Annotated in this window: 51 protein-coding genes (1 of these 51 cut by a window edge); 33 read left to right on the top strand and 18 right to left on the bottom strand. The window is 63.0% G+C overall.

Annotated features, from left to right (window positions below):
* Positions 1–181 precede the first annotated feature (181 nt).
* Entirely contained in the window at positions 182–391 is a 210-nt protein-coding gene (locus tag J2Y68_RS09515; protein WP_309992567.1) for a hypothetical protein, read from the top strand.
* Here the strand turns inward: J2Y68_RS09515 and J2Y68_RS09510 are convergent.
* Positions 388–1299, bottom strand: a complete 912-nt coding sequence (locus J2Y68_RS09510; RefSeq protein ID WP_309992565.1) for a phosphatase PAP2 family protein — start codon at positions 1297–1299, stop codon at positions 388–390. The two genes, J2Y68_RS09515 and J2Y68_RS09510, sit on opposite strands and share 4 nt — an antisense overlap.
* Before the next feature lie 154 nt (positions 1300–1453).
* Here J2Y68_RS09510 and J2Y68_RS09505 point away from each other — a divergent pair, with 154 nt between their 5' ends.
* Genes J2Y68_RS09505 through J2Y68_RS09490 form a run of 4 tightly spaced genes read left to right on the top strand, consistent with a single transcriptional unit; the run spans position 1454 to position 6135 of the window.
* Complete coding sequence (locus J2Y68_RS09505; RefSeq protein WP_309992562.1) at positions 1454–2872, top strand: extracellular solute-binding protein; 1419 nt, start codon at positions 1454–1456, stop codon at positions 2870–2872.
* Positions 2869–3831, top strand: coding sequence for a carbohydrate ABC transporter permease (locus tag J2Y68_RS09500; RefSeq protein ID WP_309992559.1), 963 nt, complete (start codon positions 2869–2871; stop codon positions 3829–3831). The genes J2Y68_RS09505 and J2Y68_RS09500 overlap by 4 nt, the downstream gene beginning before the upstream one ends.
* 8 nt (positions 3832–3839) lie before the next feature.
* Positions 3840–4712 (top strand): carbohydrate ABC transporter permease, encoded by an 873-nt coding sequence (locus J2Y68_RS09495; protein WP_309992557.1) that lies wholly within the window; start codon positions 3840–3842, stop codon positions 4710–4712.
* 28 nt (positions 4713–4740) lie between these two features.
* On the top strand, positions 4741–6135 hold the full coding sequence (locus tag J2Y68_RS09490) for a glycoside hydrolase family 32 protein (RefSeq protein ID WP_309992555.1): 1395 nt from the start codon (positions 4741–4743) through the stop codon (positions 6133–6135).
* 260 nt (positions 6136–6395) lie between these two features.
* On the opposite strand, the gene J2Y68_RS09485 is transcribed toward J2Y68_RS09490, so the two are convergent.
* Positions 6396–7448 (bottom strand): LacI family DNA-binding transcriptional regulator, encoded by a 1053-nt coding sequence (locus J2Y68_RS09485; protein ID WP_309992554.1) that lies wholly within the window; start codon positions 7446–7448, stop codon positions 6396–6398.
* Positions 7449–7536: 88 nt separating this feature from the next.
* Positions 7537–8166, bottom strand: a complete 630-nt coding sequence (locus J2Y68_RS09480) for a DUF2510 domain-containing protein (protein WP_309992551.1) — start codon at positions 8164–8166, stop codon at positions 7537–7539.
* Positions 8167–8269: 103 nt separating this feature from the next.
* Between J2Y68_RS09480 and J2Y68_RS09475 the strand changes: the two genes are divergently transcribed.
* The 6 genes from J2Y68_RS09475 (at position 8270) to J2Y68_RS09450 (ending at position 15735) form a co-directional block, all read left to right on the top strand.
* Positions 8270–8863: a hypothetical protein gene (locus J2Y68_RS09475; RefSeq protein WP_309992547.1), complete on the top strand. Its 594-nt coding sequence runs from the start codon at positions 8270–8272 to the stop codon at positions 8861–8863.
* A 61-nt stretch (positions 8864–8924) separates the two neighbouring features.
* Entirely contained in the window at positions 8925–9944 is a 1020-nt protein-coding gene (locus tag J2Y68_RS09470; RefSeq protein WP_309992546.1) for an o-succinylbenzoate synthase, read from the top strand.
* 77 nt (positions 9945–10021) lie between these two features.
* Positions 10022–12112, top strand: coding sequence for a PhoX family protein (locus tag J2Y68_RS09465; protein ID WP_309992544.1), 2091 nt, complete (start codon positions 10022–10024; stop codon positions 12110–12112).
* A 121-nt stretch (positions 12113–12233) separates the two neighbouring features.
* Positions 12234–12809, top strand: coding sequence for an SOUL family heme-binding protein (locus tag J2Y68_RS09460; RefSeq protein WP_309992543.1), 576 nt, complete (start codon positions 12234–12236; stop codon positions 12807–12809).
* Positions 12810–12928: 119 nt separating this feature from the next.
* Positions 12929–14629, top strand: a complete 1701-nt coding sequence (gene menD / locus J2Y68_RS09455; protein ID WP_309992542.1) for a 2-succinyl-5-enolpyruvyl-6-hydroxy-3-cyclohexene-1-carboxylic-acid synthase — start codon at positions 12929–12931, stop codon at positions 14627–14629.
* Between the two features lie 152 nt (positions 14630–14781).
* Positions 14782–15735, top strand: coding sequence for a hypothetical protein (locus tag J2Y68_RS09450; RefSeq protein WP_309992539.1), 954 nt, complete (start codon positions 14782–14784; stop codon positions 15733–15735).
* Between the two features lie 100 nt (positions 15736–15835).
* Here J2Y68_RS09450 and J2Y68_RS09445 read toward each other — a convergent pair whose 3' ends face one another.
* The 4 genes from J2Y68_RS09445 to J2Y68_RS09430 all read right to left on the bottom strand — a co-directional run bounded on the left by J2Y68_RS09445 (position 15836) and on the right by J2Y68_RS09430 (position 19816).
* On the bottom strand, positions 15836–16624 hold the full coding sequence (locus J2Y68_RS09445) for an amino acid ABC transporter ATP-binding protein (protein ID WP_309992537.1): 789 nt from the start codon (positions 16622–16624) through the stop codon (positions 15836–15838).
* An 11-nt stretch (positions 16625–16635) separates the two neighbouring features.
* Positions 16636–17427, bottom strand: coding sequence for an amino acid ABC transporter permease (locus J2Y68_RS09440; protein WP_211711986.1), 792 nt, complete (start codon positions 17425–17427; stop codon positions 16636–16638).
* Positions 17428–17507: 80 nt separating this feature from the next.
* A complete protein-coding gene (locus J2Y68_RS09435) occupies positions 17508–18305 on the bottom strand; it encodes an ABC transporter substrate-binding protein (protein ID WP_309992532.1) in 798 nt (265 codons plus the stop codon).
* A gap of 158 nt (positions 18306–18463) precedes the next feature.
* Positions 18464–19816, bottom strand: a complete 1353-nt coding sequence (locus tag J2Y68_RS09430; RefSeq protein ID WP_309992530.1) for an isochorismate synthase — start codon at positions 19814–19816, stop codon at positions 18464–18466.
* 91 nt (positions 19817–19907) lie between these two features.
* Here J2Y68_RS09430 and J2Y68_RS09425 point away from each other — a divergent pair, with 91 nt between their 5' ends.
* From J2Y68_RS09425 to J2Y68_RS09410, 4 genes are all read left to right on the top strand, one after another.
* The gene (locus J2Y68_RS09425; protein WP_211711989.1) at positions 19908–20669 is read left to right on the top strand and encodes a demethylmenaquinone methyltransferase; all 762 of its coding nucleotides are present in this window, start codon (positions 19908–19910) and stop codon (positions 20667–20669) included.
* 28 nt (positions 20670–20697) lie between these two features.
* Positions 20698–22041: a geranylgeranyl reductase family protein gene (locus J2Y68_RS09420; RefSeq protein ID WP_309992527.1), complete on the top strand. Its 1344-nt coding sequence runs from the start codon at positions 20698–20700 to the stop codon at positions 22039–22041.
* Positions 22042–22050: 9 nt separating this feature from the next.
* Entirely contained in the window at positions 22051–23154 is a 1104-nt protein-coding gene (locus J2Y68_RS09415) for a polyprenyl synthetase family protein (protein ID WP_309992524.1), read from the top strand.
* Between the two features lie 580 nt (positions 23155–23734).
* The gene (locus tag J2Y68_RS09410) at positions 23735–24601 is read left to right on the top strand and encodes a type IV toxin-antitoxin system AbiEi family antitoxin domain-containing protein (RefSeq protein WP_309992522.1); all 867 of its coding nucleotides are present in this window, start codon (positions 23735–23737) and stop codon (positions 24599–24601) included.
* A gap of 182 nt (positions 24602–24783) precedes the next feature.
* Here J2Y68_RS09410 and J2Y68_RS09405 read toward each other — a convergent pair whose 3' ends face one another.
* Positions 24784–25206 (bottom strand): hypothetical protein, encoded by a 423-nt coding sequence (locus tag J2Y68_RS09405; RefSeq protein ID WP_309992520.1) that lies wholly within the window; start codon positions 25204–25206, stop codon positions 24784–24786.
* Between the two features lie 13 nt (positions 25207–25219).
* On the bottom strand, positions 25220–25891 hold the full coding sequence (locus tag J2Y68_RS09400) for a trimeric intracellular cation channel family protein (RefSeq protein ID WP_309992518.1): 672 nt from the start codon (positions 25889–25891) through the stop codon (positions 25220–25222).
* Here J2Y68_RS09400 and J2Y68_RS09395 point away from each other — a divergent pair, their 5' ends adjacent.
* The 10 genes from J2Y68_RS09395 (at position 25892) to J2Y68_RS09350 (ending at position 36220) form a co-directional block, all read left to right on the top strand.
* The gene (locus J2Y68_RS09395; RefSeq protein ID WP_309992516.1) at positions 25892–26659 is read left to right on the top strand and encodes a sirohydrochlorin chelatase; all 768 of its coding nucleotides are present in this window, start codon (positions 25892–25894) and stop codon (positions 26657–26659) included.
* A 153-nt stretch (positions 26660–26812) separates the two neighbouring features.
* Positions 26813–28549, top strand: a complete 1737-nt coding sequence (locus tag J2Y68_RS09390) for a nitrite/sulfite reductase (protein ID WP_309992514.1) — start codon at positions 26813–26815, stop codon at positions 28547–28549.
* A complete protein-coding gene (locus tag J2Y68_RS09385; RefSeq protein WP_309992512.1) occupies positions 28546–29298 on the top strand; it encodes a phosphoadenylyl-sulfate reductase in 753 nt (250 codons plus the stop codon). Before J2Y68_RS09390 ends, J2Y68_RS09385 begins: the two co-directional genes overlap by 4 nt.
* The gene (gene cysD / locus J2Y68_RS09380) at positions 29295–30341 is read left to right on the top strand and encodes a sulfate adenylyltransferase subunit CysD (protein ID WP_309992509.1); all 1047 of its coding nucleotides are present in this window, start codon (positions 29295–29297) and stop codon (positions 30339–30341) included. The genes J2Y68_RS09385 and cysD overlap by 4 nt, the downstream gene beginning before the upstream one ends.
* Entirely contained in the window at positions 30342–31745 is a 1404-nt protein-coding gene (locus J2Y68_RS09375) for a sulfate adenylyltransferase subunit 1 (protein WP_309992507.1), read from the top strand.
* A gap of 97 nt (positions 31746–31842) precedes the next feature.
* On the top strand, positions 31843–32796 hold the full coding sequence (mmuM, locus tag J2Y68_RS09370; protein ID WP_309992506.1) for a homocysteine S-methyltransferase: 954 nt from the start codon (positions 31843–31845) through the stop codon (positions 32794–32796).
* A gap of 152 nt (positions 32797–32948) precedes the next feature.
* The gene (locus J2Y68_RS09365) at positions 32949–34100 is read left to right on the top strand and encodes an ABC transporter substrate-binding protein (protein ID WP_309992503.1); all 1152 of its coding nucleotides are present in this window, start codon (positions 32949–32951) and stop codon (positions 34098–34100) included.
* Positions 34101–34195: 95 nt separating this feature from the next.
* The gene (locus J2Y68_RS09360; RefSeq protein WP_309992501.1) at positions 34196–34927 is read left to right on the top strand and encodes an ABC transporter ATP-binding protein; all 732 of its coding nucleotides are present in this window, start codon (positions 34196–34198) and stop codon (positions 34925–34927) included.
* Complete coding sequence (locus tag J2Y68_RS09355; protein WP_309992498.1) at positions 34917–35861, top strand: ABC transporter permease; 945 nt, start codon at positions 34917–34919, stop codon at positions 35859–35861. The genes J2Y68_RS09360 and J2Y68_RS09355 overlap by 11 nt, the downstream gene beginning before the upstream one ends.
* Before the next feature lie 53 nt (positions 35862–35914).
* Positions 35915–36220, top strand: coding sequence for a hypothetical protein (locus J2Y68_RS09350; protein WP_309992496.1), 306 nt, complete (start codon positions 35915–35917; stop codon positions 36218–36220).
* Positions 36221–36330: 110 nt separating this feature from the next.
* On the opposite strand, the gene J2Y68_RS09345 is transcribed toward J2Y68_RS09350, so the two are convergent.
* Positions 36331–36948 (bottom strand): DUF305 domain-containing protein, encoded by a 618-nt coding sequence (locus J2Y68_RS09345; protein WP_309992494.1) that lies wholly within the window; start codon positions 36946–36948, stop codon positions 36331–36333.
* Between the two features lie 693 nt (positions 36949–37641).
* Between J2Y68_RS09345 and J2Y68_RS09340 the strand changes: the two genes are divergently transcribed.
* A complete protein-coding gene (locus J2Y68_RS09340; protein WP_309992492.1) occupies positions 37642–38199 on the top strand; it encodes a dihydrofolate reductase family protein in 558 nt (185 codons plus the stop codon).
* A gap of 11 nt (positions 38200–38210) precedes the next feature.
* Here J2Y68_RS09340 and J2Y68_RS09335 read toward each other — a convergent pair whose 3' ends face one another.
* The 3 genes from J2Y68_RS09335 to J2Y68_RS09325 form a co-directional block, all read right to left on the bottom strand.
* Entirely contained in the window at positions 38211–38627 is a 417-nt protein-coding gene (locus J2Y68_RS09335) for a hypothetical protein (protein WP_309992490.1), read from the bottom strand.
* A gap of 217 nt (positions 38628–38844) precedes the next feature.
* Positions 38845–39378, bottom strand: coding sequence for a hypothetical protein (locus tag J2Y68_RS09330; RefSeq protein ID WP_309992488.1), 534 nt, complete (start codon positions 39376–39378; stop codon positions 38845–38847).
* A 17-nt stretch (positions 39379–39395) separates the two neighbouring features.
* On the bottom strand, positions 39396–40583 hold the full coding sequence (locus J2Y68_RS09325) for a hypothetical protein (protein ID WP_309992486.1): 1188 nt from the start codon (positions 40581–40583) through the stop codon (positions 39396–39398).
* A gap of 677 nt (positions 40584–41260) precedes the next feature.
* Here J2Y68_RS09325 and J2Y68_RS09320 point away from each other — a divergent pair.
* On the top strand, positions 41261–42298 hold the full coding sequence (locus tag J2Y68_RS09320; protein WP_309992484.1) for an LLM class flavin-dependent oxidoreductase: 1038 nt from the start codon (positions 41261–41263) through the stop codon (positions 42296–42298).
* On the opposite strand, the gene J2Y68_RS09315 is transcribed toward J2Y68_RS09320, so the two are convergent.
* Both J2Y68_RS09315 and J2Y68_RS09310 read right to left on the bottom strand, forming a co-directional pair.
* Positions 42295–45012, bottom strand: a complete 2718-nt coding sequence (locus J2Y68_RS09315; protein ID WP_309992482.1) for an aminotransferase class I/II-fold pyridoxal phosphate-dependent enzyme — start codon at positions 45010–45012, stop codon at positions 42295–42297. The genes J2Y68_RS09320 and J2Y68_RS09315 overlap by 4 nt on opposite strands.
* Positions 45013–45040: 28 nt before the next feature.
* Positions 45041–46519: an amino acid permease gene (locus J2Y68_RS09310; RefSeq protein ID WP_397334806.1), complete on the bottom strand. Its 1479-nt coding sequence runs from the start codon at positions 46517–46519 to the stop codon at positions 45041–45043.
* Positions 46520–46859: 340 nt separating this feature from the next.
* On the opposite strand from J2Y68_RS09310, the gene J2Y68_RS09305 reads away from it, so the two are divergent.
* From J2Y68_RS09305 to J2Y68_RS09280, 6 genes are all read left to right on the top strand, one after another.
* On the top strand, positions 46860–48476 hold the full coding sequence (locus J2Y68_RS09305; RefSeq protein WP_309992479.1) for a PucR family transcriptional regulator: 1617 nt from the start codon (positions 46860–46862) through the stop codon (positions 48474–48476).
* 5 nt (positions 48477–48481) lie between these two features.
* Entirely contained in the window at positions 48482–49393 is a 912-nt protein-coding gene (locus J2Y68_RS09300; RefSeq protein WP_309992477.1) for a glutaminase, read from the top strand.
* A 15-nt stretch (positions 49394–49408) separates the two neighbouring features.
* Positions 49409–50209, top strand: a complete 801-nt coding sequence (locus J2Y68_RS09295) for a DNA alkylation repair protein (protein ID WP_309992475.1) — start codon at positions 49409–49411, stop codon at positions 50207–50209.
* 89 nt (positions 50210–50298) lie between these two features.
* Complete coding sequence (gene cobA, locus J2Y68_RS09290; RefSeq protein WP_309992472.1) at positions 50299–51576, top strand: uroporphyrinogen-III C-methyltransferase; 1278 nt, start codon at positions 50299–50301, stop codon at positions 51574–51576.
* A 20-nt stretch (positions 51577–51596) separates the two neighbouring features.
* Entirely contained in the window at positions 51597–53063 is a 1467-nt protein-coding gene (locus tag J2Y68_RS09285; protein ID WP_309992468.1) for an FAD-dependent oxidoreductase, read from the top strand.
* An 83-nt stretch (positions 53064–53146) separates the two neighbouring features.
* Positions 53147–54520 (top strand): MBL fold metallo-hydrolase, encoded by a 1374-nt coding sequence (locus J2Y68_RS09280; protein ID WP_309992465.1) that lies wholly within the window; start codon positions 53147–53149, stop codon positions 54518–54520.
* Positions 54521–54523: 3 nt separating this feature from the next.
* Here J2Y68_RS09280 and J2Y68_RS09275 read toward each other — a convergent pair whose 3' ends face one another.
* The 3 genes from J2Y68_RS09275 to J2Y68_RS09265 all read right to left on the bottom strand — a co-directional run.
* Positions 54524–55204, bottom strand: a complete 681-nt coding sequence (locus J2Y68_RS09275; RefSeq protein WP_211712018.1) for a FadR/GntR family transcriptional regulator — start codon at positions 55202–55204, stop codon at positions 54524–54526.
* Positions 55201–56481, bottom strand: coding sequence for an MFS transporter (locus J2Y68_RS09270; RefSeq protein WP_309992462.1), 1281 nt, complete (start codon positions 56479–56481; stop codon positions 55201–55203). The genes J2Y68_RS09275 and J2Y68_RS09270 overlap by 4 nt, the downstream gene beginning before the upstream one ends.
* Positions 56482–56546: 65 nt before the next feature.
* A protein-coding gene (locus J2Y68_RS09265; protein ID WP_309992458.1) for a PucR family transcriptional regulator crosses the window boundary here: on the bottom strand, positions 56547–57010 show its end. The gene runs 979 nt beyond the window's last position; only the last 464 of its 1443 coding nucleotides appear in the window; its start codon lies off the right edge, out of view; it ends in the stop codon at positions 56547–56549.

Raw genomic sequence — 57010 nt, 5'->3', positions numbered from 1 at the left:
TGTAACCCACGTCGGCTGCTTCGTCGACGTCATCATCAGAAACCTTTGCGCCTGCCGGGTTGGGATGGGCATGGCCCGGCGTAGCCTTAAGACGTAATAACGCCCCGAATTACCGAGTATCTTCTCCCGCGCTCATGGCGCACTCCAGAAACCCCACCAATGAAGGGCAGCGCTGATTGCTATGCACATCAGAGAATTTTGGAATCAGCTTTCTCCGGAAACCCAGCAATGGCTCATCGACAACCCCGGAAGCATGATCGTTCCGCGGACGGTCACTGCCATCATCACTCAGCAGACAGGTGAAGACAGTGCCGTGGACAGCCACGGCGGCACGGTTCTCACCGATGACGATCGGCTGTTCATTCGCGAGCAGGCCAGGCGAAGGGGCTAGGCCTTGCGAGCCGCCAAGCCGAACAGCCAAGTGCCGCCCAGGGCTGAGAGGTAACCGGCGATCACGATGAACGCTGTGCCTGCCCAGAAGTAGTCGATGGTACTGTCGGCGCTCAAGCCAGGCATGACCTGCAGCAAGGAATAGCAGGCCGCGGCGATGGCGATCAGCAGGGCGGCGACCGTGAGCCATACCCATATCCGGGACGCTGCCCAGTGTTCGCCGTATCCTTTCCACACGTTCCAACTGCTGCCGGTGCGGAGAATGAGCCAACCCGCCGGGAGCATTACGGCGCCCACCACCAGGAAGGCTGCGACGACGTCGGCCGGGCGATGCCATTGGTTGATGAGAGTTGAGACTCCGGTGGCTACTGCGAAGGTGCTGCCCAGGAAGCCGGCCAACGGGCGCCAGCGGGGTGACACCATGAGGAAGACGGCGGCAGCCGCGGAGGCGGCAAGGGTGGTGTGGCCGGAAGGGAGTGAGTTGAGTTCCAGTGTCTGGACTCCGCGGTCGGGCCTGTCTGGAATGAGGAATTTGAGGATCTGGGTGGCCGCGTTGGCGCCGATGCAGGCTGCTACGGCGATTCCCGCAGCAGTCCAGCGTCGTCGGGCCACCGTGACGAAAACGACCATGAGGGTAGCAATGGCCAGCGAGAGCATGGGGAGCATATCCAGCAGGCTGGTGGAAGCGCGACCGGCGGTTCCACCAAGCTCGGTTGCTTCCACCAGGGCGGACTCGTCAATGAACTGGCCCATGGTGGTGCGCACAAAGAAGTAATACGTCGCGGCCAGGCCCACCACACTGGCGATGGTGGCCAGGATGAAAAGGAATCCTGTGCCGACGCCGGCGTCGCGTGCTTGAATCGGCCGTTTGCTCGACCTCCCGCTGGTGCGGAATTGCTGGGAACTCATTCTCTCAAGACTGCCACAATTCGCTGGACGGCTCATGTGAAGAGTTCTCCGGCGCGGCGGGCGAGGTGAGGCCTCTGCAACATTCCTGTGACACTTGACACGTGTTAGGCGTCGGGCATAGTGTTCCTCACACGTGTTAGGGAAGGATATCTACATGTCGGGAACCAATGGGGCTTCGCGTCAATTCACACGCAGAAGTGCCCTCACAGCCCTCGGCGCCGGAATTGTTGGAGTAACCGCGGCGTCGTGGCCGCGGCTCACCGGAACAGACATCCCGGGCAGGGGAGACAACAGCCTCAGCATCGCCATCATGGGCACCGCCGCAGACGCCGCAGCCCGCCAGAAGGTCATCGACGCCTTCGCCAAAGTCCACCCCGAAATCAAGGTCAAGGTTCAAGCCATCCAGGCCGTGGACTGGAAGGACTTCTTCACCAAGATCCTCACCATGGTGGCAGCAGGCACCCCGCCGGACGTTGTCTATGTGGCCACCGAAGGCGCCCAGCTGTTCGCGGAAAAGCTGGCCCATCCGCTGGACGAGTACCTGCGGCGCGACGCCGCGGACATGAAAGAGTACTTCGAGGACGTCCACCCCAGCCTGGTGGAAGCGTTCATGTACAAGGGCAGCCTCTTCCAGCTCCCCATCGACTGGAACGCCGCCAACATGTACTACAACACCGCCTCACTGGCCGCCGCCGGTCTGGAACGGCCGGCCGACAACTGGACGCATACCGACTTCCGCAGCACACTCGCCGCCATGAAGAAGGCCAAACCAGCGGATTTCACTCCCTACTACTGGACCAACCGTCTCTTCGGCGGAGTGGTGCCGTGGCTCTACGCCAACGACACCAGCTTCCTCAAAGAGACCAAGTCCCCGGGCGGCGAGTGGCTCTGGGATGGCTTCTACTCCAACCACCCCACCCGTAGCCTTCGCTCCGGCGGTTACCAGTGGCTCGAACCCAACGCCGACGACCCCCGGGTCTTCGAATCCTTCGACTACCTCCGCGGACTGGTCAAGGACGGGTTGGGTGTGCGGCCAGAGGAAGGCGGCGGCAGCGCGCTGATCGGCCTTTTCGCCTCCAACAGGATTGGTACGACGCCGGCAGGCGGCTATTGGGTGCAAGGTCTCCATGAAGCAGGAATGACTGAGCAGGACTTCGACGTCCAGTTCTTCCCGAAGTGGCGGACCCAGCGACACCAGTTCGGCACAGCGGGCTACGCCATCATGAAGACCGCCAAGGACAAAGACGCCGCCTGGGAATGGGTGAAGTTCAGCTCCAGCCTGGAGGCGATGCAGATCGTGTTCCCCACGCCGAACACCACTCCAGCCCGCCGCTCCATGGTCAACGAGCAGCTCTACGCGGGAACCGGCCCGCGGAACTGGAAAGTCTTTTACGACACCCTGGACCGTTTCCCCACCACAGGTCCCATTCCGGCGCCGCCCCAGCAGGCCGCCGTCGAGACCGCCCTGATGAAGAATGTCAGCCTGGCAGTCAGCGGAGACGAGCGACAACTCAAAGATGCCCTCAGCTCCATGCAGCGCGACCTTGAACTTGCCTTGAGGAGGCAGCCATGAGCACCGCAACCAGTACGCCCACTGGAACGGGGCGGGAGCCACACCGGAAGGTCGCGCACAAACACAGCCAGCCATCCACGCGCGGCCGCGTGCAGCAACGCTGGCTGCCATGGGCCTTCCTTGCACCAACCATCGTTGGCATGGGCATCTTCACCCTGCTGCCCATCGTTGCCTCGATTGCGCTGGCATTCTTCCGCTGGGACATCATCTCGGCACCGACCTTTGTGGGATTCGACAACTTCGCCGAGGTAGTCCAGGACCCCACCGTCCGGGTCTCGTTCCTCAACACCATCGTGTTTGTGGTGGTGGCCGTGGCGCTGCAGCTCGGACTGGCCCTGGGACTTGCGATCATGGTGCAGGAGAAGCTCCCTGCCTGGCTGAGGGTGTTCTTCCGTTCCGCGTTCTTCTTCCCGCTGATCCTGTCCGCGGCATCGGTCTCCATCTTTATGCGATACCTCTTTAACGAGCAGTTCGGCGTCGTGAACTGGATGCTCTCGTTGATCGGAATCCCGGCAGTGCCGTGGCTGACAACCCCAGGCGGGTCTGCCGCCGTCGTCATTCTTGTCTACGTATGGCAGAACTTCGGGTTCTCCTTCCTGCTGTTCATCGGCGGCCTGGCGTCCATTCCGGTGGAGACATACGAGGCTGCATCGATCGATGGCGCCACCGGATGGCGCAAGCACTGGTTCGTCACCCTGCCGCTGCTCAGCCCAACCACCCTGGTGGCCTCCGTCATGGCCATCATCAACGCACTCCAAGTGTTCGACCAGCCCTACGTCCTCACCCGCGGTGGGCCCGGAGACTCGACGCGAACGGCAGTGATGGTGATCTTCGAGTCCGCGTTCCAACGACTCGAGTTCGGCCAGGCGTCCGCGATCGGAGTGATCCTGACGCTCATCATCATGGCCATCACCGCCGCGCAATTCCGGCTCAGCAAACGATTCGTCTTCTACCAGTGAGGCCCGCCATGACCACCATTCAAGAACGTGTCACCACCACGGCGCCTGTAATCACTCGGAAGAAGCGGGACTGGTCAGTGGCCGGCCGCATCATCATCCTCCTGATAGCGTCCGTCTTTGTCCTGGGTCCCGTGTTGTGGACGCTGTCCACCTCGCTGCGGCCGCCGTCGGAATCCTTCAAACTGCCGCCCGCGTTCCTGCCGCTGAACCCGGACCTCGCCTCCTACACGCAGGTCTTCAAGCAGCTCAACATCGTGCTGCTGGTGGTGAACAGCGCCTTGGTGACCGGGCTAATCGCCGTCGGACAGATGGTGACAGCGGCACTTGCCGGCTATGCCTTCGCGCATCTTCGTTTCAGGGGTCGCGGCGCGTTGTTCTCCATTGTGCTGGCCACCATGATGGTGCCCGCGCAGGTGACCATCGTGCCCGTGTTCATGCTCATCCGCGGCGTGGGGCTTTCCGACACGCTGCTCGCGCTGATCATCCCGGCGATCCCGACGGCGTTCGGTACCTTCCTGATGCGTCAGTACTTCATGGGGTTGCCGGGTGAGCTCGCTGAAGCGGCTGCGATCGACGGTGCCTCGCCATGGCGGACGTTCCGTTCCGTGTACGCGCCGCTGGCCATGCCCGGGCTGGCGATCGTAGGAATCCTGGCGTTCAACTTCCACTGGAACGAGTTCTTCCGGCCGCTCATCATGACCATCTCCGAGCAGAACTTCACCCTCCCGCTGGGCCTGGTCTCCCTCCAAGGCAACCTCGGCACGGGAAGCATCTCCGTGGTCCTGGCCGGTGTTGTCCTCTCCATGATTCCCGCGCTGGTGGTGTTCATGTTCGGCCAGCGCGCGCTGCAGGACGGACTCACCGCGGGCACGGGCAAATAGTCTCCTCAACTTTCTGAAAGGGGTTCCGTTGACGGACCTTGCACTCTCTTCCACTCTGTCTCTGGCGGCCACGCACCCGGATCCGGCCTTTCCACGCTTCCACCCGCGTCCGGCCCAGGGCTGGATCAACGATCCCAACGGGGTCAGCTACATCAACGGCCGCTACCACGTGTTCTTCCAGTACAACCCTTTGTCCGCCCGGCACTCGCAGATCCAGTGGGGACACGTCAGCTCCCCGGACCTGGTCCACTGGGAAGAACACCCGGTGGCGCTATCGCCCCAGCCGGGTGGCCCCGACTCCGCAGGCTGCTGGACGGGCGTGGTCACCTCCGACGACGGCGTGCCCACCGCCGCCTACTCCGGCGTGCAGGACCACGGCGGGCATTCGCAGGTGGTCATTGCCCGGGGTTCCGCGGATTTGGTGGCCTGGTCCCAGGATGGGCATGTGGCCGCATCCATGCCTGTCGACCCGCTGGTTACCGCTGTTCGCGATCCCTTCATCTTCCGCTTCAACGGTGCCCGCTACGCCATGCAGGGGGCGGGATTGGCTGACGGCCGAGCTGCTCTGCTGCTGTACACGGTGGATTCCCTCGATGACTGGAAGTACCAGGGAATCTGGCTGACCACTGCCGATCCCGTCGCGGGCCTCCATACCCCGGCCGAGATTTGGGAGTGCCCGCAACTGGTCCAGGTGCCAACGGGGGAATGGGTGATGATGTTCTCGCTGTGGCTCTCCGGCGACGACCACGAGCACGCCAACGGTGTGGGCCACCTGATCGGCTCGCTCTCCGCCGATCCGGAGACTGGGCTGCCGGTCTTTACGCCCGTAACTGGCGGAAAGTCCGACCTCGGCCGGGACTTCTACGCGCCGCAGATCGTGCAGCTTACATCCGGTTCTGTTGATTGCGCACCTGCGGCGCTGCTGTGGGGCTGGGCCAACGAAGGACCCGGACGCGACGGCCGCCGGGGCCGCGCCCAAGCGGAAATCGACGACGCCGGGTGGTCGGGTGTGTTGACGCATCCTCGCGTTTTGTCGGTGGTTGAGGGTTCCCTGGTTGTCACTCCCGCGCCCGAAGTCCTCGCATACCGGGGCGCTGCTGTGGCTTTGGGTGCTGCTGGATCGGTTACTGTTCCTGGGTTTGCCGAGGTGCTGGTGCGGGGGTCTGGTGGCGGTTCTGGTTCCGGTTCCGGTTCCGTGGAGTTGGTCCTTGGTTCAGGTCCCGCGGCCCAGGTGGTCTACTCGGATCCCCTGGCTGCGGGGGAGGAGCTGAGGATCTTCCTCGACGCGTCCCTCGTGGAGGTGTACCGTACCGGTTCCGTAGCTACGACCCTCCGCGCCTACCCCGCTCCCGGGGAGTCGTGGGAACTCACCCTGCCCACGGGCGCGACTGCCGACGTGTGGGAGCTGACCCTACCCGCCTAGGTGCTGGCCGCCGTCGTGCGTTAAACCGCGTTGCGAGGCCCGCTCTGCAGGGTATTTCGAGGTTTTGGGGTGCAGAGCGGGCCTCGCAACGTGAGGGCTAAGCCCGTTCCCAGCCCGCTACTCAGTTGTTGGCCAGCGACGAGTCAGCGGGCCAACGACGGGCGTGCTTCGAGCAGGGGTCGTTGACCCGCGTTGCGAGGCCCGCTCTGCGGGATATTTCGAGGTTTTGGGGCGCAGAGCAGGCCTCGCAATGGGGGACGTCAGCGGGTAGGCACCGGGCCGGTCGATTCGCGGACCACGAGGCGGCAGGGGACCATCGTTTCCTTGGTGGTTTCCGCCCCCGCCCTGTCGGCGCCCTCGAGAGCGTCCAGCAGAGTGGTCATGGCGGCTCGACCCATTTCCCGCAACGGCAGGGCCATGGTGGTGAGGGCGGGGACCATGGTGTCGGCAATCCGTGTCTCGTCGTCGTAGCCCATGATGGAGAGGTCGGTGGGAACGTTCAGCCCCAGGCGTGCGGCAGCGAGGGCCACTCCGACGGCCAGGCGGTCGTTCGCGCACATGATGGCCGTGGGCCGATCAGACGGGGACACGCCGTCGAGCAGTTTCATGGCCCCGTGGTAACCGGCATCGATATCCCAGCCGGCCATGTGGATGCGGCCCTCGCTGGCATTGAGTCCTGCTGTGGCGAACGCGTCCCGGTAGCCTTGCACGCGCAGGGGAGCGGCGGGTGAGTCCGAAGAACCGGCAAGCAGGGCAATATCCGTGTGGCCCATTTGCAGGAGATGATCCGTCGCCTCCCTGCCGCCAGTAACCTCATCCGGGATGACGTGGTGGAGCTGTGGCTCAGGGTGGGCGTCGTAGCAATTTGCCAAGACAGACGGGACGCGAAGCATTCCCTGCGGGACCTCGATAGGCTTCAGCCCCACTGTCACGTACATGAGCCCGTCCACTTGGCGGTCCAGGAGTGTCTCGATGGCGCTCGCATCCCGGGCAGTATCGCGCTCGGTGTCCATGACCACGGTGACAAAACCGCGGCTCCGGGCGACGTCGTCAGCGCCGCCGATGATGTTGCCATCGAAAGGGCTGACCACCACTTCGTCGGACAGAATACCGATGACCCGGGAACGCTGGTTCCGCAGGCTCAACGCAATGGCGTTGGGGGAGTAGTTGAGCTCCTGGGCCGCCTGCCGGATCCGGTCCTGGCTTTCCTTGGCCACGTTGCCGTCGCCGCGGCCGTTAAGTACCAGCGAGACCGCGCTCCGGGAAACTCCCGCCCTCTTGGCGACGTCCAGGGCGGTGGCCTTGCGGTTCATGAGAACGTCCTTCCGTGCGTGTTCCCTGCAGTCTACCTAACGCGTGTGAGGGTACGTATCCCGGACCGTTGGCCCCAAGGAGGGAGAGCTAAGTGGTGACCGAGTAGCCCAGCTGGTTGTACATGGACTGCATCATGTTGGACGTCCAGAAACCTGCAATCACCATGGTGAGTACGAACACCGCGATGGTGATCCAAATCGGCCACAGCCCCCGCTTTGGGGCAACCTTGTTGACGATCACCGACCGGCCAATCACGTAAACAGCCGCGTTGAGAAACGCCCAAGCCCAGTGGAAAGGACGCTCGACGCCGGACTTCAGCAGGCGCTGACGGTCCAGGTAGGCGAAAAACACCGAGAGGCCATAGGCGACGAGGCTCGACCCCATGAGCAGGAAATACGCGGGGGTGTAGATAGAGAACGGATCGATGGTGGTGGTGCCCTGGCGGGTAGTGATCATCCGGAACTCCGGCTGCCAGAAGAGCATGAAAATCACGGAGACCAGCGGCAACAAAGTGATCACCCAAATGAAGGGGTTATAAACAGGTGTCCCTTCACTGAGTCGTGGGCGTTGCGGCGCAAAGGCTGGTTGGTACTGCATCTGGCGCGGAGCCTGGTTGGCTGTCCACGCGTGGCCATCCCACCACCGGACAAACCTGGGGTCCGAAGGGTCCGGGTACCAACCGGCAGGTGTTGCAGAACCGGGCATTGATTGAGTCATGATTCCCCCGCATTGAGTCGTGACTTCGAGAATATCGCGGTTGCCGTCTCTCGGTTGCCAGAAGGCCCTCCCCAGACGTCGTGTGGCGGTGTATGCATGGAACATGAGCTTCTTCGACGACCTCCCCGAGCCGCCGTCGCGGCCACGCCAACCCCAGCCCATCCGCCCGGGATGGTTCGGGCCGCCGTCGGACGAACTGCCGGGCATCGTGCCCGTAGGGGGTTTTCTTTACCGAAGCACCAGCGCCGTGGTGGCGGTGAAGATGGTGGAGGTCTACTCCACTGGCTGTTTGTTGGATGTCACGTGGTCCGTGCGTCGTGGAGACGAATCGGACCAAGAGTGGCGGGACATCGCGGAGCAAAGCTTCAGCCGGCCGGGACTGCCTGGAATCATGTTCGGGGTTTCGCTCGCTGACGGAAGGAAGGCGATTGCCGCCCATCCCACGCCGTCCATGCTGGAAGAGTCCGACGACGTATCAGGACCTGTCCTCACGCACCGGGGAGGCGGCGGAGGCAGTGCCGGGGATGAACAAGTGGATGGTTCTGTGCAGTTCTGGTTGTGGCCGCTGCCTGTTGAGGGCGACACCCGCATCGTGGCCAAATGGGACGAACTGGGGGTTCCGGAAAGCTCCTTGGTCTTGTCCGGGACGCGGTTGGCGGATGCCCTTGGAAGCGTACAGAACTACTGGGACGTTTGAGTTGTCCACATAGACCGACTGGCCATCATTTGGCGCGGAAAGCCGCCGGTACAGTGGCATTATGTCTGCAAGCCTTCCTGAACTCGAAGAACTCCTGGACTCCGCCCACGTAGTGTCGCTGCCCATGCGCGTGAAGTTCCGCGGGATCATGCAGCGCGAAACCCTCCTGTTGCAAGGGCCGCGCGGCTGGGGAGAGTTCTGCCCCTTCCCGGAATACGACGACGACGAATCGTCCCGCTGGTTGGCCGCCGCCTTGGAAGCGGGCTGGCTAGGGTTTCCGGAAGCGCTGCGGGAAAAAATTCCAGTGAACGCCACAGTCCCCGCAGTTTCGGCTGACCGCGTCCCCGGGGTACTCGCCCGGTTCGGTCGCGTCGATGCAGTCAAGATCAAAGTTGCTGAAAAAGGACAGCACATCTCCGATGATCTGGCGCGGGTAGCTGCCGTGCGCCAGGCCCTTCCGGGTGCTGCCATCAGAGTGGACGCAAACGGGGGCTGGGACGTAGACCAGGCAGTAGACGCTCTGGGGAAGCTATCAGCTGTCGGCTTGGAGTACGCAGAACAACCCGTTCCAACCATTGACGGTTTGGCGGAAGTCCGCCGCAGGCTCTCATCCGCGGGGACGCCGGTCCTGATCGCCGCGGACGAGAGTGTTCGCAAGGAAGAGGACCCCCTGCGCGTGGCACGGGCCGGGGCTGCCGACCTCATCGTGGTGAAGGTCGCCCCACTCGGGGGAGTGCGCAGAGCCTTGGACATTGTCCAGCAAGCCGGGCTTCCCGCCGTCGTCAGTTCAGCGCTCGACACCTCCGTAGGTATCCGTGCGGGCCTTGCCCTCGCGGCCGCCCTTCCTTCGCTGCCATACGCCTGCGGTTTGGGCACCGTTTCGCTGTTTGCCTCCGACATCACCCGGGACCCGCTGGTGGCCGACGACGGCGCCATACAGTTGCGTGAAACGCACGCCGATCCCGGACTCCTGGAGCAGTACGCAGCTTCCGGGGAGCGCCGGGACTGGTGGCTGGACCGCCTGCGACGCGTCCACTCCGTCCTGGCGCGAGACCACCACCGTTTGTTCACCCAGCCTTAACCAGAGCGACCTCCCAGATTCGGATTCCGCTGAAAAGCTCAACGGGAACCTCGTACACCCTCTGGAAGGTCACCCCCATGTCTGAAACCACCGGACGCACGTTCCCGCTGCTCCCCATGCTCGGCCACACTAAAGGCAAGCGCAGCCCAGTCACGTGTGCCCTGAAATGCGATAACGCCTGCTCTGGCGATGTCTGCAACACCAGCACCAACGGCTACTTCAGGGACATCGCCTCAGCGGCCATGTCCCGCCGCGCCGCACTGGGCCTCGGCGCAGCGGGTGCGCTCGCCGTCGTGTTCGGCGGTGCCATAGGTGGCGCTGATAGCGCCACCGCCGACCCGGGCAACGGGCTCTCCGATGCCGCCAAGAAGGGCTTCGACAAGTCCAAGCTCAAGTTCACCGCGATCAAGCCGGTCGACGCCGCCGTCGACGCCTTTACCGTTCCTGAGGGTTTCGGCTGGAACCCGATCATCCGTTGGGGTGACCCGTTGTTCGCCGATTCACCGGCCTTCGACATCACCAAGCAGACAGCAGCCGCCCAGGCCCGTCAGTTTGGCTACAACAACGACTACACGGACATCATCCCGATCCCCGACTCCAAGGACCGCCGTGCCGTACTCTTCACCAACCACGAGTACACCAACGAGAACATCATGCTTCCGGTGGGCTTCAACGCGGCCGAGGCCCGTGCCATCGGCCGCGCTGCCCATGGGCTGGCAGTTGTGGAGTTGGAGCGCAAGAACAAGAACAAGCCGTGGAGCTACGTCCAGGGCGCAGCCCTCAACCGCCGCTTCCTCACCGACACTGTGTACGAACTGACCGGTCCTGCGGCTGGCACCAACCTTGTCAAGACCATCGACGACCCCGCGGGCCGTTGGATCAAGGGCACCTTGGGCAACTGTTCCGGTGGCACCACCCCGTGGGGCACCATCCTCTCGGGTGAGGAAAACTTCAACGGCTACTTTGCGGCCCCTGGAACCAGCGACGCCGACAAGCGCTATGGTCTGTCGGCGAAGGCAACCGCCCGTCAGTGGGAGCTCGACGAGCCGCGCTTTGACACACGCAATGCCGGATACGCCAACGAAAGCAACCGCTTTGGCTGGATCGTGGAAGTGGACCCCTTCGACCCCACCTCCACACCAAGGAAGCACTCCGCCATGGGCCGCTTCAAGCACGAAGGCGCCAACGTCATTGTTGCCCCCGACGGCCGCGTCGTGGCCTACATGGGTGACGATGAGCGCTTTGACTACCTCTACAAGTTCGTCTCCAAGGGCAAATACCAGGCGGGCGACTCCAAGGCGGCCCGGAAGAACAACATGGGCCTTCTCTCCGAGGGCGACCTGTACGTCGCCCGCTTTACAGGCGACTCACCTGCAGCGGAGATTGATGGCACCGGCAAGGTTCCCGCCGACGGTGCTTTCGATGGTTCGGGTGAATGGTTGCCGCTGGTCGTTGGCGGCGTATCGGCGGTTCCGGGCATGTCCGTGGCAGAGGTCCTGGTGTACACCCGCCTGGCCGCCGACAAGGTTGGCCCCACCAAGATGGACCGCTGCGAAGACGTTCAGCCAAACCTGCTCACCGGCAAGGTCTACGTTGCCTGCACCAACAACTCTGACCGCGGCAAGGCCGGCAAGGAAGGCGCCACGGAGGTCAACCCGCGCACGCTGAACCGCGACGGCCACATTGTCGAAATCACCGAAGGCAAGGACCAAGTGGGCACCAAGTTCAACTGGACGCTACTGCTGGTTGCCGGCGACCCCGCCAAGAACACCTCCACCTACTTCTCCGGTTTCCCGGCAGATAAGGTGTCGCCGATTTCGTGCCCCGACAACGTGGCATTCGACTCCGTTGGCAACCTCTGGATCTCCACGGACGGCGCCCCGTCCACCATCGGCTACAACGACGGTCTGTTCAAGGTCACCTTGGAAGGCCCGGAGCGCGGCAAGGTGGAGCAGTTCCTGGCCGTGCCCCGCGACGCCGAAACCTGTGGTCCGATCGTCCACGACGAAGAGCGCACTGTGTTCGTCGCGGTCCAGCACCCGGGAGAAGAAGGCACATTTGACGCGCCCCACTCCTACTTCCCGGACTATGTTGCTGCAGGTGCGCCGGTCCCCGCCGGTGCGGTGCGGGCGCCCCGTCCTGCGATCGTGCAGGTTTTCCGCAAGTAACTGAAACCCCGAACGCTCCCTTATCTCCCGGAGATAGGGGAGCGTTTCTGCACCCCGAGCGCTTGCTCACTTTCCGGACCTCTGGCAGGTTCCGGGTCCGCGGCGTATGGTCAGTCGCACCATGACTGAACAGCAGCCCTACGACCTGGTCCGGCGTTATCCCCACTTCGAACTACGTAGGTATCCCAGGCATGTTCTCGCGGAGGTACAAGTGCACACGGCTTTTGACCGTGCCCCAAATGAGGCCTTCCGTTACCTCTTCAACTACATCAGCGGAAGCAACAAGGCCCGGCGAAAGCTGTCCATGACCGCACCTGTCCTCCAAGAGAGCGCATCGTCCGAGGAAATGGTCATGACGGCGCCGGTTCTGCAGAGCGGTCCCATCCCGGGAGGCGGAGACGAAGACTACGTCGTGGCTTTCGTCCTGCCGTCCGGAGTGACAGCGGCTGATGCCCCTGTCCCCGACGAACCCAGGGTCAAAATCCGTGAGGTACCGGGGTCGTTGACAGCCGCGGTCCGGTTCACTGGAAATGGATCAACGACGGCCTTTCAACGACACAGTGTCGCGCTGCTGGAGGCACTCCAGTTGGCTGGCCTGAAGCCCGTAGGGGCTGCCAGGTTCGCGCGTTTCGATCCTCCCTTCAAGCCGTGGTTCCTTCGGCACAACGAGGTCGTGATCGACGTCGAAGAACCCTAAGGCACCCGCACCTGAGTGAGGGTTCGGGGGAAGGGGCCGGGACGTGAGTGAGGGTTTGTGCGAAGGGGCCGGGACGTGAGTGAGGGTTTGGGTGCTGCGTCCGCCAATAGACTGGAACGGTGACTTCACAGGACTCTCTGACTTCCATCGCCGCCGCCCGGATCGCCGTTACTGCATTGCTCGACGGCGGCGTGCGGCACGCGGTGGTGGCCCCCGGCTCGCGGTCGGCTCCCATGGCCTACGCCCTCGCCGAGGCAGAAGCGGCGGGGCGGGTTCGCCTTCATGTCCGGATCGACGAGCGTGGCGCCGGCTTCACCGCACTGGGCTTGGCGCTCTCCACTGAAGCCCCGGTCGCCGTCCTGACCACCTCGGGAACAGCCGTAGGGAACCTCCTTCCCGCTGTGATGGAAGCCAACCACTCGGCCGTTCCCGTGGTGGTCATTTCCGCGGACCGTCCCGAGGAACTGCACGGCACCGGGGCGAACCAGACAACCATCCAACTGGACATTTTTGGCGATCACGTGCGCTTCGCCGTCGACGTCGCTGCCGGGGACAACCCGCAGAAGGCAGTCGCCACGGCTCTGTATGCCGCCACCGGCGCGCTGGAGGACACACCGCCAGGCCCGGTCCAGGTGAACATCGCGTTCCGCGATCCGCTGACTCCCGGAACCGGGGATGCCTTGCCGGATACGCAGGGGCACGGCGTGTTCCATTACGACGCCGGTCCCCAGGCTCTGGATCTTCCGCCGGCGTCCGGAGATCTCGCCGAGCGACGGACCGTAGTCCTCGCAGGTCACGACGCCGGCCCTGTGGCAGAGGCCTTCGCACGTGCCCACGGCCTGCCGTTACTCGCAGAGCCGTCCTCGAACGCCCGCTTTGGCCCCAATGCGGTCGGCCCGTACCGTGTGTTGCTGGAGCACTTTGGTCCCGGGTCACCTGCGCCCATCGAACGCGTTGTCCTTTTTGGCCGGGCCACCCTGTCCCGCCCCGTGGCCGCACTGCTGGCTCGCGAATCGGTGGAATCAGCGATCTACCAACCCGTCCCGGTCGCTTGGTACGAAGCCGGCCGACGCCGCGAAACGCCCATCGAAACCCTCCCGGAACTGGCCGCTTTCGCAGGTCGCGGCTCGGTTGAATGGCTGGATTCCTGGCTTCTCGCCGGCGCCGCAGCCCAACATGCGCTGGATGGCGTGCTCGCGGAGGAGACCGTTGCCAACGGTCCGTCCGTAGGAGCCACCGTCTGGGAACACGCCCGCGGCCAGTTGGTCCTCGGTTCCTCCAACGGCATCCGCGACGTGGATCTCGCTGGCCAACCGCATCAGGCCCCGATCTCCACCGTTTACGCCAACCGTGGCCTAGCCGGCATCGATGGCACCATCGCCACAGCTACCGGCATCGCACTGGGCAGTGGACGCGAAACCACCGTTCTCTTGGGCGATGTCACCTTCCTGCACGACGCCGGTGGCCTGCTCCTGGGCCATGGTGAGCCGACGCCGGACCTCCGCATCGTGGTGCTCAACGACTCCGGTGGTGCCATCTTCGCTCTCTTGGAACACGGTGCCGTGGAAGACTCAGGCGCGTACGGCACCGCCGTCGAACGCCTCTTTGGTACCCCGCACTCAGTGGACATCGCGGCACTCGCTGCGGCGTACGGCGTCGGGCACCTGGCTGTAAGTACGACGGCGGAACTCGCCGACGCACTCACGTCTCCGCTGAAGGGACGCACCATTGTGGAGGTGTGCGTGGACCGGGCAGGCTTGCGGGCGCTCCATGCCCGGATCAAGGAAGCCATCAACGCCGCCGTGGGCCACGGAAACTGACCTTTGCCACGGAAACTGACGAGGGCCACCCAAATTTGGGTGTCGTCAGTCCGTTATCCGGGCACTCAGCAGTTCGGGTGGCGAGCCGCGGGTTGTCCACATAGGCCAACTCTCCCCTCGAACCGCAGCAGCCTTCGACGAAGACTGTTGGCATGCGAAGGCTACCCAAACTCATTCTCGCCAAGGATCTGTCCATCCTCGGGGGCGATTCCAGACAACTGTCCATGGATGCGAAGGCCGGAAAGCTCGTTCGCATCAGGCACGGTGTCTACGTCCATGCCCCTCAATGGCAGAAGCTGGAGACCTGGGAACGGTACGCCCTGAATGTAGAAGCGGCAGCAGAGTGCTTGTCGGCTCCAACTATCTTCTCGCATCACTCGGCGGCGTCGATCCATGAAATCCCCACTATCCTGCGCCACCAGCCTGTCCATGCCCTGACCACTTACGCCGGAGGAGGCCGTTCGCGTGCGGGGGTGAGACGCCACTTAGTAGCCGCAGGAAGCGAGCGGGCCCAGGTGGTCAACGGATTCCTGGTCACGGACCGGATTCGGACGGTCTTGGATATCGCTGCGTCAGTTCCGTTTGCCGAGGCCGTTGTCCCGGTGGATTTCCTGCTGAACAGAAAGCGAAACTCCCAGCCAATGACCAAGGAGCAGCTTTTGGATGGCATCAGCGGCACTTACTCCAAAGCAGCGGTCAGGCGAGTCACTGCGGCGGTAAATTTTGGCGCCGGAAACTCTGGTTCACCCGGCGAATCCTATGCCCGCGCCTTGATACACGTCCTCGGGTTCGAGATGCCCCTGCTGCAGTATGCGGTGAATACCACGAGGGGAATGGTGTATACGGACTACTACTGGGAGGGGGTTGGGTTGGTTGGAGAGTTCGACGGCCGCGAAAAATACGTGAAGCCGGAGTACTTGAAGGGACGCACGCCTTCGCAAGTAGTGATCGAAGAGAAGGCCCGCGAAGACGCCATACGCGCCACGGGCCGAAGAGTGTTCCGGCTGGTGTGGAGCGACCTGACGGTGAGCAAGCTGGAACGCGCGCTTGAGGCGGCCGGGGTTCCCCGTCGCCGTCGTGCTTCTGCAGGCCACCCAAATTCGTAGCTGAACCAGAAACGGGAGGGCGACACCCAAATGTGGGTGTCGCCCTCCCGTTTCTGTGGCGCCAATCAATATGCGCGGCGCCAGCGTTGAAACGAAGGGTCTACGCTTCCTCGACACCGATGTGCGTCGGGTCCAGGACGCGGCGCAGGAATTCCTTGGTGCGCGGCTGGGTGGGAGCACTAATAACGTGTTCGGCCGGGCCTTCTTCCACCACAACGCCGGCGTCCATGAAGACAACGCGGTCGGCGACTTCGCGGGCGAAGCCCATCTCGTGCGTGACCACCAACATGGTCATGCCTTCCTGCGCCAGTTTGCGCATGACAGCCAGGACATCGCCTACGGTTTCGGGGTCCAACGCGGACGTGGGCTCATCGAAGAGCATGAGTTGCGGGTCCATGGACAGTGCCCTGGCGATCGCGACGCGCTGCTGCTGGCCGCCGGAAAGCTGGTCCGGGAAACGGTCAGCCAAGTGTCCCAAGCCCACGCGCTCGAGGTTATGGCGGGCCACATCCGCGGCCTCGGACTTGGAACGCTTGAGGACCTTCATCTGCGAGATGGTGCAGTTGTCCAGCACGCTGAGGTGGGGGAACAAGTTGAAGTGCTGGAACACCATCCCAACGCTCTGGCGCATCTTGTTGAGATCAACATCGGGATCAGTTGCTTCAAACTTGCCCACGTTGATGGTGCCCGCGTTGGGCTGCTCCAGCAAGTTTACGCAGCGCAGGAGCGTGGACTTGCCTGAGCCTGAAGGCCCGATCAGGCAAACCACCTGGCCAGGTTCCACGGTGAGCGAGATGCCCTTGAGGACCTCGTTGCTGCCGTAGGACTTGCGCAGGTCCTTGATGTCCACGCCAGCGGCGCGAACGGTGCTGTTTACGACGTCGTTCATGACTGTCCTGCCTATCGCTTCGTCCGCGCGGAGCGGCTTTCGAACTTCCGTGCCAGGAGGCTCAAGGGGATGGTGATGACCAGGTAGAAGGCACCTGCCACGAGCAGCGGGGTCAGGCCCGCGCCGAGGCTGGAGATGCCATCGCGGCCGAACTTGGTGAGCTCGTACTGGGACGCCGTGAGGCCCAGGACGTAGATCAACGATGAGTCCTTGGTTAGCAGGATGATCTCGTTGGTCAGCGGGGGCAGGACGATCTTGAATGCCTGGGGAATCACGATTGAAACCATGGCGCGCCAATGCGGCATGCCCAGTGATCGGGCCGCTTCCATCTGGCCCTTAGGCACGGCCTGAAGACCGGCGCGGAGGGTCTCAGCGATGTACGCGGACGCCACCATGCCCAGCGAAACCATGACCACGATGTTGACATCCCACTGGACACCGAAAGCCAGCGGAACACCGTAGCCAAAGGCGATGAACACCAACAGTGCAGGAACGCCGCGGAAGAACTCGATGTAGCCCGTTGCGAGCCAGCGGTACAGCGGGAAGGAGGAGAGCTTCATCAGGGCAAGCAGAAGGCCGCCTGACAAACCCACCACGAAGGCCAACGCTGTGTAGATAAGGGTGTTCTTCAGGCCCACCAGGAAGATGTCCGGGAACATCGGCCCGATCTTGGCGAAGTTGAAGACGCTGTTGCCAACAGTCTTCCAGTCGACGGCAAGGATCACCGCGGCCAGGACCACTACGAAGATTCCGGCTTGGACGTACAGGCTGACTTTGGCTCGTTGACGTGCAGTCATTGCCATGGTGTTCTCACATTCGTGTTGCGCAGGTGGGCCCCGAAACAGCGTGTCGTTTCGGGGCCCGCCTGTGTGGATGTCGGGAGCTACTTGGAGGTTTCGCCGAACCAGGTGCTCTGGAACTTCTTCATGGAGCCATCGTCCGTGAGGCGCTTGAGTGTGGCGTTCACGGCATCTGCCATTGCAGTGTTGCCCTTCTTGATGGAGATGCCCAACTTCTCGCCCGTTGCGTAGTCTTCGACGCGCTTGAGGTTGGAGTCGTCCTTGATGGCGTAGCCCAGGACGGACTGGTTGCCGACCGCGGCGTCGATGGTGCCGGCCTTGAGTGCCTGGACCAGGAGGCCGGAATCTTCGAACTGCTGTGCGTCAATTCCCTTGTCCTTGGCGTACTGGGCGCCGGTGGTGGCCTGCTGCACGCCAACCTTCTTGCCCTTCGCGCCGTCGATGTTGCTGATGCCCGAGGAGGACGTGGCAACGAGGGTCAGGTCGTCATCCAGGTACGGGTTGGAGAAGTCCATCACGTTCTTGCGGACGTCGGTGATGGAGATCGAGGAGATGGAGACGTCGCACCCGGTCAACGCGGTGCCGGTCTCGATGGCTTCGAAGGAGCTGTCCACCACGTTGAGTTCGGTCTTGGTGTCCTTGGCGATTTCCGCGGCGATGTCCATATCGAAGCCGACGATCTTGCCGTCCTTCTGGAACTCGAACGGCTCGTAGGGAACATCCGAGCACACCGTAAGCTTGCCGGCGTTGATGAGCTTGAGGCCGGAGTCGTTGGAGGCTGCCGGGGTGGACGAGCCGCCACAAGCGGTCAAGGCCAGGGCGCCGGCTGCGAGCACAGCGGCCATCTTGGTGCCGGACAGAACCGAACGGGAGATCTGCATGTTGTTTACCTTTTGTTGCGGTGGATGCTGAACTGAGTCGGTTTTAGTGTAGCGCCGAACATGAGATGTGCATCACAGGAAACGAAGTTTCACTATTAGATAACTAGTTTACGCACTTATCAACCGCCAAAAGGGATGTGCTGTCCGGGATCCCAGATTCAGCGCCGGATACCTAAAGCCTCGAGCATTGGCCGGAATTTAGCCCAGGTTTCCGCCAGCTCGGCCTCCGGCTGCGATCCCTCCACAATGCCGCAACCTGCGTACAGGCGGACCGTGTTGGCGTCCTCGATAACGGCTCCGCGAAGCGCGATGCCCCATTCACCGTTGCCCGCAGCATCCAGCCAACCGACGGGCCCGGCATACGGGCCCCGGTCCAGATGCTCAAGCTTGCGAATCAAAGCTCCCGCTACCAGCGTGGGCGTTCCGCACACTGCAGCCGTGGGATGCAGCGCGTTGATCAAGGCCAGGCATGTAGGGACGTGTCCCTCGATGTCAGCCAACTCTGCCTTTACGTCCGAGGCCAGGTGCCAAACATTGGGCAGCTCCAGAATGAACGGCTCGCTGTGCGAATTCATCGCCTCGGAGAACGGAGCCAACTGCCGCGTCAAGGAATCAATCGCGATTTCGTGTTCGTGGCGCTGCTTATCCGAACCTGCAAGGACCCGCTCGGCGTACTCCATGGGGGAACCGTCCATGCCGTCAGCGTCGCGACGGTCCAGGGTGCCCGCCAGCACGCGCGCCTGCGCCGTGCGGCCTTCCACCTGAATGAGCATTTCCGGAGTGGCGCCCACCAGGCCATCAACTCCGTACGTCCAGCATTCCCGGTACCTGGCTGCGAGCTGGCGAAGAACCTCGGCGGCGTTGACGCCATCCGGGAGGGTGGCTACGACGTCGCGTGCCAACACGAGTTTCTCCAACTTGCCGGCGCGGATCTCCTCCACGCCGTCGGCCACTGCCTGCATCCAGGCCGATTCGCTCAGGGAACCGTGGCTGAGGTGACCGGCGCCGTCCGCAGCGACAGTGTCCGGTGAGGGCCCGACGTCGGACCTTCCTTCCGCTGAATCCTCACCGTTCGGCTCACCACCGCTCAGCCAATAGTCAACAGAAGCGAGGACGCCCGCCTCGGTGAGTTCGCCGTCGTCGAACGTAAGTTGGGTTGCCCACGCGCGGCCGTCACGGATGCCAACCACTAACTCCGGGAGGATCAAGCGCGAGACGTGCGGGGACGTTTTGGAGAAGGCGAAGGAACCGAAAGCCACCGGGCCAGTGCCGGGCAACTCCACCTGGTCCGTGATTTCCGCCTCAAGAATGAGGTGCCGCCACCAGATGTCGGCCTCAAGGAAGCGCTCAGGACCGGTGGCGTTGAAGCGGGTCAGCTCGCCGAAGCCAACCAAGCCGGCTTCGCGGCGGGACCAGCAAAGCACATCATCCCGCACCAGAAACGACGGCAGCCCCCCGGAGGATGATTCAACATCGAGGGGGACTGTCAAGGTGCGGAGCGTGCTGGTCATGATGGAACAACAGTACTCCCGCCCGCAGCCAGAATCTGAGCCGACTTCTACAGCGCAGCAAAGTCGGCGGAATGTCTGAGACAATTACAGGGTGAACCGAGCATCCTTGGAAAAGCGTCCGGACGAAGTTGCGACGATGTTTGATGATGTCGCCCCAAAATACGACGTCGTGAATGATGTCCTGTCCATGGGGCAGACCCGGCGGTGGCGCCGGATCGTGGTGGACGCCATGGACGTCAAGGTAGGCCAGAAGGTCCTGGACCTCGCCGCCGGAACGGGAACTTCCAGCGAACCGTACGCGGACGCAGGCGTTGACGTCGTGGCGTGCGACTTTTCCCTGGGCATGCTCAAAGTGGGTAAGCGCCGCCGCCCGGACATCGATTTCATAGCAGGCGACGCCACCAACCTGCCGTTCGCGGACAACAGCTTTGACGCATCCACCATCTCCTTCGGCCTGCGCAACGTCGTGGAACCGCGCAAGGCCCTCGAGGAGATGCTGCGCGTGACCAAGCCCGGCGGCCGGCTGGTCATCGCCGAGTTCTCACACCCTGTGGTCCCGCTGTGGCGCAACCTCTACACGGAGTACCTGATGCGCGCGCTTCCGGCCATCGCCACCAAGGTTTCCTCCAACCCGGATGCCTACGTTTACCTCGCCGAGTCCATCCGCGCCTGGCCGGACCAGGACCACTTGGCCCAGTGGCTCAGCGACGCCGGCTGGACTGACGTTACCTACCGCAACCTCAGCGGCGGCATCGTTGCTGTGCACCGCGCGCAGAAGCCCGCCGAGCACCGCGAAAGTGTCCCCGTAGCCAAGCTTCGCCGCCAGATAAAGCCGCGCCACCAGGCCGGCTAGCTCGTACTGCCTGCTGATTTAGGACGACGTGAAAGTACTGATTGTTGGCGCGGGCCCGGCCGGGTCCACCGCCGCGTATTACCTCGCCCAGGCGGGCATTGACGTCACGGTGCTGGAAAAGACTTCATTCCCCCGTGAAAAGGTCTGCGGCGACGGACTCACCCCGCGGGCTGTCCGGGAAATCCAGAAGCTCGGCCTCCCGCACGCAGTCGAGGAAGGTTGGCGCCGCAACAAGGGCCTCCGCCTCATTGCGGGCGGCCGCACCATCGAGCTGCCCTGGCCCGAGGTCGCCGACTTTCCCACGTACGGCCTGATCCGGACGCGTCTCGGTTTCGACGAAGACCTGGCCCGTCACGCCCAGTCCACGGGCGCCGTCGTGCTTGAACACCACAGCGTCACCTCAGCACTGACCGCCGACGACGGCCGCGTTATCGGTGTACGCGCTGCCATCCTCGACGAGTCCGGACGCAAGACGGGCGAAACGCGCGACTTCCATGCCGACGTCGTTCTTGCCGCAGACGGTAACTCAACGAGAACCGCTGTGTCGCTGGGTATGCACAAACGCGACGACCGTCCGCTGGGTGTTGCCGTGCGCACTTACTTCACGTCGCCCCGGCACGAAGACGACTGGATGGAAGGCTGGCTTGAACTGCCTGGCAAGTCAGGCAAGCCGCTCCCGGGCTACGGGTGGGTTTTCGGTGTTGGCGACGGCACCTCCAACGTTGGCCTCGGCATCCTGAACTCCTCCAAGGAATTCGGCAAGCTCGACTACAAGCAGGTCCTGCGCGAATGGACCGCCGGCATGCCCTCCCATTGGGGCTTTACGCCCGAGAACCAGGTGGGGGAGATCCGCGGCGCCGCACTGCCCATGGGCTTCAACCGCACCCCGCACTACTCGCCCGGGCTGCTCCTGCTGGGCGACGCCGGCGGAATGGTGTCCCCGTTCAACGGCGAGGGCATCTCCTACGCCATGGAGTCCGCCCGGTTCGCGGCCGAGTTCATCATCGATGCGTCCTCCCGCTCGGTATCGGCAGGTTGGAACACGCACGACGCCGACGCGCACCTTTCGCGGTACGCGGACTATGTACGGGACCAGTGGGGATCGCACTTCACACTCGGACGGCTCTTCGCTTCCTTGATTGGCAAACCGGCCGTCATGAAGCTTGCACTACGCACGGGAATGCCGATTCCGGTGCTGATGCGGTTCGTGGTCCGTATGCTCGCGAACCTCACCGACCCGTCCGCCAAGGGCTTCGAAGACCGCGTGATCCGGGTACTCGAAATGCTGGTTCCGGCGACGTCCAACACTTCTTCGTCCGGCGCGCTGACCGCAGCCGGCTCCGACACCGCGGTTTCCGCAACAACTAGTTAGGGTTAACCCGTGACGAACTCTGCCGAACATAGTTGGACGCATGCCGGGCACGGCTTGCCTGACTCCAACGAGCCTTCCCTGAACACCACAGCGATTGCAACGGGACTCCAGCTGCCCGCCGGTTTCGCTGCCATCGCAGGGGACGCCGAACTCGGCCCCGCCATCACCAACAATCTTGCCCGGGTGGAGAAGAAGCTTCGCGAAGCCATCTCCAACTCGGATCCCTTGGCTGACGCGACGTCGCGTCACTTGGTTGAAGCCGGTGGCAAACGCATCCGACCGCTCCTCACACTGCTGTGCGCGCACCTCGGCGATGCTTCGCGCCCCGAGGTTGTGCAGGCTGCGGTGGTGGTTGAGCTTACGCACCTGGCCACGCTCTACCACGACGACGTGATGGACTCTGCTCCGTTCCGCCGCGGGGCTCCCACGGCCCACGAAGTATGGGGCAACTCCGTGGCCATCCTCACCGGTGACCTCATCTTCGCCCGCGCCTCCATTCTCGTCTCCGAACTTGGCTCGCGTGCGCTGGGTATCCAGGCCCGGACTTTCGAACGCCTCTGCCTCGGCCAATTGCACGAAACCGTGGGGCCGCGCGAGGACGAAGATCCCGTGGAGCACTACCTTTCCGTCATCGCAGACAAGACCGGATCGCTGGTTGCGGCGTCCGGGCAGCTTGGAGCGATCTTTGCTGGTGCCGATGAGTCCTTCGAGGACTTGCTGGTTGAATACGGTGAAAAGGTTGGCGTGGCTTTCCAGCTTGCCGACGACGTCATCGACGTCACCGGAGTGAAGGTCAAGTCCGGCAAGTCCCCTGGCACCGACCTGCGTGAAGGCGTTCCCACGCTGCCTGTACTTTTGTTGCGCCGCGATGCCGCAGCGGGGGACTCGTCTGCCGCCGAACTCCTCACACTGATCGACGGCGACCTGTCCTCCGATTCGGCTTTGGCTGAGGCCGTGGCCGGCCTGCGTGAACACCCCGTCACCAACGAGTCGTGGAAAATCGCGCGCCAATGGTCCGCCGAGGCAGTCGCTGCACTCGCGCCCCTGCCGGAAGGCGTGGTGAAGGCGTCGCTGACCAACTTCGCCCACGCTGTGGTGGACCGCAGCAGCTAAGTTTGCGTTGGTTGCGCAGGCGTCCGGTCTTTGTAGACCGGGCGCCTGTTTTGTTGTCGGGATGCCTGATGCAGGCAATTCGTCGTCGTGAAACTCGTACCTCCACCACCTACTTTGGGGGCTTGAGGGCGACGGCTTGCCCGTTGTTGCGGCGTGTTGGCCTGCTGGTGGAATCAAAGTGGGTGGTGGCCGCGCGCGGCCCAACTGGAAGCTTCCGGAAAAAGGAATGGCCCCGGTTCGTTGCAACGTTACGAGTCATACGCTGCACCGAACCGGGACCACAATCTCCGTTCGCATCAGACCCACCGGAGGCATTTAGTGGATCCGTGAAAAGCTTATGACAATCCTGTCACATATGCAACTCTTTGCGTCAACGGTTTTTTCTTATCTGCCGTGCGATTTACAGCGAATCGCCGAGCCTCCACCACCCACTTTGAACCGCAGAGGGCCGGGACTCGCCGGAATTTAGTGCGCCATTGCCTCCTGGGCTTCCGAAATAGGTGGGGAAGGGGCACAGAAGTTGTCCACATATGGGGCATAGCCACCCCAGTCAGGCTGACTATGGGCCAATCCTTGGCCTATGGACGTCTCACAATTCCTGGTCAGCCGCCATGGCGCGGCAAGGACCGAAACCCTCCGTAAGGCCGGATTTACTCGACGAGCCCTGACTAAGGCTGTCAACGATGGGGCTATCGCTCGCCTACACCGAGGTGTTTACACCTCGGCGAATGCGGATCCCGACGTTGTTGCAGCGTTCCGCGCCGATGGCCTGCTCACCTGCGTCTCGGCAGCCCGGTTCTATGGTCTATGGATTCTTGAGAATGCCGAGCAGCTCCATCTGAGCTGCAGCACTGGCCTTGCGCGGCGGCGCGTGGTGCATCACGGGGCCTGCACGCACCCTGTGCATCCCTATCTTCCTGTGGCAGGTGTTGGCGACGTGCTCCTGCACGCTATGCGATGCCTGCCTGAATTGGAGGCTTTGGTCATGGCGCAAAGCGCCGTAAGCCAAGCGTTCTTGTCCACCGGGTTCCTGCGGCGGAAACTCCCCGGAAACCGGAACGGAAAAGTCAGGGCTGTTCTGGACTTGGTCTTGCCGCGGGCCGACTCACTCTTGGAGGTGCTGGCTCACACCCACTTCACGAGGGCTGGTCTACTGGTCCAGATGCACGTGGACGTGCCCGGGGTGGGCGAAGTCGACTGCCTGATCAACGGGTGCGTGATGGTTGAACTCGACGGTGCAACCCATTTCGAACCGAAGCAGGTGAAGAAGGACCAATATCGGAACAACGCCGGCCTCCGAGGCGGACTTATCCCGTTGCGTTACTACTATGCCGATGTTGTGTACAACCCACAACGAATGGTGGACGAAGTCCTGGATGTGCTCAGGAACTGGGAGGACGGCCGCTATAGTCCGTTCCGGTACATAGCCAGCCCGCCGCCGTCGTGAATTCGCATCACGCTTGTACCGCCACCACCGACTTTGACCGCCACCCTTCAGCACCACACCCCCTTGGGCGGCGTGTCAGGGGGAATGCCACATCAAAGTGGGTGGTGGCCGACCACAGGTCACAACGAAAACAGCCCCTTTCCTGACCAGGAAGTCAGGAAAGGGGCTGCTACGCCTGCAAATCAGTCTTCGTCGTTGAACGCCCACTCGAACATGTCGAACACGAACTCGGAGAACGTGCCTTCCTCGCTCTTCCACTGGCCGCGGGCGTTGTTGCGGCGCCAGACGATGGGGTCCGGGACACCGAGATCGGCGGTGCGGAAGCCCCAGGTGAACTGCTCGTCTTCATCCTCAAGGAACATGAGGAAACCTTCGTCATCGACCTCGAGTTCCTCGGGGTCCCAGAAATAGTGGTAGGCCTCCATGAGGTCCTCGCAACCGCCGATGGCCAGGTAGAACTCGCGGAGAACCAGCGGGATGGTGAAGGAGTGGTCGGCGAGGGCTTCGTCCAGTTCGGCGGGCGTGAGTCCGTCTTCTTCCTGCCATTCATCCTCGAGATACTTTGGGACCAGCGCACGGAACTTCTCGAGGAACATGTCAGTCATGCTCTTATCCTAGCTAATCCCGGAGGCCTGAAATTGCGCCTCCACCGGTCCCGGCGCGGTGCCAACCACGGACGGCCAACGGCACGTACCAGCTGCGTCGCCATGCCGTCACCCGGAAAGCGAAAACAACAGCGGCAATGACACAAGCTGTCAGCCCACTGAACAGGCCAAGGTGCCACATCAGCGTGGTCAGGCCGGCGCCTACGAAGGCAGGCAGCGCATAGATATCGCGGTTGTTGAACAGCGTAGGGATTTCGTTTGCCGTGATGTCCCGGAGCAAGCCGCCGCCCACACCCGTGGTGACACCCAACAGGATGGCGGCTACCGGGTTCATGCCCGCGCTGATCGCCTTCAGGGTGCCGGTGATGCAGAACAAGGCGAGCCCGCCGGCGTCGAACAGCGTCAAAAGCGAGGTGAACCGCTGGACTGACGAGAACAGATAGTAGACCAGCATCGCTGCAAGCAGCGGCGGCGCCAAATAAGCGGGATTCGTGAAGGCGATCGGGGGGCCGGCGTTGATGACGATGTCGCGGATCACCCCGCCGCCCAGGGCCGCAATGGAGGCAAGGAGTATCGAACCAACAAAGTCGAACTGCTTCCGGGCGGCCAACAAGGAGCCGGACACGGCAAAAAAGAACACGCCTATGAGGTCAAGCCAGAGAAGAACAATGTCAATGGAAATCAAGTGGACTGGTTCTTTCTTAATGTGCTTCACAACAGGTGCTGGCTCAACGTTACGCTAGCTCCCATGAACAGCCCCGTTTTGATCGCCTGCGCCCACGGAACCCGCAACGCTGAGGGCCAGGCAGCCATCCGCCAGGTCATGGCCGAGATCGGGGAACTCCGTCCCGGGCTGAAGGTGGTTGAGGCCTACGTAGACGTTCAGGAACCCGAACTGGGCGGCGTGGTGGAGGGCCTGCCCGAGGGGACCGCCGCCGTCGTCGTACCGCTTTTGCTGTCCACTGGCTTCCACATCAAGGTGGACGTCCCCAAGGCCATCAAGCCGAGGCCGGAGGTAGTGGCCGCCAGGCCGCTGGGCCCGGACCCGCGCCTGGCTGAGTTGTTGGCCACTCACTTGCGCGCGGCGGGGCTAAAGGAGAACGACGGCGTGCTGCTGGCCGCCGCTGGATCCTCCCTTCCGGACGGCTCGGTTGATTCGGAGGAGCAGGCGCGGTTGCTCGCGGAATTGCTGCCGAACAAGGTGCGGGTGGCCTATGGTGCCAGCGCGCAGCCAACAGTGCCCGACGGCGTCGCCTCCTTGCGCGCGGAACTCGCCAAGGATGGGGGAGCAGGCAGGGTCTTCATTGCGTCATACCTGCTGGCCACCGGCTACTTCCACGATCAGCTGGCGAAAGCCGGCGCGGACGTTGTTGCGGCTCCCTTGCTGCCGTCGAAGGTGCTCGCGGAGATCGCGCTGGAACGCTACGACGCAGTGTTGGAAAGGCTCTCCTAACCTTTATTTGCGCGGAATTGGGCCCGAAAAGGACTGCACGAAACGGGCCCCCGGGACAAGGCCACTGGCGTGTTCGTGACGAAATGTTTCCCTAGGTGACTTAGCATTTCCGGACCTTTGCTGGCGAAATCTGGCCAGACCTACAGTCGATGTATGACAGATACAGCTGTAGCCGGTGCGTCGGCTGACACCGCCAAGCGTCCGGCACGCACCCGCCCTGCCGCCAAGCCCCACGGTCAGTGGAAGGTTGACGGCACCGCGCCCCTCAATGCCAACGAAACCTGGAAGCAGGAAGACAACGGATTGAATGTCCGTGAGCGTATTGAGTCTGTCTACTCCAAAGAAGGCTTTGATTCGATCGACGGCACGGACCTTCACGGCCGCTTCCGTTGGTGGGGCCTCTACACCCAGCGCAAGCCCGGGATCGACGGCGGCAAGACGGCAACACTTGAACCGCACGAGCTCGAAGACAAGTACTTCATGCTGCGCGTGCGCATCGACGGCGGTGCACTCACTACTGAGCAGCTCCGGGTCATCGGCCAGATCTCCGTGGACTTCGCCCGCGGCTCGGCTGACCTGACGGACCGTCAGAACATTCAGCTGCACTGGATCCGTGTTGAGGACGTGCCGGAGATCTGGCGCCGCCTTGAAGGTATTGGACTGTCCACCACAGAGGCTTGCGGCGATGTTCCCCGCGTTATCCTCGGCTCCCCAGTTGCGGGCATCGCCAAGGACGAGATCATCGATCCCACGCCGCTGATCCACGAACTCGCCGAGCGATTCATCGGCGACCCCGAGCTGGCCAACCTGCCGCGCAAGTACAAGACCGCCATCACCGGCCACCCCTCCCAGGACGTGGTGCACGAGATCAACGACTTCGCCTTGGTGGGAGTTGTCCACCCCGAACTTGGTGCCGGCTACGACCTCTGGGTTGGCGGCGGCTTGTCCACCAACCCCCGCCTGGCCGAACGCCTCGGTGTGTTCGTCTCCGCCGACGTCGCCGCTGAAGTGTGGCTGGGCGTCACCAGCATTTTCCGCGACTACGGTTACCGCCGCATGCGTACCAAGGCCCGCCTGAAGTTCCTCATGAACGACTGGGGTCCGGCCAAGTTCCGCCAGATCCTTGAAGACGAATACCTCGGCTTCAAGCTCCCGGACGGCCCCGCCGCTCCCAAGCCCACCGCTCCCGGTGACCACATCGGCGTCCACGAGCAGAAGGACGGCAAGTTCTTCATCGGCGTCACCCCGACTGTAGGCCGCACGTCCGGCGAGGCCTTGGTTCAGTTGGCTGACACTCTGGAGAAGCACGGCAGCTACCGCCTGCGCACTACGCCGCACCAGAAGCTTGTCATCCTGGACGTCGCCAAGGAGCAGGTGGAACCCCTGATCGCCGAACTGGACACCCTGGGCCTCTCCGCCCGGCCGTCCGTATTCCGCCGCGGCACCATTGCCTGCACGGGCATCGAGTTCTGCAAGCTGGCCATCGTGGAAACCAAGGTCACGGCAGCAACGGCCATCGCTGAGCTGGAACGCCGCCTGGCCGACCTCGTGGAGACCAAGCAGCTGCCGTCGGCACTGTCCCTCCACATCAATGGGTGCCCCAACTCCTGCGCACGCATCCAGACGGCCGATATCGGTCTGAAGGGCATGATGCTGCCAACGCCCGACGGCGACCCCACCCCGGGTTTCCAGGTCCACCTCGGTGGCGGGTTGGCCAACAACGAGCGCGAGGAAGCCGGCCTTGGGCGCACTGTCCGCGGCCTCAAAGTCACAGTGGAAGACCTGCCCGATTACGTGGAGCGCGTGGTCCGCAAGTTCGTCGCCGTCGGCGCCGAGGGCCAGACCTTCGCTGAGTGGGCACACACCGCAGATGAAGGAGATCTCCAATGACAGATCCCGTCACCATCACCAACCTCGCCGCTGCGGCAGCCCGGCCGGCACTGCGTTCCCATGAAGAGCTCAAGGCACTTGCTGAGGCCGGCGCCGCAGAGCTCGGCTGGAACGCCTCCGCCACCGAAGCCATCGCCTGGGTGGCCCGCAACTTTGAGCTGCCCACCGTGACGGTGGCCTGCTCCATGGCCGACGCCGTCCTGCCGGCGTTGGTCGCGGACCAGCTTCCCGGCGTCGACGTCTTGTTCCTGGAAACCGGCTACCACTTCAAGGAGACGTACGACACCCGCAACGAAGTTGCCGCGAACCTGCGCGTCAACGTGGTGGATGTCCTCCCGGAAACCACCGTGGAACAGCAGGACCGACTGCTCGGCAAGGACCTGTTCGCCCGCGACCCCGCCCAGTGCTGCGCCCTCCGCAAGGTCCAGCCGCTGCGCCGCTCACTGGCCGGCTACGAGGTGTGGTTCACCGGTGTCCGCCGCGACGAGGCACCCACCCGGACCAACACTCCGGTTGTCACCTGGGACGAGGGCTTCGGCCTGGTCAAAGTGAACCCGATGGTCGACTGGACCTTTGATCAGCTGATCGAGTACTCCGAAGACAACATCCTTCCCGTGAACCCCCTCCTGAGCCAGGGCTACCCGTCCATCGGCTGCCAGCCCTGCACCCGCCAGGTTGCCCCGGGTGAAGACCCCCGTGCCGGCCGCTGGGCAGGATCCGACAAGACAGAATGCGGACTACACACATGAGCACCCAAACAACGTCAACGGACGCCTACGCAGCAGATGCCGCCCCCGCCCCTTCGCTGGACGACAATGCTGCAAGCAGCATTGCGTCCAGCTTCGACAGGCCCGATGCCACTCCCGGGGCGGCAGCTGCTGCTTCGGCTTTGGAGTCGACCCGTCTCTCAAGCCTGGACACCCTCGAGTCCGAAGCCATTCACATCATCCGCGAGGTTGTTGCCGAGTTCGAGAAGCCTGCGCTGCTGTTCTCCGGTGGCAAGGATTCCGTAGTCATGCTGCACCTGGCCACCAAGGCGTTCTGGCCGGGCAAGGTTCCCTTCCCCGTGCTGCACGTGGACACGGGTCACAACTTCCCGGAGGTCATCGACTTCCGCGACCGCACTGTTGAGCGCCTCGGCTTGAAGCTTGTTGTCGGCTCGGTCCAGGAATTCATCGACCGCGGCGAACTGGCTGAGCGTGCCGACGGTACCCGCAACCCGCTGCAGACCGTTCCGCTGCTGGATGCGATCCAGCGCAACAAGTTCGACGCCGTGTTCGGCGGCGGCCGCCGTGACGAGGACAAGGCCCGTGCCAAGGAGCGCATCCTGAGCCTCCGCGACGAATTTGGCCAGTGGGACCCGCGCAACCAGCGTCCTGAACTGTGGAACCTGTACAACGGCCGCCACACTGTGGGCCAGCACGTCCGTGCGTTCCCCATCAGCAACTGGACCGAGCTGGACATCTGGCGCTACATCGAGCGCGAGAACATCGAGCTCCCCAGCCTCTACTACGCCCATGAGCGCGAAGTATTCGCCCGCGACGGCATGTGGCGCGCGGTGGGCGAAGTCTCCCAGCCGCTGCCCAACGAGGACGTCATCACCAAACTGGTGCGCTACCGCACGGTGGGGGACATGTCCTGCACAGGTGCTGTCGAGTCCGATGCCCGCACCGTGGCCGACGTCGTTGTTGAAGTCGCTGCCTCCACCCTGACCGAACGTGGCGCCACCCGAGCAGATGACCGCATCTCCGAGGCAGCCATGGAAGACCGCAAGAAGGACGGCTACTTCTAAATGAGCACCGAAACACTGGCAGCCGGGTTGGAAACAGCCCTGCCCACCACCCTCTTCCGTTTCGCTACTGCCGGCTCGGTGGATGACGGCAAGTCCACTCTGGTGGGTCGCCTCCTTCACGATTCCAAGGCGATTCTTGCCGACACGCTCGACGCCGTTGCCCGCACCTCTGCGGACCGTGGCTTCGGAGGCGAAAAGGGCGGGATCGACCTCGCCCTCCTAACCGATGGCCTGCGTGCCGAGCGTGAGCAGGGCATCACCATCGATGTCGCTTACCGCTACTTCGCCACCGACCGCCGCAGCTTCATCCTGGCGGACTGCCCGGGCCACGTTCAGTACACCAAGAACACGGTGACCGGCGCGTCCACTGCGGATGCCGTCGTCGTACTTATTGACGCCCGCAAGGGTGTCCTTGAGCAGACGCGCCGCCACCTGTCCGTGCTGCAGTTGCTGCGCGTTGCCCACGTGATCGTGGCCGTGAACAAGATCGACCTGGTCGATTTCAGCGAGCAGGTGTTCCGCGACATCGAGGCCGATGTCCAGAAGGTTGCCCGCGAGCTGGGCCTTGGTTCCGACGGCGTCGCGGACCTGCTGGTGGTCCCCGTCTCCGCCCTGGACGGCGACAACGTGGTGGACCGCTCGGAGCGCACCCCTTGGTACACCGGTCCTGCGCTGTTGGAAGTCCTCGAGACCCTCCCGGCCGCTGACGAGCTGGAGGCCGAACTGGAGAGCTTCCGCTTCCCGGTCCAGCTGGTGATCCGTCCGCAGGGTGCCCTTGCTCCTGACGCTGTTGCTGCCGGGCTCGATGTGGAGGCGTACCGCGATTACCGTGCCTACGCGGGCCAGATCACCGAAGGGTCGGTCAAGGTTGGCGACGAAGTGAGTGTCATCAGCCCGGGCCACGAACCGCGCACCACCACGGTGATTGGCATCGACTTCGCCGGTCAGTCGTTGGACGAGGCCGCAGCTCCGCAGTCGGTGGCTGTTCGCTTGGCTGATGAGATCGACATCGCCCGTGGCGACACCATCGCCGCTGCGGGCACGGTCCGCGAAAGCACTGCAGACCTGTATGCGTCGCTGGCCTGGCTCTCGCCGAAGCCGCTCCGCGAAGGCCAGAAGGTCTTGGTGAAGCACGGTACGCGCACGGTCCAGGCACTGGTCCGCAACGTCACCGGCAAGCTGGATCTCGCCACCTTCAACGTGGAGCCGGCGTCCAACCTGGAGCTCAACGACATTGGACATGCACAGCTCCGCCTGTCTGCTCCGTTGCCGTTGGAGAACTACCTGCACCACCGCCGCACCGGCGCTTTCCTGGTAATCGACCCCATCGACGGCAACACCCTTGCCGCCGGTTTGGTGAAGGACCACCCGGGCGACCACGAAGACGAACGTTACGTCATCTAGGTTCACACGTAGTCACAAAACCGCAGCTTGTTCGCGACTCCTCACGTTGTACGGCGGGAACTTCGAACAAGCTGCGGTTTTCTTTTTGGAAGGCCCCATGCCACAGAACACTGCCCTCAGCACACTCCTCGACGCCGGCAAAGACTTGGTCTTGGACGGCGCCCTGGCCACGGAATTGGAGGCGCACGGCTGCGATCTTGAGGATCCGTTGTGGTCGGCCAAGGTCCTGCTGGAGCAGCCGCACCTGATCAAGAAGGTTCACCGCGACTACTTCGACGCCGGTGCCTCCGTGGCGATCACGGCCAGTTACCAAGCCACTCCGCAGGGTTTCGCGCGGCGCGGATTGTCCGTTGAAGAGTCGTTGGAGCTGGTGGCTTTGAGCGTCCGGTTGGCGGACGAAGCACGGCAGGAAGCCTTGGCGGAGGGCACCGCTAATGGCCCGCTGCTGGTGGCCGGTTCAGTTGGCCCCTATGGCGCGTACCTTGCCGATGGCTCCGAGTACCGTGGCGATTACACGCTTTCTGCCGCGGAATTCCGGGACTTCCACCGACCCCGCATCGCCGCGCTGGTAGAGGCCGGTGCGGATTTCCTGGCGTGCGAGACGCTGCCGTCGTACGCCGAAGCGGAGGCGCTGTTGGCGCTCGTGGCGGAGTTCGACGTCGAATCCTGGTTCACTTTTACGCTGCGGGACAGCGGCCATATCAGTGACGGGAGGCCGCTGGCGCAGGTGGCTGCGCTGCTTGGCGCGGAACCGCGCGTGGCCGCCGTCGGGGTCAATTGTGTGCCGCTTGAACTGGTGACCACAGCGTTGGGCACCCTGCAGAAAGCCACCGATGCGCCTCTGGTCGCGTACCCGAATTCGGGCGAAATCTACGACGCCGTGACCAAGACGTGGAGCCCGGCACCGGGTGTTCCGGGGAGCGGAACATTGGCCGGCAACGCAGCTGTTTGGCAGGGCAAGGGAGGCCGCCTCATAGGTGGCTGCTGCCGCACAACTCCGCGCGACATTGAAGCCCTCGCGGCGAATGTGACGCCACGTGAACCTGCGTGAACCTTGATTTCTACGGGATTGAAGCCGAAATATGACAGTCCCTACTGTGAAGGCATGACCTCTCCGGAACGGTCCTTGCTTGCCCACGACGGGCGATGTCACGGGGCCTGATCTTCGCCCCGCTCGCATCCCACATCTCCGAAGGACCCCTCATGTCGAACACCCCCGAGTCGCAGAAACCCGATTCCGGTACCACCCGCATCGTCGCCGGTGAGACCGCACCCAAGCCCAAGCGCCGCCGCACAGTAGAGATCGCCCTGGCCGTTGGCCTGGTGCTCCTCATCGGTGCAGGCGCCGCGGTTGCTTCCGCTGTTTCGCAGAACAACCAGGCCGCACCGGCTCCCACCACGACGCCGGCCGCTGAGCTCAAGCTCGGCTACTTCAGCAACGTCACCCACGGCCCTGCGCTGGTAGGTACCAGCAAGGGTTTCATCGCCAAGGAACTGGGCGATACCAAGCTCAGCACCCAGATCTTCAACGCCGGCCCCGCCGCGATCGAAGCCCTGAACGCCGGCGCCATCGACGCCACCTACATCGGCCCGAACCCGGCCATCAACTCCTTCGTCAAGAGCAACGGCGAGTCCATCAGCATCATCGCCGGTGCGGCTTCTGGCGGTGCCCAGTTGGTGGTCAAGCCGGAGATCACCTCCGCGGCCGACCTCAAGGGCAAGATCCTCGCCTCGCCGCAGCTTGGTGGAACGCAGGACGTAGCACTCCGCGCCTGGCTGGGCGCGCAGGGTTTGAAGACCAACGTCGATGGCAGCGGTGATGTGAACATCAACCCGACAGAAAACGCGCAGTCGCTGAAGCTTTTCCAGGACGGAAAGCTCGACGGCGCGTGGTTGCCTGAGCCGTGGGCCTCCCGCCTGGTGCTCGAAGCCGGGGCGAAGGTCCTGGTTGATGAGAAGGACTTGTGGGAGAAGGGTGACTTCACCACCACCATCCTGATCGTGAACAAGAAGTTCGCCGCCGAACACCCCGAAACCGTAAAGGCTCTTTTGAAGGGTCACGTGGAATCCGTGAACTGGCTCAACTCGGCCTCGGCTGAGGAGAAGGCCAGCACCATCAACGCGGTTCTCAAGGACACTGCAGGCAAGCCGCTTCCGGCCAAGGTGATCGAGCGTGCGCTGCAGAACATCAAGTTCACTACCGACCCGTTGGCCGGGACGTACAAGAAGTTGCTGGATGACGGCGTGAAGGCGGGCACCACCAAGCAGGCCGACATCAACGGTATCTTCGACCTCCGCACCTTGAACGAGGTCGAAGGCAAGAAGACCTCAGCCGCAGGTCTTGGGCAGGACTAAGCAGTAACGGGCTGGTCCGCTTCCCCTCCCTTGGGCGGGAAGCGGGCCGGCCTTTAGCCACATCAGCTTTACCAATCAACATGAAGGACGGGACCATGCCAGTCGTACTCGAGAACCTGGGCAAGCGCTTCGGCGACGGCGCTCCGGTGCTGGACGACGTCAACGCCACCATCGCGCAGGGCGAGTTCGTCGCCCTCCTCGGTGCGTCCGGCTGCGGCAAGTCCACCCTGCTGAACATCATGGCGGGACTGGAAAGGCCGACGTCGGGCGCTCTTGAAGTACCCAGCGACGGTGCCGCCTTCATGTTCCAGGACGCGTCCCTGTTCCCGTGGCTGACCGCGCGTGGCAACATCGAGCTGGCTTTGCAGTTGGCGGACAAGACCAGCACCAAGGCGAGCCGGCGTGAACGCGCCACCGAACTGTTGGAACTTGTCCACCTCGGCGGCGCGGGGGAGAAACGTCCCCACGAACTGTCTGGCGGTATGCGGCAGCGCGTGGCCCTGGCCCGTTCGCTGGCGCAGGACCGGCAACTGCTGCTGATGGACGAGCCGTTTGCTGCCCTCGACGCAATCACCCGGGACCTCCTCCACGACGAGCTTGAGCGGATCTGGAAGGAAACCGGCCGGACCATCGTGTTCGTGACCCACAACGTGCGCGAAGCTGTGCGCTTGGGTCAGCGGGTGCTGCTGTTGTCCTCCCGTCCGGGCCGTGTGGTGGCCGAGTGGGACGTCACTGAGGAACATCGCACTGATCCGGGTCGCGCTGGGGAGCTGACCGGCGTCATTACCCGCCGTCTTCGCGAGGAGATCCGCCGCCATGCCAAGTAACCCCATCACCACAGAAGAGCGGACCCTTCCCGTGACTGAATCCAAAGAACACATCACGTCGCCGTCGCTGAAGGGCAACGCCTCGGAACTTCGCGACCTTGAAGCGGGCCTGGATAACCTTCAGTCGGACAACGGCCGAAAGCGGGGCATCGAGTGGAAGCGGGTGCTGCTGCCGGTAGCCGCGTTGGTGGTCCTGGTCCTGGCGTGGCAGTTCTACGTTTCCTTGGAGTTCAAGCGGCGCGACCTCGTTCCCGGGCCCCTTGATGTGCTCACCCAGTTCGTGACGATGTGGGGAGAAGGAAAAGTACAGGAAGCGGTGTGGACCTCGCTGCAGCGTGGTGTGATTGGTTTCCTGATCTCGGTGGTCATCGCTACTCCCGTGGGGTTGATCCTGGCTCAGGTAGCTCCCTTGCGCCGTGCGTTCGGGCCTCTGATCTCCGGGTTGCAGGTTTTGCCGTCCGTGGCATGGGTTCCCGCTGCGATCATCTGGTTCGGCCTGACCGACGCCACCGTCTACTTCGTGGTGTTTATGGGTGCCATCCCGTCCATCATCAACGGCCTCATCTCGGGTGTGGACCAGATCCCGCCGCAGTACCGCAGCGTGGGCACCGTCCTTGGCGCAAACCGGCTTCAGATGGCGTTGCAGATCGTCCTGCCCGCCGCGCTTCCCGGCTACATCAGTGGTTTGAAGCAGGGCTGGGCTTTCTCCTGGCGCTCCCTCATGGCCGCCGAAATCATCGCGGTGGGCGGAACCATCGGGTTCGGGCTGGGCTCCTTGCTGGACCAGGGCCGACTACTCTCCGATATGACCATCGTGATGTCCGCGATCCTGCTGATCCTGTTCGTAGGCATCCTGATCGAGCTCCTGGTGTTCGGGCCGATCGAGAAGCGTTTGCTGCAGCGTCGGGGTTTGCTGGCGGGCAGCAGCCGCTAGCCGGTTCTGGTTTCGACCCGGACGAAATGCTACGTTGCCACCAGCCTTTGCATGTGGGGGAGGCGATTCCCGGCAGGGACGCGATTGCTCCCCATGGCGTCCTTTTGACGGACAGCGGCTCGGAGATCACCATCAAGAAATTCACCATCACCCATGCCGGCGCCAACATAGAGATTTCGGAGCAGACACAGCTGGAACACGGTCCGGTGAACGGCGTGCAAGGCCCCAGCGAAGGCTACGTCTACGACCAAAAAGTTGAACTGGCAAAATCCGGGGAAGGCTGGAAGATCGTCAGTATCTCCCCTCTCAGGCCGGGCAAGCCTTACCCGACGACAATTGTTGATCCAGACACGCTTTAGGCGCTCGGCACTTCGCGTCGGCCGCTGCATAACAGTCGACTTCCGGACGGCGCGCAAAGGCTCGACGGCGACCTCCCGCCGTCGAGCCCTTGCGTCACCAGACGGTGAGGTTAGAGTCCGGTCAGCAGATCCCGCATTTCCCGAATCTCTGCTTCCTGCGCCGTGACGATGTCCTTGCCTAGCTGGACAGCCTCCGGGTTCTTGCCCTGGGCTATCTCGGTTTTGGCCATGGTCACAGCACCTTCGTGATGCGCGATCATCTGCGTCAGGAAGAGCCTGGCGGCTTCCACCCCTTGGGCATCCCTGAGCTTCTGCAGGTCCGCCTCGCTCAGCATGCCGTCCATGCCGTGGCCGCCATGCCCCGAGGATCCCATGACAGGCACGTTCCAGCTGTTCAGCCAGCCCGTCATCTTCTCTATTTCGGGTGCCTGCGCGTCTTTGATCTTCACGGCCAAGTTGGTAATCGAGGCCGGGATGTCAGCCTTTGCCAGCATGACGTCGGACATCTCCACCGCTTGGGAGTGATGGGGGATCATCATCTGGGCGAACATGGTGTCTGCGGCGTTGTGCCCGGCGTCGCTGCTGTTCGCAGAGGGGCTGATGGAGGTGCCGGAACTTCCATGGTCCATGCCCGACATGGAACCGGAGCCGGGGTTGGAAGCGCAACCAGCCAGGGCAAGCAGAGTTGCGAGAGCCGCTCCGGTCACAGTGAAGTGAGTTCTGTTCATGAGTAAAAGTCCTTTGCATTTCGGGCGGCGGTGATAGTCAGCCGCCCGGTAGTCAGCAGATGGTGAATGGATGTGCGGTCCCGGCTGTTACCGGACCATCCAGTGCTCACGTACGGCTGATGCAGAGTTGCCCGGGTGTAGGACCGTGGGGTTGGTAGGACCAGGACGGAAGAATGGTGGGCAGTTCCCACGATGCAGGGGTGACTTCGCCTGTCGTGCCGGGTGGGGGAGCGCTCAGGGAAGCTGCTGTGAGGGATGGGATGCAACTGGCAGCCTGAGTGCAAGAGCAGGTTCCAAATTCCGTGCCGTGATCGTCGCCAGCCGAGGCATCGCTCACCTCAGGAGAAGAGCCGTGCGCATGGTGGGATGAGGAGGTGCCCACTACAGGTGATGCCGCAGGAGTCCCATGCGATCCACCTGCCCCATGGGAACCGCTGATGATGTGCATTCCGAATATGCCTGCAATGACGGCCGTTACCAGAAATAGAAGCAACGCCCGCCCGAGGAGGGCGGCATGAGGTTGAGGGGACAGCTGCTTGCTCACGATGCTTCACCACCTTCGTCTATTTCCGATGCCGACAGTATACCCCGGTGGGGTATGAATGAGCGATTCATTTTCTGCTGGCGCTGCCTGCCCTTGGCATTCCTCCGTTGTCCGCTGCGCCATTGCGATTCGCGGCCTAGAATCGTCGAATGGGCCTTCTAACGTTCAGCATCAACGTCACGCTCGATGGTTGCGTGGACCATCAGGAGGGCATCGCCGACGACGAGACGCACGCCCACTTCACGCGTCTCCTGGATCAGAGCGGCGCAATGCTCTGGGGCCGGACTACCTACGAAATGATGGAGGTTTACTGGCCCTTGGTTGCCCGTGGCGAAGTAGAAGCGCCGCCAGCCCTACGCGAGTGGGCGATCACCTTGGAGGGAAAACCCAAGTACGTCGTTTCCACAACGCGGAGCGACTTCCCCTGGACCAACAGTCATCGGCTGGTTGGCCAACTGGGTACGGCCGTTCAGGAGCTTAAGGACAGGACTCCCAAAGGGGTGCTTGTTGGCAGCGGGAAACTAGCAACAGAGTTGGACCGATTGGGCCTGATCGACGAGTACAAGTTCCTCATCCACCCCATGATCACAGGCCACGGACCCACCCTGTACCAAGGCGGACTGCCCAGCACCCGACGCCTCGAGATGATCTCGGCCGAGCCGCTCAGTAACGGAGCGGTGGCGATGCACTATCGCCGGGCTGAATGAGGAACAAGGACTTAGAAATCCCCACCTGGGTAGATGCCCTCGGGCAAGGTGAAGCAAGGCGAACCCGAATCGATCCAAATCTCATTAGGTTTAACGCCTCCACCGACGAGGTAATTCTCCCCGGGAGCAGGTGGATCAATTTGGACAAGAAGCTTTTCATCTATATCCATATCGACGGACACCTTGAGTCCATTCGCCCGGTAGTGGGCTTCGATGTCCTTCACGATTGACTCGATTTTGGTTCCGTCGGCTACCGTGATGGTGGTTGAACCCTTCCATTTGTGTTGGGCTTTGTTGCAAGACAGAAGCACGCCCTTCGTCTTTTGATCGATCGAGACAACCGTGTCTTTTGGGATCAGGGCGGCGATCTCCAATTCCATGGCTTGGGCTTTGGCCTTCGCTTCCTGCCACGTCAGTTCACCATCCATCGGGTCCTCCTGAGTCTTTGTTGCGGTGGGCTCTGGTGGTTCGATCGGAGTCCCCCCAGGGCTTCCGGCACAACCGGCAAGCCCTATCAGCCCCACCAGCAACAACGTCACGGCGCCGGTCCGTGCCCTCATCGAGTCACGATTCCAAGCATGTTTTCAAGCGCTTTCATGTTGTTCTCGCTGTTGGAGGCGATGAGGTTGTGGTTTTCCATGAGGATTAGAAGTCCCCACCTGCATAGATGCCCTCGGGTAAGGTGAAGCACGGCGAGCCCGAATCGATGTCAATCTGGTTTGGGGCTAGGCCTTCGGCGACAATGTAGTTCTCCCCGCTTCCGCTGCGAGCGATCATTTGAACTTCATAGGAACCCCTGATGTCAAGCCTGTTCCTGACTCCAAAGAGGCCGCCCTGATAGTGGGCTTCGATGTCCTTCACCATCGGCTCAATGTTCGTTCCTTCGGCAACCGTGATGGTGGTTGAACCCTTCCATTTGTGTTGGGCTTTGTTGCAAGACAGAAGCATGCCCTTCTTCTTCTGATCGATCGAGATAACAGCGTCTTTTGGGATCAGGGCGGCGATCTCCAGTTCCATTGCTTGGGCCTGGACTTTCGCCTCCTGCCAGGTCAGTTCAGCTTTCATCGGTTCCTCTTGTGTTTTAGTAGGCGTTGGCGCAGTCGACTGGATTGAACCCGTGTTGGGGTTTCCAGCACAAGCGGCGAGCCCGATCGAACCTGCCACCAGCAACAACGCCATGGCACCGCGACGCGCCCTCATCGAGCCACAATTCCGCGTATGTCCTTGAGCACTTGCTCGTTGTCCTCGCTGTTTGAGGCGATGAGGTTGTGGTTTTCCATGAGGATGTTCCCTTCTTCGACGGTGTTGATCGCCCTAAGTTGGTCGTCGTGGGGGCCGCGGTAGTAGTGCTGTTCGAACTCATCCCGATGAATGGGGTTATTTCCATTCCAAACCACCCCTGTATTGGTGATGGGGTTGGGAACTCCCTGACCATGGACGGGCAGATCATAGTCGTACAGGTTCGAGTATTCCGTGGTTGCCTGTGGTTTCCAGTCCGGGAGCATGCCGGCCCCGGCGAGGGAGACCACCTTGTCGTATCGCGCTCCGGCGACCTCGGAGCCGGTGACGATCGCCAGGCCCCAGCTGTGCCCGATGCCAGTTTGCTCGGCACCGTTCAGGTAGGGGTCAGTGCGCATTCCGGTTTCGAAACCTGCCAGTTGCTGCCCTGACGTGCGTGCAAGTTTCTCATCGTTCGCCTCCCTGATTCTCGCCAGGTTGGGACCGCCGGCGGTGTCCTCCTCCCCGGGGAACCGCCCATCCTTGTACACGAACGCCACCGTCCCCGGCACCCTGCTAGTGAGGTATGTCGAGACCTGCTGTACGCCGCCTGTGTAGAAGATGTTCATCCCGGTGAAGGTTCCTGGGACGTAGGTGATCACGTGCCGTGTGTCGGGGCCCTGGGTGCCGATCATTTCCACGATCCGGGACTGGTCCCGGTCATAGAGGTAAAGCTGTACCTCCCCGGCTTCCACCTGCTTCAGGTATGCCACCTCATTTTGCAGCATTTTTGTTCGGTTCGGGTCGTGGTGTGCTTGGCCGATCCCCGACAACTTCAGGGCTGTTTCCAGGTCGTTCTCCGCCGCCCGGAGCAAGCTTGGCGCGTTCAACTGGTTAGCCCGGACCCGGGCCAGTGCGGGCATCCCGTCCAAAGCGCCGAACATGGCCGGAGCCGCAGCCAGCAGCAGTTCCTGCACCTGCGTGAACCCGGACTCGTTCGCTGCAGGGTGGGCTCCCGTTTTCAGGCCCGCCCACCAAGCCCCGATTTTCGATGGGTCCATGCCTCGCAGGGTCTGCTGCCATACGGGTATTGTGGCCAATGCCTTCACGTCAGCCTCGGAGGCAGTGGACAAGTAGCCCAGCAGCGCCACACCCGATAAGGTCATCGGCGCCGTGGCAAGCACCAGAAGGCCGTTCGATACCGTTACCTGGCCGACGTCTCCGCTGCCACCGGCGGCGCGGAACGTCGACGCGATGTCGGAAGCCGGGTCGCGTCCTGATGGTTGTCTTCCAGAAACCGTCGCAGCCCGCCACGGACAGCGTCGAGATCAGAGTGCGCCCAGGAGCACTTGTCCTCGAACTCGGACACAGCTGCACTGACTCTATTGGCCGCGCCTCGGTCTGAGCCGTCCTGGATCCTGCCCACTCCGTCACCTGATCCGAGCGACGCCGCTCAACCTCCGCGGCGCTCTTCGCTTTCTGTACCCGATGGGCAACGTCTTCCAACATATGGACCAGCTCCGAACGGGCCGCCCGTTCAGAGGCAACGGTTACGCGGAAGCAGTCTGCGAACACGCCGCGGAATTCCGTGAGGGCAGCCGCTGAGATGGATTCTCGTCCGCCACGTTGATCCTGCAGCGTACGCGCTGCGTCTCGACATGCACCGATCGGACGATCGGCAACCCCCGTGTCGAAATTCATTTTACTCCATCAAATAGATAAACCTCCGACGGCTGCACTATACCTAATGCACTCCCAGGATTCTGAACCACTTTCGGAAAGCGCTGAGCAGTCGGCGAGGGGTCCTCGGAATTCTCCGGGCCCCCGCGGAGTTGTCCCGAACATGCACAACAAACGGATCGGTTTCCTGTCCTTCGGTCACTGGGCTCGTGTCCCGGGTTCCCTCGTACCCACGGCTGGGGAGGCCCTGAAGCAGGGCATCGAACTGGCGGTAGCTGCCGAGGAACTGGGAATCGACGGAGCGTTCTTCCGGGTGCATCACTTCGCCCGGCAGCAAGCATCGCCGTTTCCACTGCTGAGCGCTATTGCGGCACGGACCAGCCGGATCGAAATGGGCACCGGCGTGATCGACATGAGATACGAAAACAGCCTCTACATGGCCGAGGAAGCAGCAGCCACTGACCTCATCAGTGATGGGCGGTTGCAGCTCGGAGTGAGCCGTGGTTCACCCGAACCCGCACGGAACGGAGCAGCGAACTTCGGCTACGTCCCCGAGGACGGTGAGGACGGCGGCGACATGGCCCGCCGCCACACCGCATTGTTCCGCAAAGCCATCGCCGGGCACGGGGTGGCCGAAGCGGACCCGCACTACGCCGGTGGGGCCACAGGTCTGCTGCCCATCCAACCCCAGTCACCCGGCCTCCCTCAGCGGATCTGGTGGGGCGCCGGAACCCGCAAAACGGCCGTGTGGGCTGCTGAGCAGGGGATGAACCTGATGAGCTCAACCCTTCTTACCGAGGACACCGGTGTTCCCTTCGACGAACTGCAGGCAGAGCAGATCCGGATGTTCCGCGAAGCCTGGGCCGCCGCCGGGCATGACTTCGAGCCAAGGATCTCTGTGAGCCGCAGCGTGATCCCCATCGTGGACGACGTCGACAACCACTACTTCGGTCTGCGTGCCCAAGCGGACAGCCAGGACCAGGTAGGAATTCTCGACGGCGCGTTGTCCCGTTTCGGGAAAAGCTACATCGGCGAGCCGGATCAATTAGCGGACGAACTGGCGAAGGACGCAGCCGTGCAAGCAGCCGACACGGTCCTGCTCACAGTGCCCAACCAGCTTGGCGTCGACTACAACGCCAAGCTGCTGGGCAACGTCGCCAAGCACGTCGCCCCTGCTTTCGGTTGGAACGCGAAAGCCTAGGACGCCACCGCCACCAGCTCGAGAACAGAAGAAGAAGCAGGCTCCGCGAACACCCGGTACCCCTGTTCGTGGTCGAACCCATGAATTTCACGAGTATCCAAAGCAGCCATGAATTCGAGGGTCTGCCGGGTGACCACCTGGCCAGGGACCAGGATGGGAAAGCCCGGCGGATACGGCGTCACGAAACCAGCGGACACCACCTCTTGTCCCTTGGCCACGGCGGAAGCCACCTGAGCTGCGGACAGGTACACCGTGGAATCGGGCTTGTAACTCTCAAAGTAGGCGGCCCGGATATCACCGTCCTCGCAGGAATCATCCGTACGGAAGCGCGCGGCAAAAGTGCTGAAATCCGGGAGCGGGGGAGTAGGACGGGGAGCGTCGGAGGCGGCAGGAAGTGACCGCTGCCGCGCCGAAGGATGCGGGTTCTCAAAGCCTTCAGCGAGTTTCACCAGGACCTCGATCAGGTACGCCACGGAGCTTCGCGAAGTGCCGATGTTGGTCATGAACAGCACAGTGTTCCGTGACGTCTTGTTCACTTGGATGCCGTGATCGTCCATGAGGTAGCTGTGGCGGAAAGTGTCGCCGTCGATCCCTGTCTTGCTGATGTCCAGCGTCAGGCGGCTTGGATCGATGACGAACTCGTCCCGCTGCCAGGCCTCGTCCAGCTCCGACAGCCCATCCCGCAGCGGCATGCTGGAGCCGGTTTCCCTGTAGCGCGGACCGATGAGGTCCCGCGAGGAAAGCACCCGGAAGTACTTCTTCAGCAGGGGATGCCTGGCCACGGCTTGGGCCACGGACACGGCAAGGTCGGATTGCCGTTGCACCAGGCCGAAACCTTCCAGTTCCACCTGTCGTCTGCCAATGTCCAGGGACGCCAGGATCTGATAATTCGGCGAGGTTGACGTGTGGGTCATGTACGCCTCGCGGAAGGACTCCCGGTTGGAGCCGGCGAAATCCTGGTCAAACACGTGGATCATGGAACCCTGCCGCAGCGAGGTCAACGTTTTGTGGGTCGACTGCGTTGCGTAGACCCGCAAACGTGCCTTGGCAGGATCCGGAATCAGCCTGGTGGTGAGCCAGGTTTCGTCATCAACGGGTTCGCCGGTGACCGGGTCATGAAGGGCGGCGGCCTGTTCCGCGTACCGGGCTGCGTAGGCAGGATCGCTGAAGGATGTTTCCAGGGAGGCTGCAGCCGCCATGCCGGTTCGACGTCGGTACACCGGATGGGAGCGGGCGAAGGCAAACCACGCCTCATCCCACAGGAAGACGAGATCCGGTTTGATGGCCAGGCATTCCTCCATGACCCTTTCGACGTCGTACACAACGCCGTCAAAGGTGCAGTTGGTGAGGGTCACCATTTTCACCTCGTGAAGCCTGCCTGCCCGCCGGTATTCCAGGAGCCTGCGTTTGAGGCTGGCCAGGGGGACAGCACCATAAAAGGCGTACTTGTCCAAGGGATAGGCGTCCAGGTACGAAACCCGGGCGCCCGCGAGCACGAACGCGTAGTGGTGCGATTTGTGGCAGTTCCGGTCCACCAGCACAACATCGCCCGGGGCAAGCAGCGATTGATGCACGATTTTGTTGGCCGTGGACGTGCCGTTGGTGACAAAGTAGGTTCTTTGCGCCCCGAAGGCCCGGGCCGCGAGTTCCTGTGCGCGTTTGATGGACCCATGCGGATCCAGCAAAGAGTCCAGACCGCCCGAGGTGGCGGAGGTTTCGGCCAGCAGCAGGTTTGTCCCATAAAAATCGGCCATGTCCCGGATCCACGGTGAAGTCCCCACCGACGCGCCCCGGGAAATCGGCAGGGCGTGGAAGACGCTGGCCGGGCGGCGGCTGTAGTCCTGCAGAGCGGTGAAGAACGGCGTTTCGTAGCGTTCAGCCACCCCGGACAGCAGTGACAGATGCAGGTCCAGATGATCCTGTCGCCGGAAAATCCGCCGGAATCTTCGCGTCAAGGATCCAGCCAGGGACTCGATGGAAACCCCTGCCACCAGGTAGACATCAAGCTCCGGCCGAAGCCCGGAGACAGCCTCGGCCAGCGCGAGGATCCGCTCGATAGGCCGCGAGTCCTGCAAGTCTGCGGAAGTGTGCCGGACCAGGAATCGTTGGAGGTCGCTGCCCAACAGGTGGGCGCTGCGGAGGGAGAAGCCCGGGCGAAGAACAACGGACTGGATATCGGGGTTCAGCATGATGGCCACCAAGGCATCCTCATAGCTGGGAACCACGTTGACCGTGTACGCGAACGCATCCGAAGGGCGGCGCTGCGCAGCCATGGTGTTCTTGAGCGCCTCGGCTTCTTCGGGCTCAATGGTATCCACCACCAGGACCTCAAAGCGTGGCCGCTCCGCCGGCTCGGACTGGTCAACAACTTCCTCGTCCGGGAGCTCAGCGCGCGGCACCGCAGCTGTTTCCCCGGCAGAGGCGAGCGGGAGGTGGGACAAACCGCCCAGAAGCTGGAGCGCGGCCTGGGGTTCGCCGTCGTCGACTAATTGGCGCAACTGCGCCACGGCGTTTACTCCAGGCTCTGCCCAATACGGTTCCACCGCTGCCAGGAGGGCAAAAGTCCGGTCGATCTGGGACAGCAAACCGGATTCCTGGTGTCGGGCGGAAGCGAGCTGCCTGAGGGCGTATCCCAGGAACTCCCATGCGTCGGCTCGGGACCGCCAGGCCCTGCTGGGGGTGCCGATTCTGGGGGACGGGGAAGGGGTGCTCATGTGTTTCACTTTCAAACCGGAAAGGGGTCTAGGACGTCAGGGCTGTGCGGATGCGGCCGCGATACGCGTACCAGCCGGCTATCAGCAGCGGAGCCAGCACCAGCAACGAGGCCAGCACCCATCGACCTGTTTCCGAGAACCCCATGGTGACCAGGACAAAGGCCAGGAACCCAAGCGTGAGGTAGGAGGTAAAGGGTGCTCCGAACAGCCGGAAGGCCGGGCGGACCACCTTGCCGCTGCGGACCCACCGCTGGAGCTTGATGTGGCAGAGCATGATGGTGGCCCAGCCGCCGATGATGCCCACCGCCGAGATTTCCAGCACGATCTCAAAGACCTGCGAGGGGACAACGGCGTTCAATCCAACGCCCACCAGGGTGATGACCGCTGTCAGGAGGATGCCACCGTAGGGCACTCCGGACGCGCTGATCCGTCCGGTGAATTGCGGAGCCGAGCCATTCACAGCCATGGACCGGAGGATGCGGCCAGTGGAATAGAGGCCGGCGTTGAGGCTGGAGAGCGCGGCGGTGAGGACCACGAAGTTCATCACGGAGGCGGAGATGGCTCCGGCCTGCGGATCGCCGAGGTGCGAGAAGAAGGTGACAAAGGGGGACTCGCCGGCCTTGTAGGACGTGAAGGGAAGCAGGAGCGAGAGCAGCAGGACGGAGCCCACGTAGAACACCCCGATGCGGATTACTACGGTGTTCACGGCCTTGGGCATCACCTTGTGGGGTTCGGCGGTTTCGCCGGCTGCAGTGCCTACAAGTTCCACGGCGGCGTAGGCGAACACCACGCCGCTGATGGCCAGGAGCGGCGCCACGGAGCCCATGGGGAACATGCCGCCGTTCTCAGCGATGACGTTGAAGCCCGGAACGCCAACGTCCGTCCGTCCACCGAAAACAATGAAGCAGATTCCCACCACGAGGAACGTCACCAAGGCGCCCACCTTGATCATGGCGAACCAGAACTCCATCTCGCCAAAGATCTTCACGGACACCAGGTTCAGGGAGAGCACCACTACCAGAGCGATCAACGCGATCAACCACTGCGGGATGTCGTTGATGGGTGCCCAATATTGGCCCCAGAACTTCACGTACAGGGCAACCGCGGTGACGTCCACTATGGAGGTCATGGCCCAGTTCAGGAAGTAGAGCCAGCCCGCGGTGTAGGCCATTTTCTCGCCGTAGAACTCGCGGGCATAGGAAACGAACGAGCCGGAGGTGGGGCGGTACAGCACCAACTCGCCCAGCGCCCGCAGGATCAGGAACGCGAAGAATCCGCAGACGGCATAGACCAGCACCAGCGCGGGTCCGGATCCGCTCAGGCGGCCTCCGGCACCCATGAAGAGCCCCGTACCGATCGCACCGCCGATGGCGATCATTTGTATCTGCCGGGGCTTGAGGGTCTTGCGGTAGCCAGTTTCCTCTTGGGCGAAAGCGTTCGACGGCGGACTGGCAGCCAGGTCTGTTGGGGAAGGAAGGGTTTGTGTGGACGCAGGGGTGGGTATCACTTCGGGGGTCTCCTTTGACTCCGTTGCCACCACAGGTGGCTCAATACTCCACAACGTGGGGCTGGCTGCCTCGCAGTTGCGCCTGAAAATGGCCGCGCTGCAGTCAGTATTTGTGGTGTGTGGGACAGTCACCAACTCTAGGTCGCTCCCGTCACCAACAAATTGGCTGGCGAACCAAATTCAGGGCCCGGCTCTTGTGCCGGGGGGACAACACTGGTGTTCTGGAGGGCCGGTAATGTTGCTCGCTGTGCGTGCCTGCGTACATGTACCGGCGACGCCCCTCAATGGCGAGGAAGCGTACTGCTGAAGGAACTGATGTGGAGAGGAAGCGATAGCTTCGTTGAAAGCCCTGGAAATTGACGACGACGGCGTCGTCACCTTATTGAGCGATGTCTTGGAAGATCTGGGTGTCGGCAACGCGCGGTTGCTGCTGGCCCCGGCAGAGGACAACAGAACCGTTCGCGAAACTGTCATTGTTGATGCTGAAGACGACGAGGAGATCCGCCCAGGCACACTGGTCATGTTGATCGGCGTTCGCGGGCGTGCGGCGCTCCCTGCACTCCGCCGCATCATGGCAGGCCGTCCCACAGCAGTTGCTGTCAAGGGCAGTGAACGCGAGTTGGAAGCCGCAGCAGAGTTGCTCCAACCAACCGGCATTGGACTGGTGGCGGTTGCCCCGGGACTCCGCTGGGACAAGTTCGAGGGCATCGCACTGGACCGGGTCCGTGAGAACGATGTGCCAGGCGAAACCCCCACGTCAGTTCACCGCGACTTGTTCGCGATCGCCCAAACCACGGCCACACTGACCAATGGCCACGTAGTGATCGAAGATCCGGGCAACAGGGTTCTTGCTTACTCCCCGGCATCCAATGACGTTGACGAGCTCCGCCGTCTGTCCATCCTGGCGAGGCGGGGCCCTGAAAAGTACCAAAAACTCCTGAAGGAATCAGGGGTCTACAAGCACCTGCAGGCCATTGAAGCGCCAGTCCACGTGGAAGCCAACCTCGAAGCGGGTCTTCGTGAACGCGTGGCAATCGGCATTCACGCGGGCAGCCGGGTCATGGGATACATCTGGTTGCAGGAAGGTGCTGAACCTTTGGCGGCCAACACGGACCGCATCATGGTGGGTGCGGCCAGGCATGCTGCCATCGAATTGGTACGCCACCGCAACGAGCAGTCCCAGTCGATGCGCGAGGACCGGGTGTCCAGCCTGCTCAGTGGCACGGCACAAGTCCATTCGCAGGCCCAATCGGCAGGCATCGATCCATCGAAGCCAGCGGCTTTGGTCCTGATTTCGGCGGGTGGGCTCAGCCAGAGTGCGGCCGGGCTTCAGCTCCGCAGGGGAGAGCTGTCCAAAGTGGCATCAATCCATGCGGCAGCCTACCGACCAGGCGCCGTAGTGGGGGCACTGGGGATGGAAACGGCCATCATCCTGCCCGATGTGGACCCGCTGAAATCCCTCCCCGCCATCAATCGCCTGGTCAACACCATTGTTCGTGATGCCACCACCCACCTTCACTTCCAGGTCCAGGCGGCAGTCGGTCCCATCGTTCCGCGCCTGGACGCCCTGCACGCCACCCTTGATCACGTGCGCAGTGTCCTCAAAGTCATGGAAGCCACACCGGACGTTCGGGTGGCCTCGTACAGCGACGTGGAAACAACCGTCCTGACCAGGGAACTGCTGGAGTTGCTGGAATCCCGGACCTCCCTGCGTCATGCAGGAATCACCCGGCTGTGCAGCCGCTATCCGGAATTCGCGCTGACACTCCTGACCTACCTGGAGTTCTTTGGCGACGTGAACCGCTGCGCCGAGGAGTTGGCCGTCCACCGCAACACCGTTCATTACAGGCTCCGTCGCGCCTGCGAAGTGGCAGGCGTGGACCTGCAATCCGCGGATGAGCGGCTCCTGGCCCACCTTCAGATCAGGCTCTGGACCTACGCAGGGACCAAGGGCTAGGAACCATGGATATCCAGAATCTCCTCGACGACATCGTCGGGGCCGTGCAGCCGCATGTCGGCCAGGGAAACGTGGCTGACTACATCCCCCAGCTCGGGGCCGTGGATGCCCAACAATTCGGCATTTCGGTGGCCACCCGTGACGGCGAGGTGTATTCAGCCGGAGACGCCCACGTGGACTTTTCCATCCAAAGCATCTCCAAAGTCTTTGCGCTGGCCCTGGTACTGGCCTTTGACGGAGACAGTATTTGGAAGCGGGTGTTCCGGGAGCCGTCCGGCAACCCCTTCAATTCGTTGGTCCAGTTGGAGAGCGAGGACGGCATTCCCCGGAACCCGTTCATCAACGCCGGAGCCATTGTGGTGACGGACCGGCTCCTCAGCCTGACAGGAAACGCTGCCCAAGCCGTGCGGGACTTGATGCGTCAGGAGACCACCAAGGACACCATCGACACCGATCACGACGTAGCCGGTTCGGAACTGGCCAACAGCCACCGCAATGCATCTTTGGCACACTTCCTGGCAAGCTGCGGCAACCTGGAGAACCCCGTGGAGGATGTCCTGGACTCTTATGCGAAGCAATGCGCATTGGCCATGACGTGCGAAGACCTTGCGCTTGCAACACGCTTCCTGGCCGCCAACGGCCTGGGTGCTGACGGAAACCTGGTTCTCTCCCCGGCTCAGACCAAGCGGATCAACGCCGTTATGCTCACCTGCGGAACATACGACGCCGCCGGCGAATTTGCCTACAGGGTGGGACTTCCCGGCAAGAGCGGAGTGGGTGGCGGCATCGCGGCAGTGGTTCCCAACAAGTGCTCCATCAGTGTCTGGAGCCCGGGCTTGGGGAAGTCCGGCAACTCGGTAGCAGGCGTGGCGGCGCTGGACGAATTCACAACACGCACCGGCTGGTCGGTCTTTTAGGCGCATGATGGAGTCATGACCCCGACAGTCGGAAAGGCCCCAAAGCCCGCCAAGACCCGGAAGCCTGCCGCGCCCGCGCCGGGAACACAGCCCACCGCCGTCGCGTTCTTGGAACGCCTGAAAATCCGGCAGTCTGACCTTGAGCAGGCCAAATACCAGCGGTACTTCAAGACCGGCGAAGGAGACTATGCCGAGGGTGACTTCTTCATGGGCGTGCGCATGGGTGAAGTTTTCACGCTCAGCAAAGAGTTCGCGGCCATGTCAATGGAGGACATCGAAAAGCTTCTGGAGCAGGACATCCACGAGGCACGCGCAGGTGCCGTGAAGATCATGTCGCTCCAAGCCCAGAAGAAGAAGACCACGGAAGAGCGCCGCCGCACGCTTTACGAGCTGTACCTGCGGAGGCACGACCGCATCAACAACTGGGACCTGGTGGATCTCGGGGCCGGCAGGGTCGTGGGTGGCTGGCTCATGGATAAGCCACGGGACCCGCTCTATGAACTGGCCCGTTCGGAAAACATGTGGGAGCGTCGGACGGCCATCGTGGCAACATCGGCGTTCATCCGGGAAGGCCAACTGGATGACACCTTCGCCATCGCCGAAATACTGCTCCATGACAGGGAAGACCTCATCAACAAAGCAGTAGGCGGCTGGGTCCGCGATGCCGGGCGCAGCAGCCGCGAACGCTTGTTGGCCTTCCTGGACGAACACGCCGCCACCATGCCGCGGACGGCGCTACGTTACGCGATCGAGCATCTGGGCAAGGAGCAGCGGGCCTACTACCTGACGCTTAAGGACAGGGTTTCCCCGAACTAGCGGGGCAGTATGTGACGTTGGATTACCCAGCGTTACCGGGTGTTTCCAAGCCTTTGAAGCATGTTACGGCGCCGCCCTACAGTTTTTTCATGGCAATACAGGACATTTACCCCACCGCGCTGCGGCTGCTCGGCCGCCCGGTGCTGGTGGTGGGCGGCGGCCCCGTCGCGGAGCGCCGCGCCAAAGGACTGCTCGACGCCGGTGCGAAAGTCACCGTGGTCGCTCCGGTTGCCACCGATAACCTTCGCGGGCTCGCTACCTCCGGACTCCTCACCTGGGAAGAGCGCGACTACCGCACATCAGACCTCGACGGCGTGTGGTTCGTTCAGACAGCCACTGGCACCGCCGCTGTGGATACCCGAGTATCGGCCGACGCCGAGGCACAGCGCGTCTGGTGCGTCAACGCCTCCGATCACGAAGCATCAGCCGCCTGGACACCCGCCGTTGCCGTGGTGGACGACGTGAAGATCGCCATCAACGCCGGGGGAGACCCGCGCCGTGCAATGGCACTCCGCAATGCTGTGGCCACAGCGCTTGAAACTGGTGACCTGCCCCTCCGTCGCCACCGCAAACCGGACGCCGGCGGCACCACGCCCGTTGGCTCCGTTGCACTGGTTGGTGGCGGTCCTGGAGACTCGGGACTCATCACCGTCCGCGGTCGGCGCCTGCTGGGCCAGGCCGACGTCGTAGTTGCAGACCGTCTTGGCCCGCGCGAGCTGCTGAAAGAGCTTGCCCCGGATGTTCGCGTGATCGAGGTCGGCAAGACGCCCGGTCACCACCCCGTTCCACAACTGGAGATCAACCGGATCCTCGTGGACGAAGCCCTCAAGGGCAACCGGGTGGTCCGGCTCAAAGGCGGCGACCCCTATGTCCTGGGGCGCGGCGGCGAGGAAGCAGAATTCTGCCGGCAGAACGGCGTCGAGGTTGAAGTGGTGTCCGGCGTGACGTCGGCCATCTCGGTCCCGGCCGCTGCGGGTATCCCGGTGACGCACCGCGGCCTGGCCAAGGGCTTCAGCGTAGTGACCGGCCACGAGGAGTTGTCCGAAGTCCCCGCACGCCCCGATCATACTGTGGTGTTGCTCATGGGAGTAGCGCAATTGCGTGATTCCGCGGCTGCGCTGGCAGGCTCGGGTCTGCCTTTGGACACACCAGTAGGTATCGTAGAGAACGGGTATTTGCCGAAACAGCGCGTCACCATTGGCACCTTGGGGACCATCGCGGACCAGGCAGAAGCCGTGGGCGTGGCCAATCCAGCGGTCATCGTGATCGGCGATGTTGTCCGTGTCAGCCCCTTCGCGCCGCCGCATTTCAAGACAGCTGACTACAGCACCATCACCCCCAATCGTCCCCGCGTCCGCAGTAACTGAGAAAAAGAAGGAACACAGCCGTGTCAATTAGCACCCCCGTAGGTTCTGCGGACCGTCCGCTTCGCGTCGCCGTCATCGGTTCCGGCCCGGCCGGCGTGTACGCAGCGGACATCCTGACCAAGAGCGAGGCCGTCAAGAGCGGCGAACTCACCGTCAGCATCGACCTCTTTGACCGTTACCCCGCACCCTACGGCCTGATCCGTTACGGCGTTGCCCCGGACCACCCCCGCATCAAGGGCATCGTCAACGCCCTGCACAAGGTCCTGGACCGCGGCGACATCCGCTTCTTCGGCAACGTTGACTACGGCACGGACATCTCCATCGAGGACCTCCGCAAGCACTACGACGCCATCATCTTCGCCACGGGCGCCATCAAGGACGCGGACCTGAACATCCCGGGCATCGAACTCGAGGGCTCCTTCGGCGGCGCCGACTTCGTGTCCTGGTTCGACGGACACCCGGACGTTCCCCGCGAATGGCCGCTGGAAGCCAAGGAAATCGCAGTCCTCGGCAACGGCAACGTGGCGCTGGATGTTGCCCGCGTCCTGTCCAAGCACGCCGATGACCTCCTGGTCACCGAAATTCCGGACAACGTCTACGCCGGCCTGAAGAGCTCGCCGGTCACGGACGTCCACGTCTTCGGTCGCCGTGGTCCGGCCCAGGTGAAGTTCACCCCGCTGGAACTGCGCGAACTCTCGCACTCCAAGGACGTGGACATCATCCTCTACGCCGAGGACTTCGAATTCGACGAAGAATCCGACCGCCAGATCCAGAGCAACAACCAGATCAAGACCATGGTTGGCACACTCACCAACTGGATCGCCGAGCAGCCCGAGGACCTTTCCGAACTCACGGCGTCCCGCCGCCTGCACCTGCACTTCCTGCACAGCCCGGTTGAGATCGTTGACTCCACCGAAACCCCGGGCAAGGTTGCCGGAATCAAGTTCGAGCGCACCGAACTGGACGGCACGGGCAACGCCCGCGGCACCGGAGAGTTCATCGAATACCCGGTCCAGGCCGTATACCGCGCCATCGGCTACTTCGGTTCGGCCCTGCCTGACGTCGAATTCGACCACAAGAAGGGCGTCGTCACGAACGACGGCGGCCGCGTCCTTGACGCCAACGGCCAGCACGTGCCCGGCCTCTACGCGACGGGTTGGATCAAGCGTGGTCCTGTCGGCCTCATTGGCCACACCAAGGGCGATGCCCTGGAAACGGTCACGTACCTCTTGGAGGACCGCGAAAACCTGCCGGTCGCCGAAGTTCCTGCGGCAGACGCCGTCGTGGATCTCCTCGACGCCCGCGGTGTGAAGTTCACCAGCTGGGAAGGCTGGCTGGCACTCGACGCGCACGAACTCGCCCTCGGCGCAGCGGCCACCGAAGCCGGCGGTTCGCACGGCGTTGAGGTCAAGCGTGAGCGCATCAAGGTTGTCCCCCGCGAGGACATGGTTAACATCTCCCGAGACGGTGTAGCCGCGCAGGTCTAGTTCTCTTTTCACGGCAAGCGGGGTCACTCTTTCGAGTGGCCCCGCTGCTGCTTATGGGCTAACCGCCAGCGGTACCCTGAGTCATGGACGTCGTTGTCATTGAAACTCCCCAGCTGGGGGACCGCAGCTACTTGGTGCACGACGGTTCCGTGGCGTTGGTGATCGATCCCCAACGGGACATTGACCGGGTGGAAGCGGCGGCCGCTGACTCCGGCGTCCGGATCACGCACGTGGCGGAAACCCACCTCCACAACGACTACGTCACAGGCGGGCTGGTCCTGGCGGAGAAGCACGGCGCCGACTACCTGGTGAACGCCGAGGACGACGTCTCTTTCAGCCGCGTACCTGTCACCGACGGACAGGTCCTGCGCATCGGTCGGCTGTCCGTCAGGGTGGTGGCGACCCCGGGACACACCCACACGCACCTCTCGTACGTGGTTACCGATGACGCGCACGACGGCGGCCCTGAGGCAGTGTTTTCCGGCGGCAGCCTGCTCTACGGTTCAGTCGGACGGACGGACCTGGTCTCGCCACATGACACAGCTGCGCTGGCGCATGAGCAGTACGCATCGGTCCGGCGCTTAGCCTCCCAAGCCAGCCCTGACGCGGCGTTGTACCCGACACACGGCTTTGGCTCGTTTTGTTCGATCGGCCCCGCCAGCCACCAGGATTCGTCCACTCTGGGTGAGCAATCCGAGTCCAACCACGCCCTGACGGACCCCAGCGAGGACCACTTCGTCTCAGAGTTGCTGGCAAACATCACGGCCTACCCCGCGTACTACGCCCACATGAGCCCACTCAACGCGGCCGGGGTTGGGCCGACGGCGTTGGATGTGCCGGACTCCGTGGATGCCGAGGAGCTGGGCCGGCGTTTGAGGTCAGGGGAGTGGGTTGTCGACCTCCGGCACCGGGTGGCATTCGCGGACAGCCACCTGGACGGCAGCGTGAGCTTCGAATACGGCCGCGGGGACAACTTCACCAGCTACCTCGGTTGGGTGATCCCGTGGAACCAGCCGCTAACGCTGTTGGGCCCACTGGACGAGGTTGAGAAAGCGATCCGTGATCTGGCGAGAATCGGAATCGAAAGTCCGGATGCCGCCGTCGGGCCTGGCATTGAACTCCTGCGGACTGTGGCGCCAAGGCATCCGCGGGCGTCCTATCCGCACGGCGACTGGACCTTGCTGCTCCAAGAGAGGGCGAAGGAGGACGTGGTGCTGGACGTTCGGAGGCCCGAAGAATTTGGGGCCTCACACGTCAAAGGAGCCCTCAACATTCCTGTCTACGCGCTCCTTGGAAAGATGGCAGGGATCCCCGAAGCGAAGATCTGGGTTCACTGCGCCACGGGTTACCGCGCGAGTATTGCGGCAAGCCTGTTGGGCCGTGCTGGACGTGATGTGGTGCTCATTGATGCCAGGTTCAAAGACGCAGCCGACGCGGGGATCGAAACCGTGCCGTAAGGCTTACGGCTGGGTCTGGTCCGCACAAAAATCGAGGTTGCGGTACACGCTGCTCACCGCAGCGTCGGGATCGTGGGCTTCCAACGCATCCACCAACTCGTCATGCCCTTCGCGGGGAATGCCATTGAAGCCGCCCTTGCGCTGCTGGCGGAGCAGGTCGTTGTGGAAGACGCCGCCGAACGAGACGTACAACTGGTGAAGCAGGGGGTTTCCTGAGGCCACTGCGACACGTTCGTGGAATTCCCAGTCGGCCCGTGCCCACGTGGGGTAGTCCTCGGCTTGCCAGGCATCATGGCGGAGCGCGAGGAGCCGGCGCATCTCGGCAAGGTCCTCCGCGGTGGCGTGCTTGGTGGCAAGGCGGGCAGCCTGAGTATCCAAGCCGAGGCGGACCTCCACGATATGTTCCTGGGTGTGTTCCAGATACATGCGCTGGGCCGCGCCGGACATTTCGCTGTTGGCGCGGACGTACGTGCCATCGCCGCGGCGGACCTCAAGCATGCCCGAGTGCGCCAGCGCCTTGATGGCTTCCCGCAGTGTTCCGCGGGAAACGCCCAGCGAGGCCATGAGCTCGGGCTCCGCCGGAATGCGCTGTTGAAGCGGCCACTCGCCGGACTTGATCATGTCCCGCAGCTTGGCCGTGATCTCCTCGGCCAAGGCTGGGCGATGCGAAGGGGTCAGGGTCATACTGTCCTCGGTCCGGTCTTGGTGGCAGTTCGCTTGCTGGTGAGCATGTGGCAGGTGACCATGAGTGCCACAGCCACGATCGACAGGAGGCTCAGGGGCAGCACCCAGCCGCCAGTGGCGCTGTGGAGGAGCCCCATGCCAAAGGGACCCACTGCCGCTATCAAGTATCCCAGTGATTGGGCGACGGTGGAGAGCGCGGTGGTTTCCGCCGTCGAGCGTCCACTACGGCTGATGATCACCAGCACCAGCGGGAAGATGCCCAAGCCGAAGCCGAACAGCACTGCGGGAACAACGGCCAATGACGTTGGCAGCCAGACCATGGCGGCGATGGCCAGCAATGTTGAGCTGCTGGCCAGGTACAGGGCCGGGCGCAGCATGCCCGGCCTGGAGCCGAACGCGAGCAGGATCATGCCTGCAGCGACGGAGACCAGCTGCATCACGCCGAACTGCAGGCCGCTTTCGGAAGCGCTGAGGCCCTGCGAGGTCAGGATGTAGGCGAACCAGCTCATCACGGCGTAGGCCAGGAAGGCCTGGAACGTGAAGATCGCGGTGATCAGGATGCCAAGGCGCGTCCGCAGGAGCGGCCACATGGACACGCGGGGGCGCTCGGACTTGGTGCTGTTGCGGTGGGTGTGCAGGACCATGGGCAGGAAACCCAGGAGGGCGGCGACGCCAAGCAGGCCCCAGGCTGCCAATCCCATTGAGGGTGAGCCGAGTTGTTGGGACAGGGGGACGCTAACCGCGGCGGCGAAGGTGGCACCGCCTGACATGGTGAAGGTGTAGAGGCCGGTCATCATGGAGGTGCGCTCGGAGTAGTGCTCCCGGATGAACGACGGCATTGCTACGTTGCAGACAGCCAGGCCGGACATTGCCAGCACCGTTCCGCCGAGCAGAGCGCCGGTCACGGGAACACCGCGAACCAACAAGCCTCCCGCCAGCAAGGCCAAGGCGATGGCGATGGCCTTTTCACCACCGACGCGGCGCGTAAGCCATGAGGTCCCCATTCCCGCAACGGCAAAGCAGAGCAAGGGAATGGACGGAAGGATGGACGCAACCAGGGCGCCGTAGCCGAGGACCTGCTGCAGCTCGTGGAACAAGGCGGCGGCGCTGGTAATACCCGCGCGGAGATTCAGGCCGATAAGGACCACGGCAACAATGCCGACGACGGCCACGACGCGCGTCTTTGGAACTGCCTGGTTCGCCGAAGAAGCAGCGTCAGCGGGGGAGGTCGTAGGGATATTTCCTGTCGAGGGAGTCAAAGGGGTCGTCGCAGCCATAACTAAAGGTTAGACGTTTGACGTCTAATGTCCAGACTTCTGTGGCGAACCTCTCCAGCACGGTTCTACCTCGGGTTCCGCGAGCCCAGCCGCTGGACGGCCAGCGCCAGCCAGAGCTGAACGCGATCCTGCGTCTGGGAAGGGTCGTAGCCCGTGAGCTCGGTGATCTGCGCAAGCCGGTAGCGGACGGTGTTCCGGTGAAGCGTCAAGGCTTCGGCCACGGCTGCCACCGAGCCGTTGTGGTTGAGGTAGCTTTCCAACGTCGCCACCAGCTCGGCTCCGTGTGCGGCATCGAACTTCCGCAGCGGCGTGAGGGACTCGCTGGCCATATCCGCCAAGGGGACATCCTCGCTGGCGAGCAACAGCGACGTCAGGCTCAGGCGTTCCGGTTCGTTGACCGGTAAGCCGTGTGCCACGGCGTCGCGCGCTTCAAAGTAGCTCCAGCGCAGGCCGTTCGGCTTCGTGTAGGCACCCCCGATGCCAATTACGGCATGGATGCCGGCTTCCTGCAGGTGGTCGCTGAGGCTCT

Origin of the sequence: Paenarthrobacter nitroguajacolicus (genome assembly GCF_031455195.1) — a bacterium.
Lineage (GTDB): Bacteria > Actinomycetota > Actinomycetes > Actinomycetales > Micrococcaceae > Arthrobacter > Arthrobacter nitroguajacolicus_D.
This window is presented reverse-complemented; position numbering and strand designations above follow the sequence as displayed.

What these genes read in the sequence shown, in the direction of transcription:
- J2Y68_RS09515 (WP_309992567.1), top strand. Translation starts at nt 182, where the DNA reads ATGCACATCAGAGAATTTTGGAATCAGCTTTCTCCGGAAACCCAGCAA.
- J2Y68_RS09510 (WP_309992565.1), bottom strand. Translation starts at nt 1,299, where the DNA reads ATGAGTTCCCAGCAATTCCGCACCAGCGGGAGGTCGAGCAAACGGCCG.
- J2Y68_RS09505 (WP_309992562.1), top strand. Translation starts at nt 1,454, where the DNA reads ATGTCGGGAACCAATGGGGCTTCGCGTCAATTCACACGCAGAAGTGCC.
- J2Y68_RS09500 (WP_309992559.1), top strand. Translation starts at nt 2,869, where the DNA reads ATGAGCACCGCAACCAGTACGCCCACTGGAACGGGGCGGGAGCCACAC.
- J2Y68_RS09495 (WP_309992557.1), top strand. Translation starts at nt 3,840, where the DNA reads ATGACCACCATTCAAGAACGTGTCACCACCACGGCGCCTGTAATCACT.
- J2Y68_RS09485 (WP_309992554.1), bottom strand. Translation starts at nt 7,448, where the DNA reads ATGAACCGCAAGGCCACCGCCCTGGACGTCGCCAAGAGGGCGGGAGTT.
- J2Y68_RS09480 (WP_309992551.1), bottom strand. Translation starts at nt 8,166, where the DNA reads ATGACTCAATCAATGCCCGGTTCTGCAACACCTGCCGGTTGGTACCCG.
- J2Y68_RS09475 (WP_309992547.1), top strand. Translation starts at nt 8,270, where the DNA reads ATGAGCTTCTTCGACGACCTCCCCGAGCCGCCGTCGCGGCCACGCCAA.
- J2Y68_RS09470 (WP_309992546.1), top strand. Translation starts at nt 8,925, where the DNA reads ATGTCTGCAAGCCTTCCTGAACTCGAAGAACTCCTGGACTCCGCCCAC.
- J2Y68_RS09465 (WP_309992544.1), top strand. Translation starts at nt 10,022, where the DNA reads ATGTCTGAAACCACCGGACGCACGTTCCCGCTGCTCCCCATGCTCGGC.
- J2Y68_RS09460 (WP_309992543.1), top strand. Translation starts at nt 12,234, where the DNA reads ATGACTGAACAGCAGCCCTACGACCTGGTCCGGCGTTATCCCCACTTC.
- J2Y68_RS09450 (WP_309992539.1), top strand. Translation starts at nt 14,782, where the DNA reads ATGCGAAGGCTACCCAAACTCATTCTCGCCAAGGATCTGTCCATCCTC.
- J2Y68_RS09445 (WP_309992537.1), bottom strand. Translation starts at nt 16,624, where the DNA reads ATGAACGACGTCGTAAACAGCACCGTTCGCGCCGCTGGCGTGGACATC.
- J2Y68_RS09440 (WP_211711986.1), bottom strand. Translation starts at nt 17,427, where the DNA reads ATGGCAATGACTGCACGTCAACGAGCCAAAGTCAGCCTGTACGTCCAA.
- J2Y68_RS09435 (WP_309992532.1), bottom strand. Translation starts at nt 18,305, where the DNA reads ATGCAGATCTCCCGTTCGGTTCTGTCCGGCACCAAGATGGCCGCTGTG.
- J2Y68_RS09430 (WP_309992530.1), bottom strand. Translation starts at nt 19,816, where the DNA reads ATGACCAGCACGCTCCGCACCTTGACAGTCCCCCTCGATGTTGAATCA.
- J2Y68_RS09410 (WP_309992522.1), top strand. Translation starts at nt 23,735, where the DNA reads ATGGACGTCTCACAATTCCTGGTCAGCCGCCATGGCGCGGCAAGGACC.
- J2Y68_RS09405 (WP_309992520.1), bottom strand. Translation starts at nt 25,206, where the DNA reads ATGACTGACATGTTCCTCGAGAAGTTCCGTGCGCTGGTCCCAAAGTAT.
- J2Y68_RS09390 (WP_309992514.1), top strand. Translation starts at nt 26,813, where the DNA reads ATGACAGATACAGCTGTAGCCGGTGCGTCGGCTGACACCGCCAAGCGT.
- J2Y68_RS09385 (WP_309992512.1), top strand. Translation starts at nt 28,546, where the DNA reads ATGACAGATCCCGTCACCATCACCAACCTCGCCGCTGCGGCAGCCCGG.
- cysD (WP_309992509.1), top strand. Translation starts at nt 29,295, where the DNA reads ATGAGCACCCAAACAACGTCAACGGACGCCTACGCAGCAGATGCCGCC.
- J2Y68_RS09375 (WP_309992507.1), top strand. Translation starts at nt 30,342, where the DNA reads ATGAGCACCGAAACACTGGCAGCCGGGTTGGAAACAGCCCTGCCCACC.
- mmuM (WP_309992506.1), top strand. Translation starts at nt 31,843, where the DNA reads ATGCCACAGAACACTGCCCTCAGCACACTCCTCGACGCCGGCAAAGAC.
- J2Y68_RS09365 (WP_309992503.1), top strand. Translation starts at nt 32,949, where the DNA reads ATGTCGAACACCCCCGAGTCGCAGAAACCCGATTCCGGTACCACCCGC.
- J2Y68_RS09360 (WP_309992501.1), top strand. Translation starts at nt 34,196, where the DNA reads ATGCCAGTCGTACTCGAGAACCTGGGCAAGCGCTTCGGCGACGGCGCT.
- J2Y68_RS09355 (WP_309992498.1), top strand. Translation starts at nt 34,917, where the DNA reads ATGCCAAGTAACCCCATCACCACAGAAGAGCGGACCCTTCCCGTGACT.
- J2Y68_RS09345 (WP_309992494.1), bottom strand. Translation starts at nt 36,948, where the DNA reads ATGAACAGAACTCACTTCACTGTGACCGGAGCGGCTCTCGCAACTCTG.
- J2Y68_RS09340 (WP_309992492.1), top strand. Translation starts at nt 37,642, where the DNA reads ATGGGCCTTCTAACGTTCAGCATCAACGTCACGCTCGATGGTTGCGTG.
- J2Y68_RS09335 (WP_309992490.1), bottom strand. Translation starts at nt 38,627, where the DNA reads ATGGATGGTGAACTGACGTGGCAGGAAGCGAAGGCCAAAGCCCAAGCC.
- J2Y68_RS09330 (WP_309992488.1), bottom strand. Translation starts at nt 39,378, where the DNA reads ATGGCGTTGTTGCTGGTGGCAGGTTCGATCGGGCTCGCCGCTTGTGCT.
- J2Y68_RS09325 (WP_309992486.1), bottom strand. Translation starts at nt 40,583, where the DNA reads ATGACCTTATCGGGTGTGGCGCTGCTGGGCTACTTGTCCACTGCCTCC.
- J2Y68_RS09320 (WP_309992484.1), top strand. Translation starts at nt 41,261, where the DNA reads ATGCACAACAAACGGATCGGTTTCCTGTCCTTCGGTCACTGGGCTCGT.
- J2Y68_RS09315 (WP_309992482.1), bottom strand. Translation starts at nt 45,012, where the DNA reads ATGAGCACCCCTTCCCCGTCCCCCAGAATCGGCACCCCCAGCAGGGCC.
- J2Y68_RS09300 (WP_309992477.1), top strand. Translation starts at nt 48,482, where the DNA reads ATGGATATCCAGAATCTCCTCGACGACATCGTCGGGGCCGTGCAGCCG.
- J2Y68_RS09295 (WP_309992475.1), top strand. Translation starts at nt 49,409, where the DNA reads ATGACCCCGACAGTCGGAAAGGCCCCAAAGCCCGCCAAGACCCGGAAG.
- cobA (WP_309992472.1), top strand. Translation starts at nt 50,299, where the DNA reads ATGGCAATACAGGACATTTACCCCACCGCGCTGCGGCTGCTCGGCCGC.
- J2Y68_RS09280 (WP_309992465.1), top strand. Translation starts at nt 53,147, where the DNA reads ATGGACGTCGTTGTCATTGAAACTCCCCAGCTGGGGGACCGCAGCTAC.
- J2Y68_RS09275 (WP_211712018.1), bottom strand. Translation starts at nt 55,204, where the DNA reads ATGACCCTGACCCCTTCGCATCGCCCAGCCTTGGCCGAGGAGATCACG.
- J2Y68_RS09270 (WP_309992462.1), bottom strand. Translation starts at nt 56,481, where the DNA reads ATGGCTGCGACGACCCCTTTGACTCCCTCGACAGGAAATATCCCTACG.